Here is a 49,828-nt window from a genome sequence, read left to right as displayed (position 1 = left end):
GGTTGGCTTTCACAGCTCTGCCTGTTGGCAACCGCGTAAGCGACGGGGCATGTGATGTACCGGCACGGCCCCTTCCGTGGTCTGGCGGCTGCGGATGAGTGGGAATTACCGCCACTTCCGGCCCGGGGGCGTGTGACGGCGGCTGCGGGGGCATCCCGTTGCCCTGCCTGCGCCCCGTTCAGGCCGAAGCGGGGAGGGCGGCAAGCCGCACGTACGGGGCGGAGGGGGTGAAAAACTCCTGGGGTGCGCCGGGGGTCTCAGACCAGGCGGACCGGTTTTTCCGGGCGGACGCCGAGGTGGCGGAGCCAGTCGCGGAGGGGGGCGGAGTCGCCGGTCTCGACGAGAGTGAGGACGCGGGGACCCAGGTCGGCGGCGCGTTCGCCGTCGACGAGGAGGGACGGGCCGTCGAGCCAGTCGAGGCCCGGCGCCGCCCCGGCGGTGTCCATCGCGGCGCAGCACACCATCGCCGTGACGTGGTCGGCCAGGAGCTCCCGGCCCGTGCGGGGTGGCTGGAGGGGGAAGAGGGGGAGCAGCCCGTCGTCCCAGAGGGCCCGGCCTGGGTCCTGCTGCTCCGTGCCCCCGACGGGGGCGGGCGCCGGCGCCGACGCCTCCTCGCGGGCCAGCTCCGCTCTGAGCCCGGCCGCCAGCGAAGCCGTCCGCTCGTTCCCGAGGCAGAGGTCCGTGTCGTCCTCGTCCTCGGTCATCCCCATCGCCTCGTACGCGTCCCCGCAAGAAGCGGCGAGGTCAGCCGAGTCCGGGTCCTCCGGACGCGCGGACAGGTGGTCCATCACACGCGTCAGCGTCGGTCCTTCCGCGTCGCGCGCCGCCGGGTCGGTGGAGTGCCGCACGCCGAGCGCGTCCAGCACCCGGTGGAGGCGGGCCGCGTCGGTGCGCCATTTGCGGTCGACGACCTCGTCCGGGTAGTCCTGCCAACTGACCGGCGCCCAGTCGGGCCCGGACTCGGCGGGGCCGCCGTGGAAGAGGCGGGCGGCGAGGAGCGAGGCCGCCTCGTCCACCGTGCCGGGCTCTTCGAGCAGGTCGCAGGCGGGGCGCTCACCGAGGCGGGAGGCGAAGCCCTCGGCCAGGCGGTCACGGCGGGACAGTTCGGTGAGGGCCGCGACAACGCCCGCGTCCAGCCGGGACGGCCAACGGCCCATCCGCCAGGCGGGCAGCGCGACCCGGGTCAGGAGCCGGTCCCAGCCCGCGTACGCCAGACCCACCTGCTCCTGCGCGACGATCCGCAGGCCGTAATCCACAGCCTGTGCACGCTCGGCCGCGGCGGCCGCCACGCCACGTTCCATCTCGGCCGCGTGGCCTCGGCAGCTGCGCAGCAGCAGACGGGTCACCCAGCCGACTCCGCCGAGCACCGTGCGGGAGAGCGGGCCGCGGGTGGGCGCCGACGTCACGGCCACGGCCGCGTCCAGACCGCGTACGAAGCGACGGGCCGCGGCTATGTCGGGGTGCGCCGACGGGCCCGTACCGGCGACGACCGGGGCGAGGACCGCGCGCAGTTCCCCGACCCGCATCCACCAAAGGAAGGGGGAGCCTATGACGAGGACGGGGGCGGAGGGGGCACGGCGGGGCTGCGTCGACAGACCCCGTACGCTCCGCGCTCCACGTATCTCGTCCCTGCCCTCGGGCGGGGGCGGGCCGTGTGCCGGGTGGGTGCGGTCCTCCAGCCAGCTGTCGCAGTCGGGGGTGAGCGCTATCGCCGAGGGAGCCGGGACGTCGAGGCGGTCGGCCAGGTCGCGCACCATGCGGTAGAGATCGGGCGCCGATTCCTCGGCGATCGGCACGGTGGGACTCACGGCCGGCCGCGAGCGGGCCACGACGAGCCCGATGCCCGCGGCGGCTAGGAGGACGATCGCGGCCAGGACCGAGATGATCCAGCGCGTGATCCCCCAGTGCCCGCCGACGATATGGCCGGTGGAGCCTCCGACGAGCAGCACGACGGCGACGGCCGCGGGCAGCAGGGCGACGGCCAGCGCCCTGCTGCGGATGCGCAGCACGGCGAGAGCCCGGGAACGCGCGGCCTGCGCGCCCACCTCCACACCCATACCGGTCACGACCGGACGTCACCCCCTACTGTCCGCCCCGCACCGGCTGTCTCGCAGCCCGCACTGACGGATGCCCTGGCGTTGCTCACTCCCCCACTGTGGCACCCATCACTGACATCGCAATGCCGGTGGGCCAAGTGCCGGAACGCTTTCGCCGCACCCTAGTTGGGGCCTCGGCCCCCGTCAGCCGGATGCGGCATCGGTCACTCGATGGAATGGCTTTGGGGAAAGGTGAATGACGGTGGGCAACGATCAGGCCCCGGTTCCGTACAGAAATCCATGCGGGCCGACGTGCAGAAACCCATACAGAAATCCGTGTGGCAAGAGGCCCCGGATTCCGTGTGGAATCCGGGGCCCGGGAGCTTGCCGAGCGGCGAGGACGCCTCGGCGGGATGAGCGGGTGCGACGGGGCCGCGACCGGGGTTACGCCCCTGCCGCCGCCTTCGCCGCGATGTCCGTGCGGTGCTGCGAACCGTCGAGACGGATGCGGGCCACCGCCGCGTACGCGCGGGCGCGGGCCTCGGTGAGGTCGGTGCCGGTCGCCGTGACGGAGAGCACCCGGCCGCCCGCGCTCACCACCGCGTCGCCTTGGCGCTTGGTCCCGGCATGCAGGACGTACGCGTGGGGGGCGTCCTGGGCCGCCACCTCGTCGAGCCCGGTGATCGGGTCGCCGGTGCGCGGGGTGTCCGGGTAGTTGTGCGAGGCCACCACCACCGTGACGGCGGCGTCGTCGCTCCAGCGCAGCGGCGCCAGGTCGGCGAGGGTGCCGTTCGCCGACGCCAGCAGCACGCCCGCGAGCGGGGTCTTCAGGCGGGCGAGGACGACCTGGGTCTCCGGGTCGCCGAAGCGGGCGTTGAACTCGATGACCCGTACGCCACGGCTGGTGATCGCCAGACCCGCGTAAAGAAGACCGGAAAACGGTGCGCCGCGGCGGCGCAGTTCGTCGACGGTCGGCTGGAGGACGGTCTCCACGACCTCCTCGACGAGCTTCGGGTCCGCCCACGGGAGGGGCGAGTACGCGCCCATGCCGCCGGTGTTCGGGCCCTCGTCGCCATCCAGCGCGCGCTTGAAGTCCTGGGCGGGCTGCAGCGGGACGACGGTCTCGCCGTCGGTGATCGCGAAGAGGGAGACCTCGGGGCCGTCGAGGAACTCCTCGATGACGACGCGGTCGCAGGCGTTGGCGTGCGCGCGGGCCTTCTCGAGGTCGTCGGTCACGACGACACCCTTGCCGGCCGCCAGGCCGTCGTCCTTCACGACGTACGGGGCTCCGAAGGCGTCGAGCGCCTCGTCGATCTCCTCGGGCGTCGTGCAGACGTACGAGCGTGCCGTCGGGACCGCCGCACTCGCCATCACGTCCTTGGCGAAGGCCTTGGAGCCCTCCAGCTGCGCGGCCTCCTTCGACGGGCCGAAGCAGGGGATGCCCGCCTCGCGCACGGCGTCGGCGACCCCCGCGACGAGCGGGGCCTCCGGGCCCACGATCACCAGCTCGGCGCCGAGCTCGGCAGCCAGCGCGGCCACGGCGGCGCCGTCAAGGGCGTCGACCGCGTGCGGCTCGGCCACCTCCGCGATGCCTGCGTTCCCGGGGGCGCAGTGCAGGGCGGTGACGTCGGGGTCGAGGGACAGGGAACGGCACAGGGCGTGTTCGCGGGCGCCGCTACCGATGACAAGGACCTTCACGGGGTCAGCCTAACCGCCGGGGGCAGGTGCCCTTGTGCGGGCTGCCGAAGCGGGGGGCACGGGGCGCTGGTGCGATCCTCCGAAAAGGGGTCACTCGTCACTCGTTGGAAAACTCCTCCACCACCGTCGCCCCCAGCTCTCGAACGATCAGGTCGTGGCCCGAGAGGGCTGACTCGTCGAGGTCGGGGTCGTCGTCCTCGGGGATGTCGTCCTCGGGGGCGACCGGAGGCGGTTCGGGGGCCGGAGGAGGGGTCGGTACCGGGGCGGGCGCGGCCGGGGCGTGGCCCGCGGACGGGCCGCCCTGGGGAGCCGCGGGGCGCGGTGCCGGTGCCGGCGGCTGCTGGGGCGCGGGGCGCGGGGCGGCCGGGGCCGCGCCGTAACCACCGCCGCCGAACCCGGAACCGGCGGGAGCCGACGGCGCGGAGCCGCCCGAACCGCCCGAGGCGTCGACGATCGCCTCGATCTTCCACTGGACGTTGAACTGCTCGGACAGCGCCTGCCGCAGCACCTCCTCGCTGCCGCTGCTCGCGAAGTTGTCCCGCGCGCCCGCGTTGACGAAGCCGATCTGCAGGGTCGTGCCGTCGAATCCGGTCACCTGCGCGTTCTGGCTGAGCAGGATCCAGGTGAACCGGCGGCGGTTCTTCACCGCCTCCAGGATGTTCGGCCACAGCATGCGGGGGTCGGGGCCGCCGGAGGGCGGAGCCGCGGCAGGGGTGGGTGCGGCCGCGGCAGGAGCGGCGGCGGGCGTGGGCACCGGAGCGGGAGCGGGAGCCGACGGTGCCGGAGGCTGCCCCCCACCCGCGGGAGCCGTCGTCGGCCACCCTCCGGGACGCCGGCCACTACCCGCCGCCGTGGCGGTGGGCCAGGCACCGGGCGCGGCCCCCGCCGGAGCGCCCGCCGGGGGCGAAGCGGCCGGAGCCTGCGGCTGCGCGGCCGCGGGAGGAGCCGCCGGGGCGGCAGGGGGCGCGCCGGCCGCGGGAGCCGCGGGCACGGCCGGCTCGGGAGCCACTCCCGCGCCGGGCGCGGCACCGACGCCAGAACCGCCTCCGCCAGGTCCAGCGCCCCGCACCGCCGCGCGAGCCGCCGCGGGCCCGCTTCCCGGAGGAACCGCCTGCCCCGCCGGCATGGGCGCCGCACCATGCACCTCGGGCCCGGGCACGTACCCCATGACAGGGCCGCCCCCGCCACCGGAGAAGTTCACCCCGCGCTCGATACGGTCCAGCCGGGCCATGACGGACCGCTCGTCCCCGTACGCGGCGGGCAGCATCACGCGCGCGCAGATGAGTTCGAGCTGGAGCCGCGGCGAGGTGGCGCCGCGCATCTCCGTCAGCCCCTCGTTCACGAGGTCGGCGGCGCGGCTCAGCTCGGCCGCGCCGAAGACCCCGGCCTGGGCCTGCATCCGCTCCACCACATCGGCCGGAGCGTCGATGAGTCCCTTCTCCGCGGCATCGGGCACGGCGGCCAGAATGACGAGATCCCGCAGCCGCTCCAGCAGGTCGGCGACGAACCGCCGGGGATCGTTACCCCCCTCGATGACCCGGTCCACGACTTCGAAGGCCGCGGCGCCGTCACCGGAGGCGAAGGCCTCGACGACGGAATCGAGCAGTGACCCGTCCGTGTACCCGAGCAGCGAGGTCGCCATGGCATACGTCACACCGGCCTCGCCCGCCCCCGCGAGCAGCTGGTCCATGACGGACATGGAGTCACGCACGGACCCCGCGCCGGCCCGAACGACCAGCGGAAGCACCCCGTCCTCGACGGGAATGCCCTCATGCCCGCAGACCTCGCCCAGGTACTCCCTCAGGGTCCCCGGCGGCACGAGCCGGAACGGATAGTGATGCGTCCGCGAACGAATCGTCCCGATGACCTTCTCGGGCTCCGTGGTGGCGAAGATGAACTTGAGGTGCTCCGGTGGCTCCTCGACGACCTTCAGCAGCGCGTTGAAGCCGGCCGACGTGACCATGTGGGCCTCGTCGATGATGTAGATCTTGTACCGACTGCTCGCCGGCCCGAAGAAGGCCTTTTCCCGCAGGTCACGGGCGTCATCGACACCGCCGTGCGAGGCGGCGTCGATCTCGATGACGTCGATGGACCCCGGACCGTTCCGTGCGAGATCACGGCACGACTGGCACTCCCCGCAGGGCGTCGGCGTAGGCCCCTGCTCGCAGTTCAGACACCGCGCCAGAATCCGCGCACTGGTCGTCTTGCCGCACCCGCGCGGACCGCTGAACAGGTACGCGTGATTGACCCGGTTGTTCCGCAGCGCCTGCTGCAACGGGTCGGTGACATGCTCCTGCCCGATGACCTCGGCGAACGACTCCGGGCGATAGCGGCGGTACAGCGCGAGAGACGACACGCATACGAGGTTATAGGCGCCCACTGACAACAGGGGCCGCTCGACAACGCAACCCCGGCGTCCCCTACTCCCTGGGGATCGCGTCCCCGCCGTGTCTGGCGTCCCGGAGGATCGCTTCCCGGCATCCCCCGCAAACGCAAACGCCCCCCACGCACCCGCCAGAGCCAACCTACCCTTGCTGCCTTCCGGCCCTGGGGGAGTTCAGTCAGATAGCGCCACGTGAGGGGCTCCGCACAGAGTACCTGATCCGAGTGGGAGGAACGAACCCGATCCGAGCGGGGGGAACGGGTTCGCGAGCACTCCTCAACGTCTTGTATTGTTTGCGGCGGAGGATTCGCCTAGAGGCCTAGGGCGCACGCTTGGAAAGCGTGTTGGGGGCAACCCCTCACGAGTTCGAATCTCGTATCCTCCGCCAGTGCCTCACCGGGCACGATGTCGAAGGGCCCCACCGTTCGCGGTGGGGCCCTTCGACGTTTTCCGTCTCAGTTTCCGTCTCAGTTGGTTTTTTCTTCGGTGCCGGTGCCGGTTCCGGGCAGCACCCAGAGCGCGTCTCCGACTTGCTGGGCGACCTTGCGGATCATGGTCCCGGTCACATGCATGTACCGAGCACGCATCCTGGCCGCTCCCCCAGGCTCCCAACCCATGATCGAGTCGATCACGACGTCTGGGACGCCGAGGATCAGAAGCACGGTCGCGGCGGTGTGGCGAGCGTCATGAAGTCGGCCGTCTCGAATGTCGGCGTCCAGAAGCAGCCGCTTCCAGATGTGGAAGTCGGTGTTCGGGCTCAGGGGCCCACCGGTCGGCGAGGCGAAGACGTACCCCTTGCCCTCCCAGTCGGCACCAGCCGCGACCCGCTCTCGCTCCTGTGTTTCCTGGTGCTGGCGGAGAATCTTGATCAGCGGATCGGGCAGGCCGATGGTGCGTCGTCCCGCGCGCGTCTTGGTGGACTTGTGCTCACGCCTGGTCTGCTCGCGCTTAGGGCAGTAGCTCGCCTTCCTGCCACACGGGTTGGCACCGCAGCCGTGCCCGTACTTGGGGCGCAGCCGGTTCTTACGGATGCGGACGTACCCCGCTTCGAGGTCGACGTCCTCCCAGTGGAGTCCGAGCGCCTCCCCTTGCCGCAGGCCCAGGGCGAGGGCAACGACCCAACGGGCGCTGTTGCGCAGCTTGGCCGCCTCCACAAGCAGGCTCTGCACCTCTTCGATCGTGTACGGCTCGATGTCCTCCTCTTCGAGCCGGGGAGCCTTGGCGATCTCAGCCACGTTGGTCGGGATGTGCCCGCGCCGCACCGCCTCACCGAGGGCGACCCGGACCGTCCGGTGAACATGGTGGGCGGTGCCGGCGGAGCTCCCAGAGTCCTGCATCTTCCGGCTCTTGTCGTCCCGGGCTCGCTCCATCTCGCGGACAGCCTTGGTCACCTCGGCCTTTGTCTTCCGCTCGACGTGACGGCGGTCGGGCTTGCCGTCATCGCGGACGCCGACGGTCACCCGGCCGTGCCACTTGCCGTCCTTGCCGAAGTAGATCGTTGACGCGCCGTTGGGCTGCCGAGTCCCTTTCTTCTCTGCCATGTCCGCCCCTCACGCAGCCAGCGCGGCGTGGGGCAGCGTGGCGACGTAGACAGGCAGGGCATCGGCAGGGACACGGCGCAGCCGACCCACCGTCACGGACTCAAGCTCTCCGGTGCTGACGAGCTTGAAGCACGTCGTACGGCCGACCCCGAGACGCCTCGCGGCTTCTTCGACCGTCAGCAGGACCAACGTCGGGTCCACGGCCACGACCGAGAGGTCAGGTGATCCGTTCACTGCCATTCCCCCTCGTTGTCAAGGGCCCGCGCACAGCGCGGGCTGGCCCCTTGGGAACCGACCCCTCTGCGCCTTCGGCGCCGGGGCCGGCCCCTGGGGCCGCAAGCGAGTTACGGCCCTGAGTAGAAACCCAAACGGGCAAGGCCGCGGTCAGAACGATGCCTCCGGCGGGGATCGGCCGGCACCGGGATGGAGGGGGCGCCGTTCGCGGCCGCGGGTCCGTAGGGGCGTGCGCGGGGAGCTCCCATCCCGTCCACCATCGACCCAGGCGAAGCCGAGCAGACGCGGCCCATGGCGTCCAGGTCGTTCGTACAGTGGCGCGCTCCACCTGGACGCCATGAACCACGCCCGCTCCACGGTGTGTGGGTCGACGGCGGACGGGATGGGAGCTGGGGATAGTGGTGGTGGAGCCGGTCGAGATGCGACGACGCCGTCGTGGGTATGGGTGCCGAACGTAAGGATGGAACCAATGAACGGCCAGCGCCAGCAGCGCCTTATGGCGGGTCAGACGGGATGCCAGACATGGATGCAGGACTCGCAGCTGTACTAGGTGCTGCTGTAGGAGCTATAGGCACTGGAGGCGCAGGCATCGGAGGCGCACTCCTAGCCCGCTCGCAGGCACGCTCTCAACTGCAGGCCGAACACGCGCGAATCATCAGAGAGCCCAGGAAAGCCGCCTACATCGCGCTCGCCGAGGCAATACTCAAAGATCACAACAAAATGGTCACGACAATTAGCAGCCTCCAGGTCGTTGCTGAAAACAGGTATCCCGCAGCCTATGAAGACAGGATGAGGGCGGCTCAAGAGGCTTACGAGTCCACACATGCGGACGACCATTCCCATGGCCATCGCTACGCACAGGTTGCCGTTGAAGGACCACCGACAGTAACGCAGGCGGCGGCCGACTGCCGGGGAGCGTTCTTGGAATTCAAAGCTCAAGTCCATGTCTGCCTCGTCCAGTTCCAACGCGACGGCGGTGGCGCCCCGGAAGCAATAGCTTCGCTAGATGAGCTGAGTCAGGAGTCCCACAGGGCGTACTTGGCTTTTGTCCACGCTGCTGCTTCAGCGATCGCTGTCGATGGGGTGAACAGCCTTGCGGAGTAGGGGCACGCTGATGCCCACAAGACCACGATGACCGTGCCACATTCGTGCCAGAACCAGCGGGGAACCACGGGGAATCGAGGTACGCGGGGGAGACACGTCCGGGCTCCCAGCAAGACAGGGAATGCGAAGGTCAGACATATGATCGCCCAACCTCGCTCCTAAAGCGGTGGTGCTCCGAGGCCTGCAGCAACTGGTCGCGCGACATGCCCGGCCTGCCGGGGAATCCCCCAGCGGGCCGGACACCGGTGTTAGCAGGGAGTGGTCACCCGGTTGCTCACCGGGCCGCTGCTGCCGTTCATCTTGAGGTACTCCACCGCATACGTGGTGTCCTGCGAACAGTCCAGCGGCCACGTGTTGGTGAAGCACGCACGCTGGGCCCCGGGCGCAAGGGGATACTCGTTGCAGTAGCCGCCGGCACCCCATGTGGTGTAGATGCCCGGCGCCTCGATCTTGACGGCGACGCTCGCATGGTTGACGACGACGAGAACCGCCTGGGCCTCCCTGCTCGCGTTCATGACGATGCACATGCGCATGTTGACGTTGTTCGACGCCGGATGGTGAATGGTCGTGCCGCAGTGCCAGTTGCTGTTGGTGCTGCCGACCTCAACCCATTTCGGATAGGCGGAAGCGGGGGAAGCCCCAAGAAGGGAGACAGCGGCCACGGACGTCGCGGCAGCGAAACCCTGAAGTGCCCTGCGGATATTCATGAGATGCCCTCCCGTTGAGTGCCCCGATTGGGGCATCAGCACCCCGAACTTACATGCGCACGTCACTCCCGCGGCAATGTTTTCGTGTGTGCCGAGTGAGCGCGCCCTCGCAGGGGCCCATCTCGGGCGCTGTACTGGTTGCGGTACAGCAGCGAAGTACAGCAACCACAGCAACCGACCATGGTCAACAGCCACTCTGAGAGACTGTGCCGCGACCTCTATGACCCTCGTTGACCGATCCCCATAGAGCTACGGATCAGAAGGTTGCACCGGATCTGGCCCGCACCAAATCGTCTCGTTCAGCGACCTTCACCGTCGTTCAAGTGGGTCTATCAATAACGGGCATGATGCTGACGGCCCGCCGCGAACCGCGGGGCCCTTCAGCATCGTCTCCCGCGACTTGTCCACGGGCGCGTCGGCACCGGGTGCCCCTGCCTCCACAGATGCCGTGGCACGGCGCTAAAGTTTCGCCGCTGCCGTACGGACGACGAACACGATGCCGTCCGTTCACCTCGGGGGAGGGGCAACGCAGCCATCCATTCATCTGTGGGGGCACATTGAACATCTCTGCGCGTCGCGGATTCGCGGCGCTCACGACCGTCGCCGCACTCGCGGCCGGTCTCGTCGCCGGGCTCCCGGGCCAGGCGACCGCCGACACCGCCGGCTGGCCGGCCACGGACGGCAGGCTGCTTTACAACGAACTCGGCTCGCTGCGCTACATCAATCCCGACGGGACCAAGAGCGTCCAGTTCTACGAGACCGCGAATCAGGCCGCCTGGTCCGCCGACGGCAGCCAGATCGCCTACGTGGGCTCCGCCGACGGCCGTCTCCGCACGAAGACGTACGCCCAGGAGTCGATATCGGGCGAGGACATCGTCATGCCGGCGGGCAGTGGCTGGCATCCGACCGATCCGACGTTCTGGTACGGCGGAGGCGACATCGTCTTCACCGCCGGAGGCCGACTGCGGGTGGCCGTGGCCAATAGCGCCCGCGCTCCTCAGGCCCTGTTCGGCACCGACGTCGACGGCTGCGACTCCAAGGCCAGCGGCGCCGTCAACGGCAAACTGGCCTTCGTGCGCACCGGCACGAGCTGCTCCACCACCGGCACTCCGGCCGTCTGGGTCTACAACGGCCCCACCAAGGCGTTCACCAAGGTGGCCGCCAACGCGGACGAGCCGAGCATGTCCCCGGACGGGCAGTCGCTGGTCTTCACCCGCAGCGTCGCCGGACACAAGCAGCTCTTCACGGTCAAGGCCGACGGCACCGGGTTGACCCAGGTCACCACGGACCCCGTCGACCACAACCGTCCGGCCTGGTCGCCCAAGGGCGACCGGATCGCGTACGACACCTACTTCACCGGCAGCGCGGACACCGCCAGTGGTTCGCAGATATGGATCCGCGACCTCGCCGCGGGCACGGAGACACGTGTGCCCATGGCCGACGGCACGGACGTGGCCTGGCAGCCGCTCCGGAAGAACGCGATCTCCCGGGTCTACGGCGCCGACACCTACGGCACCAACATCGCGTCGTCCAAGTGGACCTGGAACACCCTCGGCAAGAGCGTGCCCGGCCTGATGAACGCGAGCTCGGCCGTCCTGATCAGCAAGTCGGACTCCGCGTATGCCACCACCGCGACCTCGCTGGCCGGCAAGAAGCACGGACCGGTGCTGATGACCTCCCGCACGGGCCTGGACTCCTCCGTCCAGACCGAGCTGAAGCGCATGCTGCCCAAGGGCAAGACCGTCTACCTGGTCGGCGGAACCAGCATCCTCAACAGCTCGGTGGCGTCCAAGGTGACCTCGCTCGGGTACGTCGCCAAGCGGCTGTCCGACGTCTCGCGCTACTCCACCTCGGTGGCCGTGGCCAAGACGATCACCAGTGCACCGAAGTACGTGTTCCTGGCGACCGGCACCGACTACCACAACGCCCTCGCGGCCAGCTCCGCCGCCGGCGCCATGGGCACCTCGGGCACCGCGGTCGTACTGCTGACCCAGGGCTCGACCATGACCGCGTCCGTGTACGGCTACCTGAACAAGTACAGCCCGAGCACGACGAAGATCATCACGGTGGGGGTCGACGCCGAGTCGGCGCTGGCCAAGGCGTACAACGCCGGCAAGCTGCCCCACTGGCCCAGCAAGTACAGCTACTACCGCTTCGGCGGCAGTCCGGCGCCGGTCGCCGCGAGGCTCGCCGAGTTCTGGTGGTCGTCGCCGTCGGACGCCGCGGTGGCCTCGGTGAACAGTTGGACCGGCGGCGTCTCCGCGTCGTCGGCGATGACCACGTTCGGCCCGCTGCTGTGGACCGACGTCACCTCGCTGACGTACGACACCAAGTGGTACATGATGCGCACGTCGGCGAGCCTGAACCACGTGGCCGTGTTCGGCGGCAACGGCTCCGTCGACGCGAAGGTGGTCCCGTTGATCGGCAGGGCCATCGGCGTGGACAGCACCTACGCGTACACCCCGTACTACAAGGGCGACATCCCGCGGAGCCCGGCCTCCCAGCCGTTGTCCACGAGCACCGGCAAGCCCGTTCCGAGCCCGGATCTGGCCCCGCTCAAGGTGACAGTCTCGAAGTGACCCCGCGTCCGGGCCGCCTTCCTCCCAGAGGGCGGCCCGGACCACCGGCGAATCGGCCGGGGACATCTCGCCAGCGCGGGCCGGTCGGGCCGGTGCGCGCAGAGGTGTGCGCCACCGCGACCCCTGTCAGCAAGAACAGAGCTGAGGATGCCGGTGTGGACGCCGAACAAGTGCAAGGCCTCATCGAAGTCCTGCTCAACCCCAGCGCAGACATCGGTTATCGAGACGACGCCGCCATGGATCTCCACGCAACGTGCGATCCCCGTGCGCGCGCCGCCCTGCTCACGGTGGCGAGTGACGCGAGTACGCCCTACATCGTGATGGCGAGTGCTGGTGAGTCGCTGGGCCAGATCGCAGTTGCGACAGGTCGTCCACTGTCCGAGTCGGAGCGGGACCAGCTCACACCGGACGCACGACACGAGTACGGCGTCTTCCATGAGACTGTGCGCACCACAGCCGCACCAGATGGGACGGAGAACAGCGGGGAACAACGGTGAAAGCCGCGAAGTTCGACGTGGCCACACCGCGGGCTCTAGTCCAGGTCACCGCCCGAACCGGCCAGAAATGCCCTCAGCTTCCCAAGCTGAGAGCTCGGGGACCTGATATCTATGTCTCACGCTCGGCCTGACGTGCTACTTCAATGAACGAGTCAACTGAGTCCAGGTAAGCGTCGAGGGCTCGGCGAAAGTTTTCGGCCTCGCGTATGTCTCTCTCGACGACGATGAGGCAACCGTAGGCTTCGCCGGAGGCCGCGTGGACTGCCTTCGCCGCCGCTATCGGCTCGGGGTGGCATTCCAACGAGACGACGGCCAGGGAACGCAGGAAGGGCCTGTATGAGTCCCGCAGTTGATCGCGAAGCTCTGTGAGCGACGCCGCCCGCGCCTCTTGGTTCTCCACCTCGAAGTACTTGGGGATCCTGAGGTACAGGATCCCCATCTCATTGGCCTGCTCGATGAAATCCAGCTGTGTGGCTCTGCGAGCCTCGCGCTCCCGAGCGATGTGCGCGGCTTGGGCGGCGGCTTGGGCCTGGATGCGAGCAGCTTGGGCGTTGCCCCTGTTCGTCACCCAGCTGGCGACCACCGCCGTGGCGGCGGTCAGCACGGCCACCCACAAAGCGCTGTTGTCCATGATGCACAGTGTCTGTGCCCCCGACCGACTTGCACAGAGTGCGCCGGCTCCAGGGCTCGCGCGGGTGGAGCATGAAGCGAGCGGGGTTGGCCAGAGCGAGCGGCTACCCGGGCCATGGCATCGAAGCGAGGATCCACTTCCAGGACAACCGGATCGCAACTGCCCACCCTCAGACGGCCTCACACCGTTCAATGCGGGCCGTCCCTGGGTCGACTGGCTGACTGTTATCGGCTAATGCCCACGGAAGCACGGTTCTCGCCCAAGGCATCAGGGTAGTCACGCCGCCGTGAGCGATGACCGCAAGGAAGAACTACGCAACCTCGTCAGCCACTTGGGTGCCGGCATCCGTAACACGCACTACCAACCCGCGTACGACGCAGCCTCGAACATCTGCTCCAGCGTCCCCCGACCGGAATTCGGTCGGGGCCTTCGTCGTGCCGTGGTCTCAATTTTGGGCTCAGTTGCAGTGATCGGGTAGGGCGGATCCCGGCGAACAGTGATGTGGTTCACCGCCGTGGATGGGTTTCGTACATGCGGACGGCGACGGTCAGGCCCGAGGCGGCGGTGAGGGCGGCGACGGCCCAGATGGCGGTGGTGATGCCGTAGGCGTCGGCGAGGATTCCGGCGAGGAGGGCGCCGACGGCGAAGCCGCCGTCGCGCCACAGGCGGTAGACACCGACGGCGCGGGCGCGCCAGGCGGGGTGGGCGACGTCGCCGATGACGGCGAGCAGCGTCGGATAGACGAGCGCGGTGCCGATGCCGAGCAGGATCTGGGCGCCGGCCCAAGCGGGGAACGTGGTCGCGCCGGCGACGAGGGCGATGGCGGCGGCCTGCAGCAGCATGCCCGCGGTGATGAGGTGCTTGCGGCCGACGTGGTCGGACCACCAGCCGGTGAGCATCTGGCCCGCGCCCCACACGGCCGGGTAGAGGGCGGCGAGGACGCCGATCTGGGCGACGGACAGGCCGTGCACGGCGAACAGCAGAGGGAAGATGCCCCAGGCGAGGGCGTCGTTGAGGTTGTTGACCATGCCGGCCTGGCTGGCGGCGGACAGGGCCTTGTCGGTGAAGCTGGTGAAGCGGGCGATCTCTACGGTGGTCACGTCCGTCGCCTGTACGGGGTGCTGGGCAGCCTCGGCGCGGGCGTAATCGCGGGTCTCGCGGACAGCGAAGGTGGACAGGCCCAGGGCCAGGACGAGGTAGGCGGCGCCGAGCAGGAACGGTTCGGGGCGCAGCCCGGCGTGTTCGGCGATGGCGCCGGTGGCCATGGCGGTGGCGGCGACAGCGACGTACCCGGCGGCCTCGTTGAAGCCCATGGCCAGGCCGCGGCGTTCGGGGCCGACCAGGTCGATCTTCATGACGACGGTGGTGGACCAGGTCAGGCCCTGGTTGACGCCGAGCAGGATGTTCGCGGCGATGATCCAGCCCCAGGACGGGCCCCAGGCGAGCATCGCGGGTACGGGCACGGCGATCAGCCATCCGGCGATGAGGACGGGTTTGCGTCCGTAGCGGTCAGAGAGGGCGCCGGCGAAGAAGTTGGTGATGGCCTTGGTGGCGCCGAAGGCGAGGATGTAGGTGAGGGCGGCGGTGTAGGCGGAGAGGTGGAAGACATCGTCGGCGAGCAGGGGCAGGACGGTACGTTCCTGGCCGAGCATGCCGCCAACCAGGGCGTTGACCGCGACGAGCAGGGTGAACTGGGCGAGGTTGGCGCGCAGTCCGAGCCGTATGCCGCCGGGGGTGGCAGTAGCGGTCACGCGCCCTCCTCCAGCGTGCGGCCGGTGGCCTTGGCCCAGTCAGCGGGGCCGCCTTCGAGGACGGCCAGGTCCTTGTGTCCCGCGCGCTGGAGGAGGCTGGCGGCGGTCATCGCACGCTCACCGTGTCCGCAGTGCACGACCGCTCCCGAGGGGGCTTCGTCGGCACGGGCGGCCAGTTCGCCGAGTTCGATGCCGATCGCCTCGGGGATGTGCCCGGCTTCGCGCTCGGACTGCTGGCGGACGTCGAGGACGGGACGGTCTCCGATGCGGTTGGCGGTCAGCAGTTCGATGGTCGCCTGGTCTCCGCCGTCGGTTGTCCAGGTGTCCATGGTCAGGTGGCCGGCGAGTCGCTCGTAGCCGATTTTCAGGGCTTGCCAGGTGATTTCGGCGAGGTCCTGGCCGGGGGCGGTGACGAAGACGAGCGGTGTGTCGTCGGGCAGCAGCCAGCCGAGCCAGGTGGCGAACTGGTCGCGCAGCGGGATCGAGACGGCATCGGGAATGTGGCCGGCGGCGAAGTCCGGCACTGGTCGCACGTCGACGGCCTGCACGCCCTGGCCGATCAGTTCACGTACGGCGGCTGCGGACAGCGTGGGAATCGAAGGCTCGGCGGCGAGCACGCCGGGGCCGCGCCGGTTGATCTCGGCGAGGCGGTCGAAGTACGCAGGGTAGGAGCCGAGGCTGCTCAGCAGTTCGCGGACGAACGTGCCCTCGTCCGGCACGGCGAGCAGGGCGTTGGCCTGCTGCTGAGCGCCGATGGTGGTGGTGCGCTCGGCACCGGGCGGGGCGGAGCAGAAGGATCCGGCGCCGTGGGTGGGCCACACCGCGGTCGCGTCCGGGAGTTCGGCCAGGCGCCGCAGGGAGCGGTACTGGGCGCGGGCGAGTTCCTCGGCACGGTCGGCGCCGAGGAGGTCGGTGCGGGCTGCGGAGCCGACGATCAGCGAGCCGCCGGTGAATACCCCCAGCTCCGTTGTGCCGTCCAGGAGCAGGAAGGACAGGTGCTCGTCGGTGTGGCCCGGGGTGGCCAGCGCACGCAGGGTCAGCCCGCCCAGATCGATCTCGTCGCCGTCGGCGAGCGCGGTGTGCGGGAAGGCGCGGTGGCCGGCGGCGGAGGCCAGGACGGTGGCGCCGTCGTCGGCGGCGAGCTGGAGTGCGCCGGTGAGGAAGTCGGCGTGCAGATGGGTGTCGGCGGCGAAGGCGACGGTCAGCCCGCGCCGCTCGGCGGCAGTGCGCAGGGCGCGCAGGTCCCGGCCGGCGTCCACGGCCAGAGCGCGGCCGTCGCCGAGGTCGACGAGGTAGGCGCTGTTGCCCAGCCCGGTGTCGACCAGCGGTATCAGGTGGTCGTCGGCGAAGCCCATCAGGCCCTCCAAGGCTCGGATGCGAGAGGGAGTGTGGTCACGACCCTCACCTTCACTTACAATATTCCATGGATTTATGGAGGATGTCATGGCGGGAAACACCACGGCCGGTACGAAGTCGCGGCTGTACGACGCGTTCGCGGCCAGCGGCAAGGCGCTGGCCAGCGGAAAGCGACTGGAACTGCTCGATCTGCTGGCCCAGGGCGAGCGGACGGTGGACGCGCTGGCCAAGGCGGCGGGGCTGAACCTGACGACGGCCTCGGCGCATCTGCAGACGCTCAAGCAGGCCGGGTTCGTGGCCACCCGCAGGGAGGGCGTGCGCATCCACTACCGGCTCGCCGGGGACGATGTGGCTCAGCTGTTCGCGCTGCTGCGCAAGGTCGCCGAGGCCCACCAGGCCGCCGTACCCGCGGCGCGGGACGCGTACCTCGGGGAGGACGACGCGGCGGCGGTCACCCACGAGGAGTTGCACGCCCGCGTGGCGGCCGGGGACGTGGTGGTGCTGGACGTGCGGCCGGTGGATGAGTACCGGGCCGGGCACATCCCGGGCGCGGTGTCGATCCCGGTCGAGGAACTGGCCGACCGGATCGATGAGTTGCCCGAGGAGACAGAGATCGTCGTGTACTGCCGGGGCGAGTATTGCGTTCTCGCCTACGACGCGGTGCGGCTGCTGACCAGCCGCGGACGGCGGGCGATCCGCCTGAACGACGGGATGCTGGAGTGGCGCTTGGCCGAACTGCCCGTGGACGCCTGGGATCTGGCATGACCGACAGTTGCTCGCACCGGGTCTGCTCCCGCTTGGGAGGCGTCCTGAACCGCCCGGCCTCGGCGGCCCCGTGGCGTTGCCCACGGGGCCGCCGCTCGGGTGTCCCGCCGGCTGACCGAGGGTGACCCGAGTGGGGTGCGGCCACCGGCCCGCGTCCGGCGCGGGTTCAGAAGCCTGCGCACGAAGATGCGCTCACCCGCATGTGTACCGAAACCGCACCACGGCGAACTGGTCGAGCGTCAAGCTCAATGGGTGTTTTTGATCTCCGACCGGACCAGCCATGTGGACAACAACCCGAAGGCTCTGCGCGTCGTTCTCGACACTCCATTGCCAGGGCGGAAGCATGACGACCATGAAATGCGAGGCTGAAGTGGGACGGCGCAAGATACTCCGGGGTATTGCAGTCCTGGGTCTCGGCGCGACGGCCACGGGTTGCACCAGTCGGCAGGGCTCGGCAAAAGCCGAGGAAAGGGAATCGGATTCCAGCAGTCAGTATGTTTTCGGGTATGCGTCGTTGATTCAAAAGGAATCCCGGGAGGAGACCTGGCCGAAGGCCGGGAAGTCCGTCCCCGTCTCCGTCCGGGGCATCACGCGTGGCTGGTACGACCGGGTTGACACTGTCAGCTGGGGGCCCACCTATTTGGGAGCCTTTCCGGATCGGAAGTCGACCTGCAACGGCGTCATCTTCCGGGTGACGCAAGGCGAGATGAAGGCATTCACCGATAGAGAGAAGGGGTACAAGCTGATCCGCATTCCTCCCGGCAGCATCACCATGCTGGACGGCAGATCGGCTCCACCGCCCGGAAATTTCTGGTACTTCGGAAGCACGTCGCGCAGATACGTCAGTCAGGAATTCCCCATTGTCCAGTCGTATGTAGATGTATGCGTGAGCGGATGCCTGGAGGTTGAGGATGAGTTTCCGGCAGCTCGCACAGCGAAGTTTGCACAGAACTTCTTCACCACTACGACCGACTGGAGGACTCCCTGGATCAATGACCGCATTTATCCATGGAGACCCTTTGTTCATGTCCCGCAGGCCAACAGGATCGACACTCTGATCCGGGATCAGCTGGGCGACAAAATGTTCCGCTCCATCTCCCTTCCCGGTGCCACCGTCTAGGTTCGGCGTCTATCAGCCGATCTTCACGGTCTTGGAGACCGTGACCTGGTCGATGTCGCTGGTGCGCACCGTGACATTCATCGTCCAGGTGCCGGCCAGCGGGAGCGTGAGGCCGTCCGTCCCCCAGTAGCCGCCCTTGTCGGTGAGCTCCGCGTCGAGCGGGCCGACCTTCTGCGCGGCCAGCGTGAAGGTGAGGCGCAGTTCGGGGACGGTCGCGATGCCGCCATCGGGACCGAGGATCACGGCCTGCACCGAGTTCTCGCCCACCCGGCCCGGCGTCAGCTCGATCTGCACCTTGCCGTGCCCGCCCGGCGTACCGACGTCGAAGGGGACCAGCGTCGTCGACGACGTGGGCTGCCCGGGGGCCGCGGTCGAGGCCGCCGCCGTCTCCTCGGCCGCCCGCCCCGGCTGGGTCCCGGTCAGCAGGGTGGTGATCACCAGGACGACGATGCCGACGGTGACCTCGGCGAGGACGGAGCGGCGCAGCGCCCGGCGGTACGCGGCAGGGTCACCGGCGCCGGAACCTGACTCCGAGCCCGAGCCCGAACGCGGGTCCGAGCCCGAGCGCGAGCCCGAGCGCGGGTCCGAGTCCGAGCCGGAACCCGGTCCAGGGGTGGCATCGGCCGACACGTCCTCGGGGGCCGCCGTCTCCGCGACAGCCGGACCCCCGACCGGCACAGCCACCCGTTCCGCCGGAACGGTCGCGGGAACGGCGGCCTCCGCCACCACCAGCCGCCCCGTCCAGCGCCGCGAGTACGCCGCCCCCGCCAGCAGGAGCAGCACCCCGCCCAGCTTGACGAGGAGAAGCCTGCCGTACGACGTCGACGTCAGGGCGTCCCAGGAGCCGAGACCGCGCCAGGACTGGTAGACGCCGGTGGCGGCGAGGACGGCGACGGAGGCCAGGGCGAGCCGGGAGAAGCGGGTGACGACGGCCGTGGGGAGGGGCTCGCCCGGGCGGTGCAGCGCGGTGAGCAGGGCGGTCAGGCCGCCGAGCCAGACCGCCATGGCGAGCAGGTGCAGCACGGAGGAGACCATCGCCACGGGGACCTGGATCCCGGCGGACGCGTGCTCGGCGGCGGCCCAGGTGACCGCGAGAGCGAGGGCGAGCACCCCGCCGAGTGCGAGAACAGCACGCGCCTGCCCGCGCTCCCGCACGCGCACACGTTCGGGCAGGAAGGCGGCCGCCACCAGCAGCACCAGCCGGGCCACCAGGACGACCCCCGGCTTGCTCGTCAGCGTCTCGCGCAGGGCCGCCGGGTCGAGGGCCGAGGCGACCCCCGTGCCGCGCTCGTAGGGGCCGCGCAGGAGCAGCAGCGCGAGCGTGGACAGCAGCAGGGTCCACCAGCCGGTCTGCAGCAGGCGGCGTACGCTGCCCGGGTACCCGGAGGCCAGCACGAAGACGCCGGCGCCGATGAGCAGGGCCAGGCCGCCGTACGCGACGTAGCGGGCGATGTCGTAGAGGGTGGCGGAGGCGGCGTCGGCGGCGCGTGCGGTGGGCACGGCGGCGGTGGTCGCGGAGGGTTGGCCGATGGAGAAGGTGAAGGCGCCCGAGACCGGGTGGCTGTCCCCCGAGACGACCCGCCAGACCACGGTGAACGTGCCGGTGCCCAGGCCGCGCGGCAGCGTCACGCGAGCGGTGGAGGACCGGTCGCCCGCATGCTCCGGCCTGCCCGTGTGGACGCGCCGGTTCTCCGGGGTGAGCACGCGGAAGGAGTCGTCGAGGAGGCCGACGGACTCGCTGAACGTCAGCGTGATCTGCCGGGGGGCCGACTTCAGCACGCTGCCGTCCTGCGGATCGGTGCCCGTGAGCGCGGCGTGCGCGGACGCGCCGCCCACGCCGCCGAAGAGGACAAGGACCAGGACACCGATGATCAGGCCCAGACCCCTGACGATGCGCCGCCGGTCTCGCTGTCCGCTCACACGCCGTCTCCGTCTCGCGTTTCCTGAGTCCTGGATACGTACGGACGAATCCGGCGGCGTACTCAAGCGCCGCAGCGTGAGGTTACTGCCGGAAGGCCGCCTCCCTGGTGAGGAAGGCCAGTTGGGCGCGCTTCTCGGGCAGATAAACGTCCGGAAGGTCGATTTCGGGCAGCACGACGGCCGGTCCCAGGTCGAAGCCCTGCCGCTCGAAGCGGGCGATCGCCTTCCGGTTGCGCTCGTCGGGATCGACGACGACCCGCTCGCGGTCCAGGCCGACCAGCACGTACGAGGTGAAGGCGACCAGCAGCGAAGAGGAGAAGCCCGGGCGCGCGCCGGCCTGTCCGGGCGGCCCGATCAACAGGTGGACGCCGATGTCACCCGGCTCGACGTCGTAGCACTCGCTGACGCGGTCGGCCTCGGGCTCGTAGGTCTGGAAGAGCGCGACCGGTTCGCCGTCCTTGACCGCGAGGAAGGCATGGTGGGTGTCGAGCGAGTCGAGATGCCGGTACGTCTCCAGGACCTGCTGCTTCGTCAGCCCGTTCATCCCCCAGAACTCGGCCCGCTCCTGGGCCACCCAGGAGTGCACGACGTCGAGGTCGGCGTGCGGGTCGAGGGGCAGGATCCGGACGGTGCCGAAGCCGTCGACCAGCTGCTCGTGAACGGCCTCGCGGTCGCGCCCGTACGGCTCAGTCGTCATGGTTCTCCTTGGTCAACTTGTTCCAGTCGGTGGCCACCGGTGCCAGATCTCCCTTGAGCCACAAGGGGAGTTGGTCGCGGTGGTGGGCCGCACCCGGGACGCCGTCGGCGCCGAGGGGAACCACCCAGAGGCTGTTGTCGCGGTCGGCGAGATCCCAGACGTAACGGGCGGCGGGGCCTCGCGCGCTCAGGTCGGTCAGACCGGGCACCGCCGATGTGCACAGCACGCAGTCGTGGTCGCCGGAGAGCCCCGGAGCCTCGTACGAGGGGTCGGGGAGCGCGCGCCAGGGGGCGAGCCGGTGGGTGTCACCCCAGGCGCCCGGCGTCCGGCCCGCCGCCACCTCCTCGACGGCGTCCCGCACCACGGCGTCGCGGTCGATTCCATACAACTCCTCCGCTGTCAGCAGGTTTTCGAGGGCGAGGCCGACGCGCGGAGTGAGGGCGAGCCAGGGGAGGAAGAGCTCGGGGTACGCGGGCGGGTCGGCGAGGACGGCCAGCGCGGGGTGCGCCGCGAGTCGCCGTACGACCGCGCCGCGCACCGCCGCGTACGCCGCCGCCTCGCCGCTGGCGGCGTCCATCCGCCGGTCCCAGCCCAGGAGCCGCTCCCTGAGCGCGACCGCTGCCGGGCCGATTCCCTCGCCGAGGGCGGCCAGCCGATCCAGCAGGGCGGCGGCCGAGGCGAGATGGGTGTCCATGTGAAGGGCGGGCATGTCCCCCGCGGACCACGTCCGCGACGCGTCGAGGAACTGCCGGATACGGGTGGCGCGGTGCGGCGGGGCGAACTCGACGCCGAGCGGGGTCGCCGGGCCGCGCTGGTTCGCCATCACGGCGACGCCGTCCTCGAAGGATCCGTACGGCATCTCGTGCCAGCCCCGCCACTCGTGCCCGGCCTCCCAGGCGGCCACCACCCGCCTGCGGTTGTCCTTACCCCGGACCGGGACCCGCCCCGCGACGCGGTGCAGCACTCCGCCCTCGGTGTCGGCGGCCTGGACGACGTTCACGGGCTCCGCCCAGCGGTCGAAGGCCCGGTCCACGTCGGCGACTTCACGGGCCCTGAGCAGCGGGAGGAGCGCGCTGAAGCCGAGGTCCTCGGTCACGCGGGGCGGGTAGCGCAGGCTGATGGACTCCTCCGCGCCGATTCCCCCGATGACGACGGGCCCTCGCGCGGTCTCGATCACCTCGACCGCGACGGGCTCGCCTCCTGCCACCTCCACCGCCTCCGTGTGCCGCGCCACGGGCCGCCACTCACCGTCCGGATCGAGTGCTTCGAGGGCCTCGACGGCCTCGGCGGCTTTGGCGGCCTCGGCGGCCTCGGCGGACGAACCGGTCGGCCTCAGGCGCTCGCGATACAAGTCCTGGTAGTCGGCCATCGCGTTGGTGATCGCCCAGGCGACCGTCCCGGTGTGGGCGAAGTGGGCGATGCCCGGGACGCCGGGGACGGCGAGCCCGACGACGTCGAACTCGGGGCAGCAGAGGCGGATCTGCTGATAGACGCCGGGGTCCTCGATGAAGCGGTGCGGATCGCCGGCGATGACGGCCTGCCCGGTGACGGTCCGTTCGCCGCTCACCAGCCACCCGTTGCTCCCCGAGGTGCCGATGCCGTCCATGGCGAACAGCTCGACCGCCTCCTCGCCCAGCAGCCGTATGACCTCCTCGCGCCACAACTTGGCGGGAAACCCGGCGAAGAGGATGTGCGTACCGAGCCAGACGCCGAGCGGGCTCCAGGGCTCCCAGCGGCCGGGGGCGAGCCCGGTCGCGGCGAACTCCGGTGTGCGCCGGGCCCCTTCCGCCAGCCCCTCATTGACCCCTTGCACATACGAGACGACCCAGGCGGCGGTCTCGGGGTCCCGTCTCTGCAGGGCGGCGAAGCAGCGTCTGGCGGTGTCATCGAGCCGTGCCTGGCGCGCGAACCGGTCCCAGGCGACAGCCTCGGGGCCGAGGAACGCGGCCGAGGTGCCCTGCGAACGGTGCCGTTCGACCTCCAGCTGCCAGGCGCGGTCCAGGGCGGTGGTACGGCCCTGAGCGTGGGCGAGCTCCTGTGCGCTGTCCGCGCGCAAGTGCGGGATGCCCCAGGCGTCACGGTAGATCTCGACGGTCATGAACCATCCCCCACTCTTATCAGGTTAGGCTAACCTAACCCACATTCCGCGGAATCGTACGCGAGGGGTGAATGCCGCATGGGTCGGGGCCATGGCTGGGAGGGCGCGGTCCTCAAGCTGCTGCGCGCCAGGGATTTCACCTTCACGGTGACCGGCGCCGAGGACGTCAGCCCGCAGTACCGGCGGCTGCACCTCACCGACGGCGGCATGCTCGCGGCGACCGGGGTCCACCCGACCATGTGGGTACGGCTGTGGTTCGACAACGCGGGCAAGCCGCACCAGCGGGCGTACACGCTGGTCGACCCCGACCCGGCGGCCGGGACGTTCGACCTGGAGTTCGCCCTGCACGAAGGCCGCGCCGGGGACTGGGCGCGGGCGGCGAAGCCCGGGGACACCATCGAGGCGACGGTCCACGGCACCGGCTTCGAACGGCCCCGGCCCGACCCCTCGCGCGTCCTCGCGATCGCCGACCCGGCATCGCTGCCCGCCCTCAACTCCCTTCTCGACGCATGGGACTCGGCACCGGCGACCATCTGGTTCGAGGGCACGACGGACGGCCTCCCCCTCCGTGTGGACCCGGCCCGGCACGAGGTGCGCCACGTGCCACGGCTGCGCTCCGGCGCGCACCTGGTCGAGCAAGTGCGCGACGAACTGCCCGGACTGCTCAAAGGCGAGCCGGATCCATACGTCTGGATCGCCTGCGACACGACGACGACACGGGCGCTGTCCTCGTACGTCCGCAAGGAACTGGCCGTTCCCCGGCAGCGCACGCATGCGCTGGGGTACTGGCGGGCGACGTAGCGGCGCCTCCGGACGTGCGTACGGCGCTCGCGTACGGACCCCGCGTACGGACTTTGCCGTACGGCTTTTCGACGACCTCGTGAGTCGGGTGGCGGTGCCGTGCGACGACCGCGCGTCGCGCCCGGCTGCGCCTGACGGGCGGTCGGGCGATCATCGACCCATGAACGTCACTCTTCACCTCTCCCAGGACCCCGAGGCCGACGAACTCCTCGGCCGCAGTCCGCTCGCCGCGCTGATCGGGATGCTGCTGGACCAGCAAGTGCCGATGGAGTGGGCGTTCAAGGGCCCGTCGACCATCGCGCAGCGGCTGGGCACGGACGACCTGGACGCGCACGAGATCGCGGCGCACGACCCCGAGGCCTTCGCCGCGCTCCTGTCGGAGAAGCCTGCCGTGCACCGCTACCCCGGTTCGATGGCCAAGCGGATCCAGCAGCTGTGCCAGTACCTCGTCGAGCACTACGACGGGGACGCGAGCGCGATCTGGGAGGGTGTCGAAACCGGGCAGGAACTGCTGAAGCAGCTGGAGAAGCTGCCCGGGTTCGGCAAGCAGAAGGCGCAGATCTTCCTCGCCCTCCTCGGCAAGCAGTTCGGCGTACGCCCCAAGGGGTGGCGCGAGGCCGCGGGCGCCTACGGCGAGCCGAAGTCCTTCCGCTCGGTGGCCGACATCACCGGCCCGGAATCCCTGGCCAAGGTCCGCGCCCACAAACAGGAGATGAAGGCGGCGGCCAAGGCGGCGAAGGCCTCCGGCCGGTAGCCCCGTCAGGGACGCGGGGACTGCACGACGGCGCGGGGACTGCACGACGACGCGGGGGCTGCACGACGGCGCGGGGAACTGCACGACACGACAAGCCCCCACCCACCCTCGGCCAAAGACAAGCCCCCACCCACCCTCGGCCCAAGAGCAGTCCGGGGTGTCCGGGGCGGAGCCCCGGGGCCGGGCAGGGGCGGAGGGGCGAAAAACGCCCCGCCCGCCGTGTCCGCCGTGTCCGCCGCTCGGCTCATCCCGGTGGCGGGCAGCCCCGGACCGTTCACAGCATGAGTCATGACCGAGCCACCGAGCGGCTCCCCGTGGGGCCCGGAGTACAACGACCGCCACGTGCACGCCGCGAGGGACATGCGCGCCCCCATGGGTGAGCCCGAGGGCCCTCTGCACTTCCTCGCCCGCGCCACCTGGCAGACCGTGCTGGTCGCCGGCATCGCCGCCCTGGTGCTCGGTGTCCTGGTGCTGATCTGGCCAGGTGCCTCGCTCCTCGCCGCGGGAGTGCTCTTCGGTCTCTACCTGATCTTCAGCGGCGTCCTGCAACTCGTGGCCGCCTTCGGCACCCACGCGGCGACCTCGCTCCGCGTGATGGCGTTCATCAGCGGCACCCTGTCCATCCTGCTGGGCCTCTTCTGCTTCCGCGGCGCGATGCAGTCGATCCTGCTGCTCGCCCTGTGGATCGGCATCGGCTGGATGTTCCGCGGCCTCACACAGACCATCGCCGCCGCCTCCGACCCGAGCGTGCCGGCCCGCGGCTGGCAGATCTTCCTCGGTATCGTCAGCTTCCTCGCCGGCATCGTGCTGATCGTGTCCCCGTTCGAGTCGGTCGCCGTCCTCACCCTCGTCAGCGGCTGCATCCTCATCGTGGTCGGCATCGGCGAGATCATCACGGCGTTCCGGATCCGCTCCGGCGCCCAAGCCGTCCCCCGCATCCTGTGACCGCTCCCCGGCGCCCCCCGACGTCAACTCCGCGCCCGCCAGGTACGCCAACAGGGCGGATCTCCCGGCAGACCCGATGAACCACCGGCCTCCGGTGGGGAGATGACCACTCATGAGCCCCTCCCCGTGCCACCCGCACCCGCTGCGCCGGTGCGCGCGAGCGCGGGGAGGGGCTCCTTCGAGCGCTTGGCTGCGGATTCTCGTCCTGCTGATCGTCGCGATGCTCGCCACGGGCGCACACCCCGAGGTGTTCGCCGCGTCCTCCACCGCCACGGCCACCGCCGCGTCGGGGACCGCCGAACACGACGTCCTCGACACGGCCCTGCGCCCGCCCACCCGTCAGGGACACCGCCCCCTCACCGCCCTGCGCCCCGACACCGGCCACACCGAGCGGGAGCCCGACCCCCGCCCCGTACCGGCACCCGCACCGACCTCGTACTCCCCCACCCTGCACGCCCTGCGCTGCGTGGTCCTGCGCTGCTGACGGACCCGGCTTCCGGACCGGTCCCTCACCAGCGAACACAAGGACACCCCCATGCCCAACGACCCCTACGCGGTCCTGCGCGCCCTGCTGCGCGCGGAAGCCCTACGCAACGCACCGAAGCCGGACCACCGCCCCGAACCCGACGCACAGCAGTCCGACCGGCACCTGTCGGACGGACAGCTTCCGGGCGGACAACCACCGATCGCACCCACCAAGGAAAACGGCCGCGGCTGATCACGGAAGGTGACCGCTTCTTCCCTTCCCCAGGACGGAGCGGTCGCCCTCATCGGGACGGAGCGGTCCCTCTTCACCAGGACGGAGCGGGCGCCTACCGCCGGCGGCGAGCCGTCCCGAAGAGCGACCTGGTGATCTCCCGCCCGATCTGCGTGCCGACGGACCGGGCGAGGGACTTGAACAGGCCGCTGCCGACGACCTGTTCGACCATCGACTCCTCGTGCCTGTCCTGCTCGGGGCGCCCCTTCGAGGGGGCCGGTGCGGCCTGCGACGCCGCCTCCCGCGCCGTCAGCTTCTCGTACGCCGACTCCCGGTCCACCGCCTGCGCGTACCGCCCGTACAGCGGCGACCCCTTCACCGCCTGATCCAGCACCCCCGCGTCGACCGGCCCCATCAGGGACCGCGGCGCCCGCAGTCGCGTCACCGCGACCGGCGTCGGCGCGCCCTTCTCGCTCAGCACGGTGACGACGGCCTCCCCGATGCCGAGCCCGGTGAGGACCTCCTCCAGGTCGTACCCGGAGTGGGGAAAGGTCTTCACGGTGGCCTTCAGCGGCTTCTGATCGTCCGGGGTGAAGGCGCGCAGCGCGTGCTGGACACGGTTGCCGAGCTGACCGAGGACATCGGCGGGTACGTCCTTGGGGGTCTGCGTCACGAAGAAGACACCGACCCCTTTCGAGCGAATGAGCCGGACGGTCTGCGTGATGGAGTCCAAGAAGGCCTTCGAGGCGTCGTCGAAGAGCAGATGTGCCTCGTCGAAGAAGAAGACGAGCTTGGGTCTGTCCGCGTCGCCGACCTCGGGAAGGTCGTGGAAGAGGTCGGCGAGCAGCCACATCAGGAAGGTCGAGAAGAGCTGCGGTTTGTCCTGTACCTCGGGGAGTTCGAGGACGGACACCACGCCGCGCCCCTCCGACGCCGTACGCAGCAGCTCGCCGGTGTCGAACTCCGGCTCCCCGAAGAACGGGCTCATGCCCTGCGCCTCGAAGGCGGCGAGAGAGCGGAGGATCACCCCGGCCGTGGCGGTGGACAGCCCGCCGATGCCCTTCAGTTCCTGCTTGCCCTCGTCCGAGGTCAGGAAGGCGACCACCGCACGCAGGTCCTTGAGGTCGACCAGCTCCAGGCCCTTCTGGTCGGCGTAGTGGAAGATCAGGCCGAGCGACTGCTCCTGGGTCTGATTGAGCTGGAGCACCTTGGACAGCAGCACCGGACCGAAGCTGGTGATCGTGGCCCGTACGGGGATGCCGTGGCCCATACCGCCGAGCGCGTAGAACTCGGCGGGGCACCCGGCCGGCGTCCACTCCTGATGGACGTCGCGGGCGCGCTCCTGGACTCTGTCGTTCGACACGCCCGGCGCCGACACTCCCGAAACATCGCCCTTGATGTCGGCGAGGAAGACGGGCACCCCCTGGGCCGACAGCTGCTCGGCGATCAGCTGGAGGGTCTTGGTCTTGCCGGTGCCGGTGGCGCCCGCGACCAGGCCGTGCCGGTTGAGCATCGGCAGCGGGATGCGGATCTGCACGTCGGGCAGGCACTGCCCGTCCCAGAGCAGGGCGCCGAGATCGAGGGCGGGGCCGGAGAACGCGTACCCCGAGGCGATCTCCAGGGCCTCCTGGGGGAGTGCGGGGGCGCTCCCGGCCTTCTCGGGAGCGGTGGCGGGAGCCGTCTTGGGGGCGGTGGCGGGAGCCGTCTTGGGGGCGGTGGCGGGAGCCGTCTTGGGTGCGGTGGCGGGGGCAGACCGTGGATCGGTGGCCGGAGGCACGATCTCGCTGTCGCTCATCTCAGGCCTCTGTTCCCGATTTGCATGGATTTACGGCGTCAACGGCGTCTTTTCCAGCGTCGCACTCCGTCGCCATGGCTGCGCCCGGAAGGTCTTGACCGGTAGGCTTTCCGTGTGATCTTCAAGCGCATCGGAAACGGACGGCCGTACCCCGACCACGGCCGGGAAAGCACCCGGCAGTGGGCGGACGTCGCGCCGCGCCCGGTCCGCCTCGATCAGCTCGTGACGACCAAGGGCCAGCTCGACCTGGAAACACTGCTCGCCGAGGACTCGACGTTCTACGGCGACCTCTTCGCGCACGTCGTGAAGTGGCAGGGCGACCTGTACCTGGAGGACGGCCTGCACCGCGCCGTCCGGGCCGCGCTCCAGCAGCGCCAGGTCCTCCACGCACGCGTGCTCGAGCTCGACTGACACCCCCCTTTCCGGGCTCGCCTCACCGAGGCAGACCCGGGGTTGGCCCTTTCGGGTTCTCCTGGCCGGTATCCAATGATCATCTAGTAGGCATTACCGCCCAGGCGCACTACGCTGCGCCCATGAGCATGCTCACTCCCCCTGGCATGGGCGGCCAGTACCGGATCACGGGGGACAAGTACCCGCGGATGCGCCGCCCCAAGGGGCGCCGGAGGCTCGTGTTCCTGATCGTCTCCTCCGTCACCGCACTAGGGCTGATCGGGTGGGGAACGCTGCAGCTCATCGACGTCTTCACGGGCGGCGGCGACAAGGCCACGGCGGCGGGCTCCAAGACGGACTGCGGGACGAAGGTGAGCCCGTCCGCCTCGGCGGCCGGTGCTGTCGCCAAAACCCTTCCCAAGCCCGGCCAGATCACTGTGAACGTCCTGAACGCCACGCCCCGCAGCGGGCTCGCCAAGGAGACCGCGGACGAGCTGCGGAAGCGCGGCTTCAAGATCGGCGATGTGGGCAACGCAACGGCCGCGTACGACAAGAAGGTCGACAGCGCCGGGATACTGCTCGGCGCGAAGGCGGCCTACTCGGCCGCGCTCCCCGTCCTCAACACGCAGCTCACCGGCGCCGAACTGAAGACCGACGGCCGCGAGAAGGCCGACGAGGTCGACCTCATCATCGGCACCGGCTTCAAGTCGCTGACGAACAAGAAGGACGCCGACAGGGCCCTGGCCGTCCTGGCCACGCCCCGGCCGACCCCCTCCGCCTCGCAGAAGAACTGCTGAAAGCCTCGTCAGCCTTCAGCCTTCAGCCTTCAGCCCTCGAAGTCCCCGAAGTCCCCGAAGTCCCCGAGTCTTCGAACTCCTCGTAAGAGGGGCTACTCGGCTGCCCCGTACATCCGGTCCCCCGCGTCTCCGAGGCCCGGCACGATGTAGCCGTGCTCGTTGAGGCGCTCGTCGACCGAGGCCGTGACGACGGTGACCGGCGTGCCCGCCAGTTCGCGCTCCATGACCTCGACGCCCTCGGGGGCTGCGAGGAGGACCACGGCGGTGACGTCGTCGGCGCCGCGCTTGATCAGCTCCTGGATCGCCGCGACGAGCGTGCCGCCGGTGGCCAGCATCGGGTCGAGGACGTACACCTGACGCCCGGAGAGGTCGTCCGGCATGCGGGTGGCGTACGTGGAGGCCTGGAGCGTCTCCTCGTTGCGCACCATGCCCAGGAAGCCCACCTCGGCGGTCGGCAGCAGTCGCACCATGCCGTCGAGCATGCCGAGACCCGCCCGCAGGATCGGCACGACGAGGGGGCGCGGGTAGGAGAGCTTGACGCCCGTGGTCGAGGCGACCGGGGTCACGATGTCGACCTGCTCCGTGCGCACGTCCCGCGTGGCCTCGTAGGCGAGCAGGGTGACCAGCTCGTCGGCGAGGCGCCGGAAGGTCGCGGAGTCGGTGCGCCGGTCGCGCAGGGTGGTGAGCTTATGGGCGACCAGGGGGTGGTCGACGACGTGGAGACGCATGTCCACAACAGTAGCCGGGCCCGGGGCGCCCGCCACTGCCCCGCCCGCTCCCGACAGAAGCCTCTGCCCCGCGCGACGCGATCCGGCAAGGACCGGCCCGCACTGTCACCCGAACGCTGGCATCAAACCGCCCATCAGCGGGAAAGTGGGAGGGACGGACCTGGGGGTGGTGTGTCTGTGCAGAACCGGGAAGAGGAGTCCCCTGAGCAGTTGGAGACCGACGCCGAACGCAGGAGGCGCCGCGCCCAGTTCCTGCGTGAGTTGACCGAGGCGCGCGAGCTGCGCGACCGGGTCCAGCCCCGCCGCGCCAAGGCCGCCCGACTGCGCCACGCCATGCGCATGCGCACCTTCCGCTGGTAGCGCGCACGCCCCGAGCCGATGCGCCGCCCGCACCAACCCGATCCCCCGCCCGTGCCGCGTGAGCCCGTGTCTGGGCGGGGAGGTGCGTACGAGGCGCCGACGGCCGCGTACGATCCGCTGGTAGCGATCAAAAGAGGCAGACACAGCAGGCCGAAGGCGTCCCCTGAACGCTCTGTTTCTGCCACGATTCCGAGTGGGTGGGACTCGGAGAAGCACTCCCCGCCCACAACCTCCGCCGGGGGGACCCCCAACCGGCACGCCTATGACCAGTGGGAGAGTCACGGTGTACTTCGCCGCACTGCTCGCGCGCACCGAAGACGGGTGGGAAGCGAGCGACACAGAGCTCGACGATGTGGAGACCCTGTCGGATCTGACCGACCTGGCCCGTGAAGCCTCGGACGAGGACACGGTGCTCGTGCTCATCGAGCAGGAGGACGCGTGGTTCGGCGTCGTCCGCGTGGACGGCGAGGAGGACCCTCGTATCTACGTCTCGGACGCCGCCGCGGCTGCCCGCAGCTCGTACGGCGAGATCCTGCTCACGGACGAACTACTAGGACGGGAGCCCGGCGACGACGACGCCGACCTGGACTCCCTCGACCTGGACGGCACAGAGGACGGTGAGCCCGAGGACTCCGACGACGACGAGGACGAGACCGCGTCCGGCGAGGCTGTTTCGCACAGCCCCGTCGGAGACCGCGACATCCTCGCGGACCTCGGAGTGAGCGAGAAGGAACTGCTCGCCCTGGACGAAGGCGACGCGCTCAGCACGATCGCCGACGCCCTGGGCGCGGCGGAGGTCCTGGAGACCGTCCGCTAGGTCCGGGAGTCTCCGGGGAGCTTCCGCGAGTCCCTGGGGATCTCTCACCAGGCCCTGAAGACCTTCCGCTAGGTTCCCCGGGTGAGCACGACCGAGCACACTCCACAGCCCGATCCTGCCGATCCGGTACGCGACCGCTGGCGGGCCGCGATGCGGCTCGCCCTGGACGAGGCCCACCGGGCCGTCCGGGGCGGGGATGTTCCCGTCGGCGCCGTCGTGCTGTCCGCGGACGGTACGACGGTGCTCGCGACCGGGCACAACGAGCGCGAGGCCACCGGCGATCCGACGGCGCACGCCGAGGTCGTCGCGCTGCGCCGGGCCGCCCTTGAGCTCGGCGAGTGGCGGCTGACCGGGTGCACGCTCGTCGTCACCCTGGAGCCCTGCACGATGTGCGCGGGCGCGCTCGTGCAGTCCCGGGTGGACCGGGTCGTCTACGGCGCCCGCGACGAGAAGGCGGGCGCGGCCGGCTCACTCTGGGACCTCGTACGCGACCGGCGGCTCAACCACCGGCCCGAAGTGATCGAGGGCGTCCTCGCCGACGAGTGCGCGAGCCTCCTCACCGACTTCTTCCGCGACCGCTGATCATCTTCTTCCGCGACCGCCGATCTTCGGGGCTGCTTCCGCGGCCGCTGATCGTTGATCATCCGGGTCACCGAAACGGATTTCAGACCACGGCCCACCTTGGGGTAGGGTCTCCCTCGGTAGCGTGTCCGAGCGGCCGAAGGAGCTCGCCTCGAAAGCGAGTGTGGCGCAAGTCACCGAGGGTTCAAATCCCTCCGCTACCGCTTGAGAAGGGCCCCGTCGAGAGACGGGGCCCTTCGTGCTTCCGACCGTCGCACGCGTGCACACGAACCGTCACTCGGGTACGCGCGGACAGTCGCTCGGGTACGCGCGGACAGTCGCTCGGATACATGCGGACAGTCGCGCGGATACACGTGAAAGCCCCGGCGCCGCTCACGCCGGGGCTTTCACGTACCCGATCCCAGGGGCTCCCGCACCCCATGAGGACGGGGGAAGCGGCACCCGGAGGGGAACAAGCCGCTTCCCCCGATGGAGAAGGACCCACAAGTCCGCGCCGCTGTCTCGGGGGAAGCCCGCGGCGGGACCCCCAGTGGGGTCCGTCCCGGCCCCGCGGACTCCTGCCGGTTCCGCCGGGCTCACCATCCATCCTGGGCTCGGCGGCGCCCGGATCGGCCCGACAAAAGGCCTGGACCAGCGGGCCGTTGGTCCTTAAAAGCGGCGTGAAGGTTACACTCACCGCCGGCAACAGGGGACCCACCAGGCGCAGCAGTCACAGGGGAGGCCGCGATGGCGGTGAATTCGAAGAAGATCGCCGTCTATGTGCTCGTGGTCTTCGCGCTCTACGTGATCATCACGGATCCGGCCAAGGCGGCCGATTACGTCCAGATAGGGTTCGAAGGCATATCGAGTGCCGCTCAGGCCATCGGAGACTTCATGACCTGGGTCGCCCACGGAGCCAAGAACTGAGTCGGAGCCGAGTCGGAACCGAGTCGGCGCAGAGCCCTCACCGAGCCTGCGCCGAGCCGACCGGGCAGAGACAAGAACCGCACCACCAGGGAGTGCCCGTGATCCGCCATCTGGTCCTCTTCAAGCTCAACGAGGGCGTCGAGCGCGACGACCCGCGTGTGGTCGAGGGCGTGGCCGCCTTCCGTGCGCTCGGCGACCAGATCCCCGAGCTGCGGTTCTGGGAATGCGACTGGAACATCACCGACCGGCCCATCGCGTACGACTTCGCGATCAACTCCGCCGTCGACGACACCGACGCCCTGAAGCGGTACTTGGAGCACCCGGCACACCAGGCGGGCGTCGCGCTGTGGCGGGAGTTCGCGACCTGGGTGATCGCCGACTATCCGTTCTGACCCTTCCGGGCCGCACCGTTTCGAAGCCTCTGGCCGTATCCGGCCAGAGGTTTTTTGTGTCTTATGCCCCACCTCTCCTTCAACACGAAGTTATGCGGTGCTTGCACACAGTGCACATGTCTTGTGATGCTATGACCGCTTTTGACGGGTGAGTTGATCACGGATGAGTTGACGGATCACAGAGGTGGAGTTGACCGTGCCGGCCAGTACTGCGCCTCAAGCACCGCCACAAGAAGTCGTACCGGCAGTCGCACAGGAAGTCTCACGGGACGCCGCGCGGGAAGTCGTCCAGGAAGTCGCGCCGGAGCAGGTCGCGCCCGAACGCCGCCGCGGTGCCGACACCCGGGCCCTCACGCAGGTGCTCTTCGGTCAGCTCAAGACGCTGGAGCCGGGAACCCCCGAGCACAACCGCGTACGCGGGGCCCTCATCGAGGCCAACCTCCCGCTCGTCCGGTACGCGGCCGCCCGCTTCCGCAGCCGCAACGAGCCCATGGAGGACGTCGTTCAGGTCGGGACCATCGGGCTGATCAACGCCATCGACCGCTTCGACCCCGACCGCGGTGTGCAGTTCCCGACCTTCGCGATGCCGACCGTCGTCGGGGAGATCAAGCGGTACTTCCGGGACAACGTCCGCACCGTCCACGTACCGCGCCGGCTGCACGAACTGTGGGTGCAGGTGAACAGCGCGACGGAGGACTTGACGACCGCCTTCGGGCGCTCGCCCACGACCGCCGAGATCGCCGAGCGGCTGCGCATCACCGAGGACGAGGTGCTGTCCTGCATCGAGGCGGGCCGCTCGTACCACGCGACCTCCCTCGAAGCCGCCCAGGAGGGCGACGGGCTGCCGGGACTGCTCGACCGGCTCGGTTACGAGGACCCGGCACTCGACGGGGTCGAACACCGCGACCTCGTACGGCATCTGCTCGTACAACTGCCCGAGCGCGAGCAGCGGATCCTTCTTCTGCGCTACTACAGCAATTTGACGCAGTCACAGATCAGCGCGGAACTGGGAGTCTCCCAGATGCATGTGTCAAGGCTGCTCGCCCGCAGTTTCGCGCGTCTTCGATCCGCAAACAGGATCGAGGCGTAGCCGCCAAGAGCGAATCGCTCAACAGCGCCTTTTCCGACAGCTCCACGCCGAAAAACTGTCAGACCCCCTCTTTCCAGGGCCGATTCACCCCCTCCATGTCGACATGTCACTACAGCGTGTTGCCGACATGTGACATTCTGCCGGAAGCGCGTTTGCCGCGGCCTCGCCTCCGGTATTCAGGTGGAGGCTGCGTTCCTCCGACGGGAGCGACTGCCGCTACCGTCCGCGACCCAAAGGGGGTGGCATGTCCGCAGACCAGGGCAGCTCGAAGGTGCTCACGCTCATGAAGAGCGAGTCCGCGCCCGACGCGCTTCACGATGTCCCGGCCCTTCCGGCCCCCGACGCCGTCCCGGCCGCTCCGGCCGCCGAAGCCGTCCTCCCGGCCCCCGAGTCCTCGGGCGCCATCGACACCCGCACCCTGTCCCGCTCCCTGTTCCTGCGGCTGGCCGCACTCGGTGAGAACAGCCCGGAGCGCGCCTACGTCCGGGACACGCTCATCGAGCTCAACCTCCCGCTCGTCCGGTACGCGGCCGCGCGCTTCCGCTCCCGCAATGAGCCGATGGAGGACATCGTCCAGGTCGGCACGATCGGCCTGATCAAGGCGATCGACCGCTTCGACTGCGAACGCGGCGTGGAGTTCCCGACGTTCGCGATGCCGACCGTCGTCGGCGAGATCAAGCGGTTCTTCCGCGACACCTCCTGGTCCGTCCGCGTCCCGCGCCGCCTCCAGGAGCTGCGCCTGGCCCTCACCAAGGCCAGCGACGAGCTCTCGCAGAAACTCGACCGCTCCCCGACAGTCGCCGAACTCGCCGCCGTCCTCGGCGTGTCCGAGGAGGACGTGGTCGACGGCCTCGCCGTCGGCAATGCGTACACGGCGTCGTCCCTCGACTCCCCCGCCCCCGAGGACGACGGCGGCGAGGGCTCCCTCGCGGACCGCCTCGGCTACGAGGACACGGCCCTGGAGGGCGTCGAGTACCGCGAGTCCCTCAAGCCACTGCTCGCCAAACTGCCGCCCCGCGAGCGCCGGATCATCATGCTCCGCTTCTTCGCGAACATGACCCAGTCGCAGATCGGCGAGGAGGTCGGCATCTCGCAGATGCACGTCTCCCGGCTGCTGACCCGCACGCTCGCGCAGCTGCGGGAAGGACTCATCTCCGACTGACCGCCCCACGCAGGGTTCATAATTGACGGGGCGTCAGCCACACTGGCGCGATGCGTCGAGAGTCGATACGTGGTCGCCGAGGTGCCCTGGTGGGCGCCTCGGCGGCTGTGCTGTGTCTGGGTGGCGTGCTGGCCGCGTGCGGAAGTGGCGGGGGTGGGGACGGGTACGTCGCCGTCGGGGCCGCAGGGGGTTCGCCCGGGGCGCCGGGGGCGGTGGTGGCTCCCTCGGGAGACGTGACGCTGATGCCGCTCCAGGGCGGGGGCGACGCGGCTCCCGGCTCCAAGGGCGCGGCGACCGCCGGAAGTTCGAGCTCGGGGGAGACGTCCTCGGCCTCGGATCCCGGATCCGGCTCGGCCTCCGGAGAGACGGCTTCGGGCTCCGGTGATCCGGCCGACGGGAGCGGCACGTCGACGTCCCCCTCCGGCGGCGGCAACGCCGGGCATACGAGCGGGAGTTCCAGCGGGAGTCCGGGGCAGGCGTCCGCGACGCCGACCCCGACGGCGCCGGGGTCCACGGCGAGCCCCGGGCCCGCCGTGCTCAGCGTGGGCACCCCTTCGCGCAAGGCCACCGATCAACGGTGGTGCGAGAAGGTGACCGTCTCCTTCCGCAACACCGGTGGTATGGCGGTGCGTTCGGGCACGGTGACCTTCGGGACGCACATCATCGGGGCGCTCGGAATCGACTGGGCGACGATCGAGTCCACCGAGGACCTTCCCGCGCCGATCGCCGCCGGCGCGAAGAAGGACAAGACCTGGACGGTGTGCGTCGACGCGTGGCGCGTGCCGCTGGGCATGCACATCGAGACACGGGACGTGTCCGTCCGGTGGAAGTAGGGCTTCGCCCCGTCGGGGTTACCCGAGCGGCCCCGCCGGGGTTACTTGAGCGCGAGCCAAGCCACGGCGGCCACGACCACCACGACGACGACGACGCCGAGGATCAGGCCGATACGGGGGCCCGCGGGGGCGGCCGCCTGCTGCTGTCGGCCCTGGGGGGCCTCGTCCACGAACGCACGGAACATCTGGGTGCTACCCGCGGGGTCGTAGTTGCCCTCGGGGCCCTGGGTGTTTGCCATGGAGCAGGACACTAGCGAATACACCCGGGCTGCCCAAGTGCGGGGGCCACTGGGACTCGATCATCCGAGCCGCGGCTTCCCAGCGAACTCCCCGCCAGACCACCCCTCCCACCTGCGAGTTTACGTTCGCCCATACGTGCCTTTGCCAAGTTTTTAGCCCTTCGCGCCCGTTTTAGTTTGCCTGCGGCAACCAACTTATTTATGGTTGCCCTAAGCAACGAATACGGGAGGTGGGATGGCCGGGCAGGCGCAGTACGAGGAGCTGGCTCGTCAGCTCAGTGCCATCGGCATCGTGAAGAGGGACATGGGGCGGATCCTGCCGCCCGAATGCCCCGGGGGCTCCGCGGCCGTACTGACACTGCTGGGCCGGCACGGCGACATGCGGATGAGCAGGCTCGCGGAGCTGCTCTCCGTGGACATGTCCGTGACCAGCCGCCATGTCGCGCACGTCGCGGACCGGGGCTGGATCGAACGGTCCCCCGACCCTGCCGACAAGCGCTCACGCATCCTGCACCTCACCGCCGCGGGGCAGGAGCAGCTCGACGAGCTCTCCCGGCGCACGTCCCGGCTCCTCGCCGACCGGCTGAGCGACTGGTCCGACCAAGAGGTCGGGCTGCTCATCGCGCTCATGGGCCGGCTGCGGGAGAGCTTCGGTGACTGCCGCACCACGCAGCGGTCCTCCCACCCGCACCCGCATGCGACAGACGCAACAGAACTGACCACCCGTACACCCGCGTAAGTACGTAAGAAAAGGAAGCCCATGGCAACGACCACACCAGCCGGTGTGCGGGGCTCTCACGCCAAGCACGGAGGCGCCGCCGACGGCGCTCCGATGACGCACCGGCAGATCATGGAGGCGCTCTCCGGGCTGCTGCTCGGCATGTTCGTCGCGATCCTGTCGTCGACGATCGTCACCAACGCCCTCCCCCGCATCATCGGCGACCTGGGCGGCGGCCAGTCCGCCTACACCTGGGTCGTCACCGCCTCGCTGCTCGCCATGACGGCGACCACACCCCTGTGGGGCAAGCTCTCCGACCTGTACAGCAAGAAGGCGCTCGTACAGATAGCACTGATCATCTACGTGCTGGGGTCGGCCGCCGCGGGTCTGTCCCAGAACCCCGGCATGCTCATCGCCTGCCGTGTCGTGCAGGGCATCGGCGTCGGCGGTCTGTCCGCCCTCGCGCAGATCGTGATGGCCGCGATGATCTCCCCCCGTGAGCGCGGGCGCTACTCCGGCTACCTCGGCGCGACCTTCGCCGTCGCCACCGTCGGCGGTCCGCTGCTCGGCGGTGTCATCACCGACACGAGCTGGCTCGGCTGGCGCTGGTGCTTCTACGTCGGTGTGCCGTTCGCGGTCATCGCGCTGATCGTGCTGCAGAAGACCCTGCACCTGCCGGTCGTGAAGCGGGACGTGAAGGTCGACTGGGGCGGCGCGTTCTTCATCTCCGCCGCGGTCTCGCTGCTGCTGCTCTGGGTCACCTTCGCCGGTGACAAGTACGACTGGATCTCGGGGCAGACGTACGCGATGGTCGGCGGCGCGGTCGTTCTCGGGCTGCTGTTCATCCTGGTCGAGTCCAAGGCGAGCGAGCCGATCATCCCGCTGCGGCTGTTCCGCAACCGCACCATCACCCTCTCCTCCCTCGCGTCGCTCTTCGTGGGTGTCGCGATGTTCACCGGCACGGTCTTCTTCAGCCAGTACTTCCAGCTGGCCCGCGACAAGTCCCCGACGATGTCGGGCGTCCTGACCATCCCGATGATCGGCGGACTGTTCGTCTCCTCCACGGTCTCCGGCCAGATCATCACCAAGACCGGCAAGTGGAAGGTGTGGCTGGTCTCCGGTGGCTTCCTGGTCACCGCGGGCCTCGGCCTGCTCGGCACGATCCGCTACGACACGACCTACTGGCACATCGCGATCTTCATGGCGCTGCTGGGCCTCGGCATCGGCATGATGATGCAGAACCTGGTGCTGTCCACGCAGAACCAGGTGGCCCCGTCCGACCTCGGCTCGGCCAGCTCCACGGTGACGTTCTTCCGTTCCCTCGGTGGTGCGATCGGTGTCTCCGCGCTCGGCGCGATCATGGCCAACCGGATCACCGACTACGTCAAGGACGGTCTGACCGACCTCGGCCCGAAGTACGCCAAGCTGGCGGCCGGTTCCAGCTCCAGCAGCAGCATCCCGGACATGGACAAGCTGCCCAAGCCGCTGCGCACCGTGACGGAGAGCGCGTACGGCCACGGCATCGCGGACGTCTTCCTGATCGCCGCGGGCATGGCGCTGATCGCCTTCCTCATCGTGCTGTTCATCAAGGAGGTCCCGCTGCGCACCTCGGGCGCGCTGGCCCAGGCTGCCGCGGAGGGCAAGGCGGAGGCTGCGGCTCCGGCCGGCGCCGAGAGCCCGGCCGCCGTCGAGGAGAGGGTCCCGAGCTGGGCCGTCGCCGAGACCGAGGCGGGCCCCCAGGGAACCCAGCGGCCGGCGGCAGTCGCCACGGCGACGAAGGAGAGCGCCCCGATGCCCCTGTCCGGCGGAATCCCGGTACGCGGTTATGTCCGCGGCGCGGAGAGCGCGCCCGTGCCGCAGGCCGCGGTCACGCTGATCTCGCTCGCGGGACGGCAGCTGGGCCGCTCGGTCGCGCAGGCCGACGGTTCCTACGCGGTGGACGCTCCCGGCGTCGGGTCGTACGTCCTGATCGCCTCCGCCGACGGCTTCCAGCCGCAGGCCTCGACGATCGTCGTGAACGACGAGCCGGTCGCGTACGACATCCTGCTGAGCGGCACGAGCGGCCTGAGCGGTGTCGTCCGGGCCGCTGGGTTCGGCACCCCGGTCAAGGACGCCATGGTCATCGTGACCGACGTACGCGGCGATGTGCTGGCCACCGGGACCACCGGTGAGCAGGGCGAGTTCACCTTCGCCGAGCTGGTGCCGGGTGTCATGACGGTCGCGGTGAACGCCGCGGGTCACCGGCCGCGGGCCCTGCCCGTCGAGGTCGGCGGCGCCGGAGTCACCCGCATCGAGGTCGAACTCGACTCGGGCGCCCAGCTCCAGGGTGTCGTACGGGCACCGCACGGCCCTCTCGCCGACGCCCGCGTGACGCTGGTGGACGCGGCGGGCAACGTGGTCGGCACGGCCAGGACCGGCACGGACGGCGCGTACGCCTTCACCGACCTGAACACCGGTGAGTACACGGTCATCGCGACGGGCTACCCGCCGGTGGCGACGGCCCTGACCATGGGCGGCCGTGGAGTCGACGACCACGACATCGAACTCGCCCACCCCGGCGAGTAGTTCGAGCCCCGGCCCGTGGGGACGCGCGCACTCTGAGCGGAGGTGCGCCCCCCACGGGCCGGTTTCATTACGACCAATTTTTCATGCATTGCAGGGAGAAAACGGGATGGGACTGACCGCACGCATCCGCACGCGGGACGGGTGGGCCGTGTCGCACGCGGTCGTCACGGTGACCGACATGACCGGTACACAGGTGGTGCGTGCCGAGGCGGACAGCGAGGGAGCGGTGCACGACACGACCGCCCTCACGCCCGGCGCGTACACCGTGATCGTCACCGCGGTCGGGTACGCGCCCGCCGCGTCCAGCGCGATCGTCACGGCGAGCGGCCGGGCCGAGATCGGCCATGTGACCCTCGCCCGCCAGGGCGGCACCGAGCTTCCGCCGCCCGGCCCCTGGACCATCGACCCGGCGCACTCCTCCGTGGGCGCGGTGGCCCAGCACCTGGGCATCTCCAGCGTGCACGGCCGCTTCACCGACTTCACGGGCTCGATCGAGATCGCCCCGGACGACGTGGCCAAGTCCCGTGTGGAGGCGGTGATCCAGGCCGCCTCCATCGACACCGGCAACGGCATGCGCGACGGGCACCTGAAGTCCCCGGATTTCCTGGACGTCGACACGTACCCGCAGATCACGTACCGCTCGACGGGGCTGGCCCCGGCCGGTTCCGACCGCTGGACGGTCCACGGCGAGCTGACGATGCACGGGGTGGTGCGGCCGGTCGACCTGGACCTGGCGTACCTCGGCACCGGGGCCGACCCCTGGGGCGGCACCCGCGCCGCGTTCCGCGCGACCGCCGAACTCCGCCGCGAGGACTTCGCCATGAACTACAACCAGGTCGTGCAGGCGGGCATCTCGGCCATCGGCACGACGCTGAAGGTGGAGCTGGACGTTCAGGCGGTCCAGGGGGAGTGGCTGCCGCAGGCGTAAGCGTAGGCACGGCAGGGTCAGCCTGGACGGGCCGCTGTGCCCCTAGGCTGCACCCATGGCACCGAACATCGCGACGAACACCTCCGTATCCCGCGACGAACTGCTGGACTTCGTACGCCCCCGGCACCGCGCCATCCTCCTCACCCGCCGGGCCGACGGCAGCCCCCAGGGCTCGCCCCTGACCTGCGGGGTGGACGACTCGGGGCGCATCGTGGTCTCGACCTACCCCGAGCGCGCCAAGACCCGCAACGCCAAGCGGGACGAGCGCGTCAGCCTGATCGTGCTGAGCGACGAGTGGAACGGACCGTGGGTCCAGATCGACGGCACGGCGGAGGTCGTCGACTCCCCCGACTCCGTCGAGCCGCTCGTCGAGTACTACCGCAACATCGCGGGCGAGCACCCTGACTGGGACGAGTACCGCGAGGCGATGCTCAAACAGGGCAAGTCGATCATCCGGGTCACCCCGGAGCGATGGGGCCCGGTGGCCACCGGCGGCTTCCCGGCCCGCCTCGCTCCGCAGGAGTAGGAGCGCTTCGGCTGCGGACCGCTGGGGGCGGGCGGGGGCTGAGGGGGCGAAGAAACCACCCCTCAGCCGCGCCGCACCATCGTCTCGATCCCCGCGATCAGCATCTCCAGGGCGAAGGTGAAGTCCCGCTCACGCATCTCCTCGACGGTGTCACCCCCACGCGCCTCCATCAGATCCGCCGCACTCTCGAAGTTCGCCGCGAACTGCGGCTGCTCGCTGATGGTGCTCATGGCCTGGCGGAAGTACTCGTCCTGGGACATGCCCGCGGAGGCGCACCGCTGCACGAAGTGCCCCTCGATCGTGCCGAAGCCGTACACGAACTGGAAGACGGCGGAGAGCGCACCCATCTGGCCGTGCGGCGGCAGCCCCGTGTTGCGGACCACCTGCTGCACACGGAGCGAGAACGCCATGGAGTGCGGCCCGATGTTGAGGAAGTTGCCGATGAGCGGTGACACCCAGGGGTGGCGCACCAGCAGCGCCCGGTAGCCGACGGCGAGGGAGCGCAGCTGATCGCGCCAGTCCTCGCCGGACTCGGGATCCGGCAGCTCCAGTTCGCCGAAGACCGCGTCGAGGGCCAGTTCGAGCAGGTCGTCCTTGGTGTCGACGTACCAGTACACGGACATCGCGGTGACGTTCAGCTCGGCGGCCAGCCGCCGCATGGAGAACTTGGCCAGCCCCTTCGCGTCCAGCAGCCGCACCGTGACCTCGGTGATCCGCTCCCGGTCGAGTCCCGACGGCTGGCCGCCACCACGGGCCGCACCGCCCCGGGGGGCCTTGCCCTCCAGCCAGACACTGGTCCGCGCCGGACGCTTGGCCCGGTCGGCTGCCCTCACCATGGCGCACCTTCCTCGGAACTCGGACTGCGGGACGGGCCGGAATTCTCCGGTCCGCCTCTCTGATGATGCTAAGCGGGCGCTACGCGGAAACCGCCATCGCGGAGTCTGCCCTCTCCGCCCGCCGTAGCAACGCCGCCGCGAGCAGTCCACCGAGAAGCACGGCCACCGCACCCACCGACTGGCTGGTCTCCAGGCCCGACGAGAACGCGTCGGTGATCCGTCCCCGCTCCTCGTCCGAGCCGGCCGAGGCGAGCGCCGCCGGAAGCGAGCTCGCCGCCACCGGAATCAGTGCCGTGAACCGGGAGTTGAGGACCGCGCCGAGGACTGCCGCGCCCAGCCCGTTGCCGCATTCGGCGAGCGCACCGTTGATGCCCGCGCCGACTCCCGCCTTCTCCCGCGGGATCGCGCTCATGACGGCGTGCGCCATGGCTCACGACCGCGCCCAGCGCCGGCGCCGCCACCGGCAGGGCGGTGGCCCGGAGCGTTCGTAGGCCCCGGGCCACCGCCCCCGAAAGAAACCCTCAGCTGCTGCTCGTCGGCTGCGTCAGGTCGTAGAAGGTGGCCGAACCGACCGTCACCTTCTTGAAGTTGGCCGTGACCCACGAGCTGATCTGTGAGGAGGTGCCGGAGTTGCCACCACCGCCCATGCCGCCGCCCGAGATGAAGTAGTGGATCTTGCCGTCCTCCACGTACTTCTTGAACTGGGCCAGAGTCGGGGACGGGTCGGTGCCGTTGAAGCCGCCGATCGCCATCACCGGCTTGCCGGTGGCGAGCTGGTAGCTCGCGGAGTTCTGGGAACCGATGGCCGCGGCCGCCCAGGTGTACTTGTCCGCGTTCTTCGCCAGCAGCGCCTTGGCCTCGGAGCCGACGGTCGCGCCGTTCAGCAGACCGCCGACGCCGCCACCGCCCATGCCGCCCTCGCCCATCTGACCGCCGGGGCCGCCACCCTGCTGGTTCTGGCCCTGGGTGTTGCCTCCGCCCTGCTGATTCCGGCCCGGGAAACCGCCGGTGCCGCCGGTCGGGGGCTGACCCATGCCGCCACCCTGCTGGTTCTGCCCGGTGGTGCCGTTCTGCTGGTTCTGGCCGGGCATTCCGCCGCCCATGCCACCCCGCATGCCACCGCCGCCGGGCCCGCCACCCCGGCCGCCCATCATGCCGGCGCCCGCGGGACCGGCCGTCACGATGGAACCGGTGTGCCCGGTGTTCACGGTGGAGAGTGTGTAGGCGGTCGGTCCGGCGACCGCAGCCACGAGGCTCAACCCCACTGCGGCGAGGGCCAGTTGACGGCCCAGCCTGGCCACGAAGATCAGGCCGAGCGCGCCGACCAGACCGCCGACGAGGACCAGCCACTTCAGCCAGGGCAGGTAGTCGGGGGTGCGGTGGAGAAGGACGTAACCCCATGCCGCGGTCGCGGTGACCGAGGCGGCGAGAGTGAGCGACGCCCAGGTCCTGGACCGCTCCTCCCACAGGACCGTCGCGCCCATGCCGACCACGGCCGCGATGTAGGGGGCCAGGGCGATCGTGTAGTACTGGTGGAAGATGCCCGCCATATAGCTGAAGACGACCGCGGTCATCAGCAGGGCGCCGCCCCAGGCGAGGAACGAACCACGGGCCAGGTCGGTCCGCTTGGCCATGGGGGTCCCCCCGCTCGAGCGAAGCCGAGAGTGGGGGAGGGTCATGACGATGCCCGCGACCAGCAGGATCAGCGCGCCGGGCAGCAGCCACGAGATCTGGCTGCCGATCTCGGAGTTGAACATCCGGTCCCAGCCGGTCTCGCCCCACTGGCCGGTGCCGCCACCGCCGCCACCGCCGCCGACGCTGCCGGTCTCGTCGCCGTTGATGCGGCCGAGGCCGTTGTAGCCGAAGGTCAGCTCCAGGAAGGAGTTGTTCTGCGAGCCGCCGATGTACGGGCGGGAGGACGCGGGCCACAGCTCCACGATCGCGACCCACCAGCCGCCGGCGACGACCATCGCGACCGCCGACAGGGCCAGCTGGCCGAACCGCTTCTTGAGCTTCACCGGCGCGCAGACCGCGTACAGGACCGCGAGCGGCGGCAGGATCAGGAAGGCCTGCAGGGTCTTTGCGAGGAAGGCGAAGCCGACCGCGACACCCGCCCAGACCAGCCACTTCGTCCGGCCGTCCGCAAGACCGCGGATCACGCAGTAGATCGTGACGGTCATCAGCAGCGCGAGCATCGCGTCCGGGTTGTTGAACCGGAACATCAGCGCGGCGACGGGAGTGAGCGCGAGTACGGCGCCCGCGATCAGACCTGCCGCTGGGCTGAAGCGGCGCCGGACGGCCGCGTACAGGACGCCGACCGTGGCCACGCCCATGAGCACCTCGGGGACGAGGATCGCCCACGAGTTGAGGCCGAAGATCCGCACCGACAGGGCCATCGGCCACAGCGAGGCCGGGGGCTTGTCGACGGTGATGGCGTTGGCGGAGTCGAGCGAGCCGAAGAACATCGCCTTCCAGCTCTGACTGCCGGCCTGCACGGCCGCCGAGTAGAACGAGTTGGCGTACCCGGAGGCGCTCAGGTTGTACAGGTACAGCACCGCGGTGGCGAGCAGCAGACCGAGGAACGCGGGGCGCGCCCAGCGTGGGTCCTCGGGCCGGCCGCGCCAGACCCGGCGCGCGAAGGGCTGCTTGGGCTCACCGGACCGCGGGGCCGCGGCGGGCAGGACCGGCTCCGGCGCAGGCGCCGATGTCGGCGGCCCCCAGGAGGGACTCCCGCCCCACTGATGGCTCGTATCGGACTGAGTCGTCATCGTGCGTTCCTCGGATCGTGATCGTGCGGGCGCACCGCCTGCAACCGCATGGTCGAGTCCCCCCAGGTGCGGTCCGCGGCTTCACCGGCGCGGAACTGGGCTGTGTCGTAGGAAGAGGTGTCGTACGAGGACGGGGGCGCCGTCGGACGCCGGGGCAGCGGCGGATGCGCGGCGTGAGCGTGCGAGGCCTGGGCGTGCGGGGCCGTCGCGTAGGTGGGCGAGGCTTGGGCGTGCGGGGCCGTCGCATAGGTGGGCGAGGCCGGATGGTGCGAGGCCATGACCTGCGAAGGCGTCTCGCCCTGCTGGTCCGGGAAGACCCAGGCACGGAAGAGCAGGAACCGCAGCACCGTCGCCGCGAGGTTGGCGGCGACGAGGACCGCCAGCTCGGTGGAGTGCGCGGGCTCGGCCGTCGCCGCGTTCAGGGCGGCGAGCGAGCCGCTGGTGAGGGCGAGACCGATGGCGAAGACGACCAGGCCCTGCGCCTGGTGCCGGATGGCGCCGCCCCGGCCGCGTACGCCGAAGGTGAGCCGTCGGTTGGCCGCCGTGTTGGCGACCGCCGACACGAGCAGGGCCAGCGCGTTGGCGACCTGCGACCCCGAGAACGAGCGGAAGCCGCTGTAGAGCAGCAGATAGAAGAGCGTGGACAGACCGCCGACCACGCAGAACCCGACGAGCTGGCGGGCGAGTCCCTTGGGTACGTCGGTCAGGTCGCGGTCGCGCGGGTCGTCCCCGAAGGGCCGGGCGAGCCGGTCGAGCGGCAGCGAGCCGGTGGCGAGAGCGCGTCCCACCCGCCACACCCCCTTGAGGTCGTCGGTCGCGGTCTTGACGATGTGCACCGTCGAGTTCGGGTCGTCGACCCAGTCGACCGGCACTTCGTGGATGCGCAGTCCGGCACGCTCGGCGAGCACCAGCATCTCGGTGTCGAAGAACCAGCCGGTGTCCTCGACCAGGGGCAGCAGCGCCTGGGCGACATCACGGCGGATCGCCTTGAAGCCGCACTGCGCGTCGGAGAAGCGGGCCTGCAGCGAACCGCGCAGGATCAGGTTGTACGTGCGGCTGATGAACTCCCGCTTGGCGCCGCGCACGACACGCGAGGAGCGGGACAGCCGGGAGCCGATCGCGAGATCCGAGTGACCGGAGATCAGCGGCGCCACCAGCGGCAGCAGCGCGTTGAGGTCGGTGGACAGGTCCACGTCCATGTAGGCGAGGATCGGGGCGTCCGAGGCCGACCACACGGTCCGCAGCGCCCGGCCGCGGCCCTTCTGCTCGAGCCGGAAGGACGTGACCTCCGGGATCTCCGCCTCCAGCCGCGCGGCCACCTGTGGGGTGGTGTCCGTGGACGCGTTGTCCGCGACGGTGATGCGGAACGCGTACGGGAACGTGCGCTTGAGGTGCTCGTGCAGTCTGAGCACACATGGCTGGAGGTCCTTCTCCTCGTTGTAGACGGGGATCACTACGTCCAGGACAGGCGTACCGGCGTCTCCGGCCGGGAGGTGCTCCCGCGCCGGCAGGTTGCCGGGAGAAGAGTCGGTTCGCATGCCAACGACTCTCGTCAAGCGCCCTGTTGCACCCATGTGGTGGCGCTGTGCTGTACCTGTGAGTGCGATTGCCACTGTGTTTCCAGAGCAAGCGCGGGCAAATGCAGCGTGAACACAGTCCTGCCGGGGACGCTGTCGACGGTCACGGCACCTCCGTGCGCGGCCGCGACGGCCTGCACGATGGCGAGCCCGAGACCGGTCGAACCGGAGGCACGGGAGCGCGACGAATCCCCGCGCGCGAACCGCTCGAAGACACGAGGGAGCAGATCGGCGGGAATGCCGGGCCCGTCGTCCTGGACGTCCACGCAGAGCCACGGCCCGTGCCGGTGCACGCGCGCGGTGACGGTCGTACCCGGCGGTGTGTGCGTGCGTGCGTTGGCGAACAGATTGACCATGACCTGTTGCAGGCGGGCGGCGTCGGCCGACACCAGGGCCGGCTCGTCCGGCAGTTCCAGCCGCCAGTTGTGGTCGCGCCCGGCCGCCCGGGCGTCGCTCACCGCGTCGATCACGAGCGGTACGAGGTCGGTCTGCTCGTACTGGAGCGGCCGCCCGGCGTCGAGCCGCGCGAGCAGCAGCAGATCCTCCACGAGCAGGGTCATCCGCCCGGCCTCGGACTCGATCCGCCCCAGCGCGTGCCGGGTGTCGGGCCCGGTCTCCTCACGTCCGCGTCTGGTGAGCTCGGCGTATCCGCGAATGGATGCCAGCGGTGTACGCAGCTCATGGCTCGCGTCCGCGACGAACTGCCTGACGCGCATCTCACTCTGCTGCCGCGCGTGCAGGGCGCCGTGTATGTGGTCGAGCATCCGGTTGAGCGCCGCACCGACCTGCCCGACCTCGGTGTGCGGATCGGACTCCGACTCGGGGACCCGCTCGTAGAGGGTGACCTCGCCTGTGTGCAGGGGCAGTTCGGAGACGCGGGTGGCGGTGGCGGCGACCTTGCGGAGGGGGCGCAGGGCGAGGGTCACGATGGCGGCGCCCGCGAGGGACGCGGCGACGAGACCGGCGCCGGTGACGCTGATCTCGACGTAGATCAGCGTGGTGAGGGTGTTGGTGACGTCGCTGGTCGGGAGCGCCACGTAGAAGGCCCCGTTCCTGCCCTCCTGGTACTGCACGCGGTACTCGCCCCGGCCGGGGATCTCCACGGTGTGCGCGTTCTTGTCCTTCGCGACGGAGGCCAGGACGGCCAGCTGACCGTCGCTGAGCTGGACCGCGGTGGGTTGCTTGACCCCGCTGGAGTCCTTCTTCCCCACGCTGACAATGCCCTTGGTGACCTCGCCGTTCTTGACGATCGCGCCGATGGCGCCCATGCCCTGCGGCCCCTGGGTGACGAATTCGAGGGGATCGTTGACGATGCCGTCGTTCGGGAGGTGCACGGGCCCGGCGTCGCCGCCCACCGGGCCGCCCGCCGCGCGCATCGACGCCTCGCGCAGGTTGTTGTCCAGCTGGTCGTACAGGTGCGAGCGCAACGCGATCGTGGTCACGGTGCCGATCACCGCGCACACGACCGCGATCAGCGCCACGGACGCGACGACGAGCCGCGTCCGCAGGGTGCGCGGCTGTCGTCCTCGCCTCTTCTGCGTACGCGGCCGTCGTCGCCTGCTCATGACGCCGCGGGCTTGATCAGATAACCGGCCCCACGCCGGGTGTGGATCATCGGCTCACGCCCGGCGTCGATCTTCCGCCGCAGATACGAGATGTACAGCTCGACCACGTTGGCCTGGCCACCGAAGTCGTACGACCACACGCGGTCGAGTATCTGCGCCTTGCTGAGCACCCGGCGCGGATTGCGCATCAGGAAGCGCAGCAGCTCGAACTCGGTCGCGGTGAGGTGGATGTTCTCGCCGGCCCGCGACACCTCGTGGCTGTCCTCGTCCAGGGTGAGGTCCCCGACGACCAGCACGGAGTCGGAGCGCCGGTCGGCGGCACCGGAACGGCGGATCAGCCCGCGCAGCCGAGCCACGACCTCTTCGAGGCTGAACGGCTTGGTGACGTAGTCGTCGCCACCGGCGGTGAGCCCGGCGATCCGGTCCTCGACGGCGTCCTTCGCCGTCAGGAACAGCACCGGCACGTCGGGCAGCTCACGACGCAGCCGGCCGAGGACGGCCAGCCCGTCCATGTCGGGCAGCATCATGTCGAGAACGACGGCGTCGGGCCGGAACTCGCGGGCGGTCTGCACCGCGCCCTGTCCGTCACCCGCGCTGCGGATCTGCCAGCCTTCATAGCGAAGGGCCATGGACAGCAGCTCGGTGATCGACAGCTCGTCGTCCACCACAAGCACTCGGACGGGGCTCCCGTCCGGCCTCAGCAGTTCGGTGCGCCCCTGGGGCGAGGTCGTGGTCATAGCGGACACCTTGGTGGGCGCCGCTGAGAGCATCCTTTCGGGAACCTGTGTTTTTCCTGAGAAACACACAGGCGCCTCTCAGGTAACTCCTTGGAAGATCACGCGGGCCCGGTGTCGGGAGCGACCTCCGGGGCGATCTTGAAGAGGCGCGCGCCGTTCTCGTGGCAGACCGCGCGGAGCCAGTCGTCCCCCAGCCCGAGCCGCTCCAGGGCGTGCAGCTGGTGGACGTACGGGTACGGGATGTTCGGGAAGTCGGTGCCGAGGAGGACCCGGTCGCCGAGGCCGGCGAGCCGGGGGCGTGCCTCTCGGGGGAACGGCGCGAGCCGCTCGCTGAAGTCCGTGAACGCCATCGTCGTGTCGAGCCGCACCTCCCCGTACCGCTCGGCGAGGTCGAGGAAGTCCTCGTACTCGGACATCCCCATGTGCGCGACGACAAGCCGCAGCCGGGGATGCCGGGCGAGTACGTGCGCGATCGGCCCGGGCCCGGTGTGCTTGCCCGGCGAGGGACCGGACCCGCAGTGGATCACGACGGGGACCCGGGCCTCGGCGAGCAACCCCCACACCGGATCGAGGAGTTGATCACCGGGGTCGTACGCCCCCACCTGCACATGCGCCTTGAAGACACGGGCCCCCGAGTCGACCGCCTCCCGCACGTACGTCTCGACACCCGGCTCGGGGAAGAGGGTCGCGGTGTGCAGGCAGTCGGGGGTCCGGCGGGCGAAGTCGACGGCCCAGGAGTTGAGCCACTGGGCCATGCCGGCCTTGTGCGGGTAGAGCATGGCGGTGAAGGCCCGCACCCCGAATCCCCTGATCACGGCGAGCCGCTCGTCCTCGTCCGCGCGGTAGGTGATCGGCCACTCGACGCCGCCCGTCAGCGGCCCGAGCCCGTCGAAGTAGTCCCACACCTTGCGCAGCACGCGCTCGGGCATGAAGTGCGTGTGCACGTCGACGAGCCCCGGGAGCCCGAGTCGCTGCCAGAACCCCCGAACCTCCGCCGCCTCGGCCACGTCCGCTCCGTCAGCCGCGTTCACGTTCGAACCCGTGGCTGCGCTCGAAGGCGTGGCTGTGCTCGACCTTGGCGATGTGGAGGGTGTAGCGCTCGTACCAGTGGGCACGTCCGTACTCCTTCGCGGCCCTGTGCTCCTGATGATTCCTCCACTCGTCGATGGCGGCCTCGTCCCGGAAGTAGGCGATGGTGATCCC

The 49,828-nt window shown here is 70.1% G+C and carries 45 protein-coding genes, 2 tRNA genes, 1 other RNA gene and 2 pseudogenes; 26 read left to right on the top strand and 24 right to left on the bottom strand.

The window, feature by feature from the left end; genetic code table 11:
* Positions 1 to 257: 257 nt before the first annotated feature.
* From IEY95_RS19375 to ffs, 4 genes are all read right to left on the bottom strand, one after another.
* The gene (locus IEY95_RS19375; RefSeq protein ID WP_189187382.1) at positions 258 to 2,057 is read right to left on the bottom strand and encodes a M48 family metalloprotease; all 1,800 of its coding nucleotides are present in this window, start codon (positions 2,055 to 2,057) and stop codon (positions 258 to 260) included.
* Between the two features lie 423 nt (positions 2,058 to 2,480).
* Entirely contained in the window at positions 2,481 to 3,734 is a 1,254-nt protein-coding gene (gene purD / locus IEY95_RS19370) for a phosphoribosylamine--glycine ligase (RefSeq protein WP_189187279.1), read from the bottom strand.
* A gap of 97 nt (positions 3,735 to 3,831) precedes the next feature.
* Positions 3,832 to 6,090 carry a DNA polymerase III subunit gamma and tau gene (locus tag IEY95_RS19365; protein WP_189187278.1) on the bottom strand — a complete coding sequence of 753 codons (2,259 nt, stop codon included), beginning with the start codon at positions 6,088 to 6,090 and terminating at the stop codon, positions 3,832 to 3,834.
* A 136-nt stretch (positions 6,091 to 6,226) separates the two neighbouring features.
* Positions 6,227 to 6,321, bottom strand: an RNA gene (ffs, locus tag IEY95_RS19360) — signal recognition particle sRNA small type.
* Between the two features lie 96 nt (positions 6,322 to 6,417).
* On the opposite strand from ffs, the gene IEY95_RS19355 reads away from it, so the two are divergent.
* A tRNA-Ser gene (locus tag IEY95_RS19355) sits at positions 6,418 to 6,505 on the top strand.
* Positions 6,506 to 6,584: 79 nt separating this feature from the next.
* Here the strand turns inward: IEY95_RS19355 and IEY95_RS19350 are convergent.
* Together IEY95_RS19350 and IEY95_RS19345 are read right to left on the bottom strand one after the other, a co-directional pair.
* Positions 6,585 to 7,658, bottom strand: coding sequence for a tyrosine-type recombinase/integrase (locus tag IEY95_RS19350; RefSeq protein ID WP_189187277.1), 1,074 nt, complete (start codon positions 7,656 to 7,658; stop codon positions 6,585 to 6,587).
* Between the two features lie 9 nt (positions 7,659 to 7,667).
* Positions 7,668 to 7,898 carry an excisionase family DNA-binding protein gene (locus tag IEY95_RS19345; protein WP_189187276.1) on the bottom strand — a complete coding sequence of 77 codons (231 nt, stop codon included), beginning with the start codon at positions 7,896 to 7,898 and terminating at the stop codon, positions 7,668 to 7,670.
* 516 nt (positions 7,899 to 8,414) lie between these two features.
* On the opposite strand from IEY95_RS19345, the gene IEY95_RS19340 reads away from it, so the two are divergent.
* Positions 8,415 to 8,996 carry a hypothetical protein gene (locus tag IEY95_RS19340; protein WP_189187275.1) on the top strand — a complete coding sequence of 194 codons (582 nt, stop codon included), beginning with the start codon at positions 8,415 to 8,417 and terminating at the stop codon, positions 8,994 to 8,996.
* A gap of 248 nt (positions 8,997 to 9,244) precedes the next feature.
* Here IEY95_RS19340 and IEY95_RS19335 read toward each other — a convergent pair whose 3' ends face one another.
* A complete protein-coding gene (locus IEY95_RS19335; protein WP_189187274.1) occupies positions 9,245 to 9,703 on the bottom strand; it encodes a hypothetical protein in 459 nt (152 codons plus the stop codon).
* Between the two features lie 557 nt (positions 9,704 to 10,260).
* On the opposite strand from IEY95_RS19335, the gene IEY95_RS19330 reads away from it, so the two are divergent.
* On the top strand, positions 10,261 to 12,282 hold the full coding sequence (locus IEY95_RS19330; RefSeq protein ID WP_189187273.1) for a cell wall-binding repeat-containing protein: 2,022 nt from the start codon (positions 10,261 to 10,263) through the stop codon (positions 12,280 to 12,282).
* Positions 12,283 to 12,437: 155 nt separating this feature from the next.
* Positions 12,438 to 12,779 (top strand): hypothetical protein, encoded by a 342-nt coding sequence (locus IEY95_RS19325; RefSeq protein WP_189187272.1) that lies wholly within the window; start codon positions 12,438 to 12,440, stop codon positions 12,777 to 12,779.
* A gap of 109 nt (positions 12,780 to 12,888) precedes the next feature.
* Here the strand turns inward: IEY95_RS19325 and IEY95_RS19320 are convergent, their stop codons facing one another.
* The 3 genes from IEY95_RS19320 to IEY95_RS19310 all read right to left on the bottom strand — a co-directional run bounded on the left by IEY95_RS19320 (position 12,889) and on the right by IEY95_RS19310 (position 16,516).
* Positions 12,889 to 13,410, bottom strand: a complete 522-nt coding sequence (locus tag IEY95_RS19320; protein ID WP_189187271.1) for a hypothetical protein — start codon at positions 13,408 to 13,410, stop codon at positions 12,889 to 12,891.
* A gap of 506 nt (positions 13,411 to 13,916) precedes the next feature.
* Positions 13,917 to 15,161 (bottom strand): MFS transporter, encoded by a 1,245-nt coding sequence (locus IEY95_RS19315; RefSeq protein WP_189187270.1) that lies wholly within the window; start codon positions 15,159 to 15,161, stop codon positions 13,917 to 13,919.
* Positions 15,158 to 16,516, bottom strand: coding sequence for an MBL fold metallo-hydrolase (locus IEY95_RS19310; RefSeq protein WP_189187269.1), 1,359 nt, complete (start codon positions 16,514 to 16,516; stop codon positions 15,158 to 15,160). Before IEY95_RS19310 ends, IEY95_RS19315 begins: the two co-directional genes overlap by 4 nt.
* 88 nt (positions 16,517 to 16,604) lie before the next feature.
* Between IEY95_RS19310 and IEY95_RS19305 the strand changes: the two genes are divergently transcribed.
* Together IEY95_RS19305 and IEY95_RS19300 are read left to right on the top strand one after the other, a co-directional pair.
* Positions 16,605 to 17,282, top strand: a complete 678-nt coding sequence (locus tag IEY95_RS19305; protein ID WP_189187268.1) for an ArsR/SmtB family transcription factor — start codon at positions 16,605 to 16,607, stop codon at positions 17,280 to 17,282.
* A 343-nt stretch (positions 17,283 to 17,625) separates the two neighbouring features.
* Positions 17,626 to 18,402, top strand: a complete 777-nt coding sequence (locus IEY95_RS19300) for a gamma-glutamylcyclotransferase family protein (protein ID WP_189187267.1) — start codon at positions 17,626 to 17,628, stop codon at positions 18,400 to 18,402.
* A gap of 12 nt (positions 18,403 to 18,414) precedes the next feature.
* On the opposite strand, the gene IEY95_RS19295 is transcribed toward IEY95_RS19300, so the two are convergent.
* From IEY95_RS19295 to IEY95_RS19285, 3 genes are all read right to left on the bottom strand, one after another.
* Positions 18,415 to 20,322 carry a copper resistance CopC/CopD family protein gene (locus IEY95_RS19295; RefSeq protein WP_229703143.1) on the bottom strand — a complete coding sequence of 636 codons (1,908 nt, stop codon included), beginning with the start codon at positions 20,320 to 20,322 and terminating at the stop codon, positions 18,415 to 18,417.
* Positions 20,323 to 20,404: 82 nt separating this feature from the next.
* A complete protein-coding gene (locus tag IEY95_RS19290) occupies positions 20,405 to 21,019 on the bottom strand; it encodes a GNAT family N-acetyltransferase (protein WP_189187266.1) in 615 nt (204 codons plus the stop codon).
* A complete protein-coding gene (locus tag IEY95_RS19285) occupies positions 21,009 to 23,117 on the bottom strand; it encodes a penicillin acylase family protein (protein WP_189187265.1) in 2,109 nt (702 codons plus the stop codon). The genes IEY95_RS19290 and IEY95_RS19285 overlap by 11 nt, the downstream gene beginning before the upstream one ends.
* 78 nt (positions 23,118 to 23,195) lie before the next feature.
* Here IEY95_RS19285 and IEY95_RS19280 point away from each other — a divergent pair, with 78 nt between their 5' ends.
* The 5 genes from IEY95_RS19280 to IEY95_RS19260 all read left to right on the top strand — a co-directional run bounded on the left by IEY95_RS19280 (position 23,196) and on the right by IEY95_RS19260 (position 26,335).
* A complete protein-coding gene (locus IEY95_RS19280) occupies positions 23,196 to 23,918 on the top strand; it encodes a siderophore-interacting protein (protein ID WP_189187264.1) in 723 nt (240 codons plus the stop codon).
* 160 nt (positions 23,919 to 24,078) lie between these two features.
* Positions 24,079 to 24,672: an HhH-GPD-type base excision DNA repair protein gene (locus IEY95_RS19275; protein WP_189187263.1), complete on the top strand. Its 594-nt coding sequence runs from the start codon at positions 24,079 to 24,081 to the stop codon at positions 24,670 to 24,672.
* 288 nt (positions 24,673 to 24,960) lie between these two features.
* Positions 24,961 to 25,617 (top strand): HdeD family acid-resistance protein, encoded by a 657-nt coding sequence (locus IEY95_RS19270; protein ID WP_189187262.1) that lies wholly within the window; start codon positions 24,961 to 24,963, stop codon positions 25,615 to 25,617.
* A gap of 112 nt (positions 25,618 to 25,729) precedes the next feature.
* Positions 25,730 to 26,101 (top strand): hypothetical protein, encoded by a 372-nt coding sequence (locus IEY95_RS19265; protein ID WP_189187261.1) that lies wholly within the window; start codon positions 25,730 to 25,732, stop codon positions 26,099 to 26,101.
* 51 nt (positions 26,102 to 26,152) lie between these two features.
* Positions 26,153 to 26,335, top strand: coding sequence for a hypothetical protein (locus IEY95_RS19260; protein ID WP_189187384.1), 183 nt, complete (start codon positions 26,153 to 26,155; stop codon positions 26,333 to 26,335).
* A 94-nt stretch (positions 26,336 to 26,429) separates the two neighbouring features.
* Here the strand turns inward: IEY95_RS19260 and IEY95_RS19255 are convergent, their stop codons facing one another.
* Positions 26,430 to 28,109, bottom strand: coding sequence for a helicase HerA-like domain-containing protein (locus IEY95_RS19255; protein ID WP_189187260.1), 1,680 nt, complete (start codon positions 28,107 to 28,109; stop codon positions 26,430 to 26,432).
* Between the two features lie 114 nt (positions 28,110 to 28,223).
* On the opposite strand from IEY95_RS19255, the gene IEY95_RS19250 reads away from it, so the two are divergent.
* Entirely contained in the window at positions 28,224 to 28,520 is a 297-nt protein-coding gene (locus IEY95_RS19250) for a type II toxin-antitoxin system VapB family antitoxin (protein WP_003999914.1), read from the top strand.
* A gap of 146 nt (positions 28,521 to 28,666) precedes the next feature.
* Positions 28,667 to 29,296 (top strand): LytR C-terminal domain-containing protein, encoded by a 630-nt coding sequence (locus IEY95_RS19245; RefSeq protein WP_189187380.1) that lies wholly within the window; start codon positions 28,667 to 28,669, stop codon positions 29,294 to 29,296.
* Between the two features lie 92 nt (positions 29,297 to 29,388).
* On the opposite strand, the gene upp is transcribed toward IEY95_RS19245, so the two are convergent.
* Complete coding sequence (gene upp / locus IEY95_RS19240; RefSeq protein ID WP_189187259.1) at positions 29,389 to 30,024, bottom strand: uracil phosphoribosyltransferase; 636 nt, start codon at positions 30,022 to 30,024, stop codon at positions 29,389 to 29,391.
* Between the two features lie 177 nt (positions 30,025 to 30,201).
* On the opposite strand from upp, the gene IEY95_RS19235 reads away from it, so the two are divergent.
* From IEY95_RS19235 to IEY95_RS19195, 9 genes are all read left to right on the top strand, one after another.
* On the top strand, positions 30,202 to 30,384 hold the full coding sequence (locus IEY95_RS19235) for a hypothetical protein (protein ID WP_189187258.1): 183 nt from the start codon (positions 30,202 to 30,204) through the stop codon (positions 30,382 to 30,384).
* Between the two features lie 283 nt (positions 30,385 to 30,667).
* Positions 30,668 to 31,201, top strand: a complete 534-nt coding sequence (locus IEY95_RS19230) for a tRNA adenosine deaminase-associated protein (RefSeq protein ID WP_189187379.1) — start codon at positions 30,668 to 30,670, stop codon at positions 31,199 to 31,201.
* 150 nt (positions 31,202 to 31,351) lie between these two features.
* The gene (gene tadA / locus IEY95_RS19225; protein WP_189187378.1) at positions 31,352 to 31,783 is read left to right on the top strand and encodes a tRNA adenosine(34) deaminase TadA; all 432 of its coding nucleotides are present in this window, start codon (positions 31,352 to 31,354) and stop codon (positions 31,781 to 31,783) included.
* 118 nt (positions 31,784 to 31,901) lie between these two features.
* A tRNA-Ser gene (locus IEY95_RS19220) sits at positions 31,902 to 31,986 on the top strand.
* A 523-nt stretch (positions 31,987 to 32,509) separates the two neighbouring features.
* Positions 32,510 to 32,689: a hypothetical protein gene (locus IEY95_RS19215; RefSeq protein WP_189187257.1), complete on the top strand. Its 180-nt coding sequence runs from the start codon at positions 32,510 to 32,512 to the stop codon at positions 32,687 to 32,689.
* Between the two features lie 98 nt (positions 32,690 to 32,787).
* Positions 32,788 to 33,081: a Dabb family protein gene (locus tag IEY95_RS19210; protein WP_189187256.1), complete on the top strand. Its 294-nt coding sequence runs from the start codon at positions 32,788 to 32,790 to the stop codon at positions 33,079 to 33,081.
* A gap of 184 nt (positions 33,082 to 33,265) precedes the next feature.
* Complete coding sequence (locus IEY95_RS19205) at positions 33,266 to 34,171, top strand: RNA polymerase sigma factor SigF (protein ID WP_189187255.1); 906 nt, start codon at positions 33,266 to 33,268, stop codon at positions 34,169 to 34,171.
* A gap of 244 nt (positions 34,172 to 34,415) precedes the next feature.
* Positions 34,416 to 35,333: an RNA polymerase sigma factor SigF gene (locus IEY95_RS19200; protein ID WP_189187254.1), complete on the top strand. Its 918-nt coding sequence runs from the start codon at positions 34,416 to 34,418 to the stop codon at positions 35,331 to 35,333.
* A gap of 50 nt (positions 35,334 to 35,383) precedes the next feature.
* A complete protein-coding gene (locus IEY95_RS19195) occupies positions 35,384 to 36,166 on the top strand; it encodes a hypothetical protein (protein ID WP_189187253.1) in 783 nt (260 codons plus the stop codon).
* 41 nt (positions 36,167 to 36,207) lie between these two features.
* Here IEY95_RS19195 and IEY95_RS19190 read toward each other — a convergent pair whose 3' ends face one another.
* Positions 36,208 to 36,405, bottom strand: coding sequence for a hypothetical protein (locus IEY95_RS19190; protein WP_189187252.1), 198 nt, complete (start codon positions 36,403 to 36,405; stop codon positions 36,208 to 36,210).
* Positions 36,406 to 36,640: 235 nt separating this feature from the next.
* On the opposite strand from IEY95_RS19190, the gene IEY95_RS19185 reads away from it, so the two are divergent.
* The 4 genes from IEY95_RS19185 to IEY95_RS19170 all read left to right on the top strand — a co-directional run bounded on the left by IEY95_RS19185 (position 36,641) and on the right by IEY95_RS19170 (position 41,142).
* The gene (locus tag IEY95_RS19185; protein ID WP_189187251.1) at positions 36,641 to 37,144 is read left to right on the top strand and encodes a MarR family winged helix-turn-helix transcriptional regulator; all 504 of its coding nucleotides are present in this window, start codon (positions 36,641 to 36,643) and stop codon (positions 37,142 to 37,144) included.
* A 93-nt stretch (positions 37,145 to 37,237) separates the two neighbouring features.
* Entirely contained in the window at positions 37,238 to 39,688 is a 2,451-nt protein-coding gene (locus IEY95_RS19180; protein ID WP_505993524.1) for an MFS transporter, read from the top strand.
* A 106-nt stretch (positions 39,689 to 39,794) separates the two neighbouring features.
* The gene (locus tag IEY95_RS19175) at positions 39,795 to 40,616 is read left to right on the top strand and encodes a YceI family protein (RefSeq protein WP_189187249.1); all 822 of its coding nucleotides are present in this window, start codon (positions 39,795 to 39,797) and stop codon (positions 40,614 to 40,616) included.
* Positions 40,617 to 40,671: 55 nt separating this feature from the next.
* Positions 40,672 to 41,142 carry a PPOX class F420-dependent oxidoreductase gene (locus tag IEY95_RS19170; RefSeq protein ID WP_189187248.1) on the top strand — a complete coding sequence of 157 codons (471 nt, stop codon included), beginning with the start codon at positions 40,672 to 40,674 and terminating at the stop codon, positions 41,140 to 41,142.
* A 62-nt stretch (positions 41,143 to 41,204) separates the two neighbouring features.
* On the opposite strand, the gene IEY95_RS19165 is transcribed toward IEY95_RS19170, so the two are convergent.
* The 8 genes and pseudogenes from IEY95_RS19165 to IEY95_RS49110 all read right to left on the bottom strand — a co-directional run.
* On the bottom strand, positions 41,205 to 41,978 hold the full coding sequence (locus IEY95_RS19165) for a TetR/AcrR family transcriptional regulator (RefSeq protein WP_189187247.1): 774 nt from the start codon (positions 41,976 to 41,978) through the stop codon (positions 41,205 to 41,207).
* Between the two features lie 79 nt (positions 41,979 to 42,057).
* Positions 42,058 to 42,408 (bottom strand): annotated as a pseudogene (locus IEY95_RS19160) (MFS transporter); the annotation flags it as partial.
* Between the two features lie 91 nt (positions 42,409 to 42,499).
* Positions 42,500 to 44,746 carry an ArnT family glycosyltransferase gene (locus IEY95_RS19155; protein ID WP_189187246.1) on the bottom strand — a complete coding sequence of 749 codons (2,247 nt, stop codon included), beginning with the start codon at positions 44,744 to 44,746 and terminating at the stop codon, positions 42,500 to 42,502.
* Positions 44,743 to 46,284, bottom strand: a complete 1,542-nt coding sequence (locus IEY95_RS19150; protein ID WP_189187245.1) for a bifunctional glycosyltransferase family 2/GtrA family protein — start codon at positions 46,282 to 46,284, stop codon at positions 44,743 to 44,745. The genes IEY95_RS19155 and IEY95_RS19150 overlap by 4 nt, the downstream gene beginning before the upstream one ends.
* Positions 46,285 to 46,298: 14 nt before the next feature.
* Entirely contained in the window at positions 46,299 to 47,888 is a 1,590-nt protein-coding gene (locus IEY95_RS19145) for a sensor histidine kinase (RefSeq protein ID WP_189187244.1), read from the bottom strand.
* Positions 47,885 to 48,625 (bottom strand): response regulator transcription factor, encoded by a 741-nt coding sequence (locus IEY95_RS19140; RefSeq protein ID WP_179332490.1) that lies wholly within the window; start codon positions 48,623 to 48,625, stop codon positions 47,885 to 47,887. Before IEY95_RS19140 ends, IEY95_RS19145 begins: the two co-directional genes overlap by 4 nt.
* 98 nt (positions 48,626 to 48,723) lie before the next feature.
* On the bottom strand, positions 48,724 to 49,656 hold the full coding sequence (locus IEY95_RS19135) for an amidohydrolase family protein (RefSeq protein WP_229703139.1): 933 nt from the start codon (positions 49,654 to 49,656) through the stop codon (positions 48,724 to 48,726).
* Positions 49,643 to 49,828, bottom strand: a pseudogene (locus IEY95_RS49110) (antibiotic biosynthesis monooxygenase); the annotation flags it as partial. The gene IEY95_RS19135 and the pseudogene IEY95_RS49110, both read right to left, overlap by 14 nt.

This window comes from Streptomyces albiflavescens, from assembly GCF_014645835.1.
GTDB lineage: Bacteria > Actinomycetota > Actinomycetes > Streptomycetales > Streptomycetaceae > Streptomyces > Streptomyces albiflavescens.
The sequence above is the reverse complement of the archived record's forward strand: the minus strand, read 5'-3'. Positions and strand labels throughout refer to the sequence as shown.

Coding starts and splice junctions, on each gene's coding strand:
- IEY95_RS19200 (WP_189187254.1), top strand. CDS start 34,416: ATGTCCGCAGACCAGGGCAGCTCGAAGGTGCTCACGCTCATGAAGAGC.
- IEY95_RS19185 (WP_189187251.1), top strand. CDS start 36,641: ATGGCCGGGCAGGCGCAGTACGAGGAGCTGGCTCGTCAGCTCAGTGCC.
- IEY95_RS19170 (WP_189187248.1), top strand. CDS start 40,672: ATGGCACCGAACATCGCGACGAACACCTCCGTATCCCGCGACGAACTG.
- IEY95_RS19350 (WP_189187277.1), bottom strand. CDS start 7,658: ATGGCAGAGAAGAAAGGGACTCGGCAGCCCAACGGCGCGTCAACGATC.
- IEY95_RS19335 (WP_189187274.1), bottom strand. CDS start 9,703: ATGAATATCCGCAGGGCACTTCAGGGTTTCGCTGCCGCGACGTCCGTG.
- IEY95_RS19305 (WP_189187268.1), top strand. CDS start 16,605: ATGGCGGGAAACACCACGGCCGGTACGAAGTCGCGGCTGTACGACGCG.
- IEY95_RS19195 (WP_189187253.1), top strand. CDS start 35,384: ATGCGTCGAGAGTCGATACGTGGTCGCCGAGGTGCCCTGGTGGGCGCC.
- IEY95_RS19345 (WP_189187276.1), bottom strand. CDS start 7,898: ATGGCAGTGAACGGATCACCTGACCTCTCGGTCGTGGCCGTGGACCCG.
- IEY95_RS19145 (WP_189187244.1), bottom strand. CDS start 47,888: ATGAGCAGGCGACGACGGCCGCGTACGCAGAAGAGGCGAGGACGACAG.
- tadA (WP_189187378.1), top strand. CDS start 31,352: ATGCGGCTCGCCCTGGACGAGGCCCACCGGGCCGTCCGGGGCGGGGAT.
- IEY95_RS19260 (WP_189187384.1), top strand. CDS start 26,153: ATGCCCAACGACCCCTACGCGGTCCTGCGCGCCCTGCTGCGCGCGGAA.
- IEY95_RS19275 (WP_189187263.1), top strand. CDS start 24,079: ATGAACGTCACTCTTCACCTCTCCCAGGACCCCGAGGCCGACGAACTC.
- IEY95_RS19265 (WP_189187261.1), top strand. CDS start 25,730: ATGAGCCCCTCCCCGTGCCACCCGCACCCGCTGCGCCGGTGCGCGCGA.
- IEY95_RS19310 (WP_189187269.1), bottom strand. CDS start 16,516: ATGGGCTTCGCCGACGACCACCTGATACCGCTGGTCGACACCGGGCTG.
- IEY95_RS19180 (WP_505993524.1), top strand. CDS start 37,238: ATGACGCACCGGCAGATCATGGAGGCGCTCTCCGGGCTGCTGCTCGGC.
- IEY95_RS19300 (WP_189187267.1), top strand. CDS start 17,626: ATGACGACCATGAAATGCGAGGCTGAAGTGGGACGGCGCAAGATACTC.
- IEY95_RS19290 (WP_189187266.1), bottom strand. CDS start 21,019: ATGACGACTGAGCCGTACGGGCGCGACCGCGAGGCCGTTCACGAGCAG.
- IEY95_RS19155 (WP_189187246.1), bottom strand. CDS start 44,746: ATGACGACTCAGTCCGATACGAGCCATCAGTGGGGCGGGAGTCCCTCC.
- IEY95_RS19190 (WP_189187252.1), bottom strand. CDS start 36,405: ATGGCAAACACCCAGGGCCCCGAGGGCAACTACGACCCCGCGGGTAGC.
- IEY95_RS19165 (WP_189187247.1), bottom strand. CDS start 41,978: ATGGTGAGGGCAGCCGACCGGGCCAAGCGTCCGGCGCGGACCAGTGTC.
- IEY95_RS19285 (WP_189187265.1), bottom strand. CDS start 23,117: ATGACCGTCGAGATCTACCGTGACGCCTGGGGCATCCCGCACTTGCGC.
- IEY95_RS19280 (WP_189187264.1), top strand. CDS start 23,196: ATGGGTCGGGGCCATGGCTGGGAGGGCGCGGTCCTCAAGCTGCTGCGC.
- upp (WP_189187259.1), bottom strand. CDS start 30,024: ATGCGTCTCCACGTCGTCGACCACCCCCTGGTCGCCCATAAGCTCACC.
- IEY95_RS19215 (WP_189187257.1), top strand. CDS start 32,510: ATGGCGGTGAATTCGAAGAAGATCGCCGTCTATGTGCTCGTGGTCTTC.
- IEY95_RS19375 (WP_189187382.1), bottom strand. CDS start 2,057: ATGGGTGTGGAGGTGGGCGCGCAGGCCGCGCGTTCCCGGGCTCTCGCC.
- IEY95_RS19245 (WP_189187380.1), top strand. CDS start 28,667: ATGGGCGGCCAGTACCGGATCACGGGGGACAAGTACCCGCGGATGCGC.
- IEY95_RS19270 (WP_189187262.1), top strand. CDS start 24,961: ATGACCGAGCCACCGAGCGGCTCCCCGTGGGGCCCGGAGTACAACGAC.
- IEY95_RS19150 (WP_189187245.1), bottom strand. CDS start 46,284: ATGCGAACCGACTCTTCTCCCGGCAACCTGCCGGCGCGGGAGCACCTC.
- IEY95_RS19140 (WP_179332490.1), bottom strand. CDS start 48,625: ATGACCACGACCTCGCCCCAGGGGCGCACCGAACTGCTGAGGCCGGAC.
- IEY95_RS19255 (WP_189187260.1), bottom strand. CDS start 28,109: ATGAGCGACAGCGAGATCGTGCCTCCGGCCACCGATCCACGGTCTGCC.
- IEY95_RS19340 (WP_189187275.1), top strand. CDS start 8,415: ATGGATGCAGGACTCGCAGCTGTACTAGGTGCTGCTGTAGGAGCTATA.
- IEY95_RS19320 (WP_189187271.1), bottom strand. CDS start 13,410: ATGGACAACAGCGCTTTGTGGGTGGCCGTGCTGACCGCCGCCACGGCG.
- IEY95_RS19175 (WP_189187249.1), top strand. CDS start 39,795: ATGGGACTGACCGCACGCATCCGCACGCGGGACGGGTGGGCCGTGTCG.